44 protein-coding genes and 1 pseudogene (2 of these 45 cut by a window edge) are annotated in these 57,671 nt (G+C 67.1%); 17 read left to right on the top strand and 28 right to left on the bottom strand.

Annotated features, from left to right (window positions below; translation table 11 throughout):
- From gspE to xerD, 4 genes are all read right to left on the bottom strand, one after another.
- A protein-coding gene (gene gspE / locus AC1DER_RS07280) for a type II secretion system ATPase GspE (protein ID WP_477246231.1) crosses the window boundary here: on the bottom strand, positions 1-1,648 show its 5' portion. 71 nt of this gene lie to the left of the window's left edge; 1,648 of the gene's 1,719 nt are visible here — the first part of the coding sequence; its start codon is at positions 1,646-1,648; its stop codon lies off the left edge, out of view.
- A 145-nt stretch (positions 1,649-1,793) separates the two neighbouring features.
- A complete protein-coding gene (purL, locus tag AC1DER_RS07285) occupies positions 1,794-5,705 on the bottom strand; it encodes a phosphoribosylformylglycinamidine synthase (protein WP_477246233.1) in 3,912 nt (1,303 codons plus the stop codon).
- A gap of 255 nt (positions 5,706-5,960) precedes the next feature.
- The gene (locus tag AC1DER_RS07290; protein ID WP_441816798.1) at positions 5,961-6,797 is read right to left on the bottom strand and encodes a DsbC family protein; all 837 of its coding nucleotides are present in this window, start codon (positions 6,795-6,797) and stop codon (positions 5,961-5,963) included.
- 156 nt (positions 6,798-6,953) lie between these two features.
- Positions 6,954-7,919: a site-specific tyrosine recombinase XerD gene (gene xerD / locus AC1DER_RS07295; protein ID WP_477246236.1), complete on the bottom strand. Its 966-nt coding sequence runs from the start codon at positions 7,917-7,919 to the stop codon at positions 6,954-6,956.
- 45 nt (positions 7,920-7,964) lie between these two features.
- On the opposite strand from xerD, the gene AC1DER_RS07300 reads away from it, so the two are divergent.
- Positions 7,965-8,462, top strand: coding sequence for an RDD family protein (locus tag AC1DER_RS07300; protein ID WP_477246238.1), 498 nt, complete (start codon positions 7,965-7,967; stop codon positions 8,460-8,462).
- A gap of 6 nt (positions 8,463-8,468) precedes the next feature.
- Here the strand turns inward: AC1DER_RS07300 and lptG are convergent, their stop codons facing one another.
- Positions 8,469-9,638: an LPS export ABC transporter permease LptG gene (gene lptG, locus AC1DER_RS07305; RefSeq protein WP_477246259.1), complete on the bottom strand. Its 1,170-nt coding sequence runs from the start codon at positions 9,636-9,638 to the stop codon at positions 8,469-8,471.
- A complete protein-coding gene (gene lptF / locus AC1DER_RS07310; RefSeq protein WP_477246240.1) occupies positions 9,566-10,672 on the bottom strand; it encodes an LPS export ABC transporter permease LptF in 1,107 nt (368 codons plus the stop codon). The genes lptG and lptF overlap by 73 nt, the downstream gene beginning before the upstream one ends.
- A gap of 202 nt (positions 10,673-10,874) precedes the next feature.
- Here lptF and AC1DER_RS07315 point away from each other — a divergent pair, with 202 nt between their 5' ends.
- The 3 genes from AC1DER_RS07315 (at position 10,875) to AC1DER_RS07325 (ending at position 15,723) form a co-directional block, all read left to right on the top strand.
- Entirely contained in the window at positions 10,875-12,350 is a 1,476-nt protein-coding gene (locus AC1DER_RS07315) for a leucyl aminopeptidase (RefSeq protein WP_477246242.1), read from the top strand.
- 4 nt (positions 12,351-12,354) lie between these two features.
- Positions 12,355-12,777: a DNA polymerase III subunit chi gene (locus tag AC1DER_RS07320; RefSeq protein WP_441816803.1), complete on the top strand. Its 423-nt coding sequence runs from the start codon at positions 12,355-12,357 to the stop codon at positions 12,775-12,777.
- A 153-nt stretch (positions 12,778-12,930) separates the two neighbouring features.
- Positions 12,931-15,723, top strand: a complete 2,793-nt coding sequence (locus AC1DER_RS07325; protein ID WP_477246244.1) for a valine--tRNA ligase — start codon at positions 12,931-12,933, stop codon at positions 15,721-15,723.
- Positions 15,724-15,745: 22 nt separating this feature from the next.
- Here the strand turns inward: AC1DER_RS07325 and AC1DER_RS07330 are convergent, their stop codons facing one another.
- Genes AC1DER_RS07330 through pssA form a run of 4 tightly spaced genes read right to left on the bottom strand, consistent with a single transcriptional unit; the run spans position 15,746 to position 17,994 of the window.
- On the bottom strand, positions 15,746-16,243 hold the full coding sequence (locus AC1DER_RS07330; RefSeq protein WP_477246246.1) for a hypothetical protein: 498 nt from the start codon (positions 16,241-16,243) through the stop codon (positions 15,746-15,748).
- 58 nt (positions 16,244-16,301) lie between these two features.
- The gene (gene rimI / locus AC1DER_RS07335; protein WP_477246261.1) at positions 16,302-16,739 is read right to left on the bottom strand and encodes a ribosomal protein S18-alanine N-acetyltransferase; all 438 of its coding nucleotides are present in this window, start codon (positions 16,737-16,739) and stop codon (positions 16,302-16,304) included.
- A 53-nt stretch (positions 16,740-16,792) separates the two neighbouring features.
- Complete coding sequence (locus tag AC1DER_RS07340; RefSeq protein WP_477357805.1) at positions 16,793-17,221, bottom strand: alanine acetyltransferase; 429 nt, start codon at positions 17,219-17,221, stop codon at positions 16,793-16,795.
- Positions 17,218-17,994, bottom strand: a complete 777-nt coding sequence (gene pssA / locus AC1DER_RS07345) for a CDP-diacylglycerol--serine O-phosphatidyltransferase (protein WP_441816807.1) — start codon at positions 17,992-17,994, stop codon at positions 17,218-17,220. The genes AC1DER_RS07340 and pssA overlap by 4 nt, the downstream gene beginning before the upstream one ends.
- Before the next feature lie 82 nt (positions 17,995-18,076).
- On the opposite strand from pssA, the gene AC1DER_RS07350 reads away from it, so the two are divergent.
- From AC1DER_RS07350 to AC1DER_RS07360, 3 genes and pseudogenes are all read left to right on the top strand, one after another.
- The gene (locus AC1DER_RS07350) at positions 18,077-18,487 is read left to right on the top strand and encodes a DUF4124 domain-containing protein (RefSeq protein ID WP_477247086.1); all 411 of its coding nucleotides are present in this window, start codon (positions 18,077-18,079) and stop codon (positions 18,485-18,487) included.
- A 95-nt stretch (positions 18,488-18,582) separates the two neighbouring features.
- Complete coding sequence (locus AC1DER_RS07355) at positions 18,583-20,295, top strand: proline--tRNA ligase (RefSeq protein ID WP_477247084.1); 1,713 nt, start codon at positions 18,583-18,585, stop codon at positions 20,293-20,295.
- A gap of 250 nt (positions 20,296-20,545) precedes the next feature.
- Positions 20,546-20,908 (top strand): annotated as a pseudogene (locus tag AC1DER_RS07360) (H-NS histone family protein); the annotation flags it as partial.
- 110 nt (positions 20,909-21,018) lie between these two features.
- On the opposite strand, the gene AC1DER_RS07365 reads toward AC1DER_RS07360, so the two are convergent.
- Positions 21,019-22,269: a threonine/serine exporter family protein gene (locus AC1DER_RS07365; RefSeq protein ID WP_477247082.1), complete on the bottom strand. Its 1,251-nt coding sequence runs from the start codon at positions 22,267-22,269 to the stop codon at positions 21,019-21,021.
- A 128-nt stretch (positions 22,270-22,397) separates the two neighbouring features.
- On the opposite strand from AC1DER_RS07365, the gene AC1DER_RS07370 reads away from it, so the two are divergent.
- The 4 genes from AC1DER_RS07370 to AC1DER_RS07385 are packed head-to-tail and all read left to right on the top strand — an operon-like array spanning position 22,398 to position 25,963.
- Complete coding sequence (locus tag AC1DER_RS07370) at positions 22,398-23,516, top strand: ABC transporter permease (RefSeq protein WP_441816812.1); 1,119 nt, start codon at positions 22,398-22,400, stop codon at positions 23,514-23,516.
- Between the two features lie 2 nt (positions 23,517-23,518).
- Positions 23,519-24,379, top strand: coding sequence for an ABC transporter ATP-binding protein (locus AC1DER_RS07375; protein ID WP_477247080.1), 861 nt, complete (start codon positions 23,519-23,521; stop codon positions 24,377-24,379).
- Position 24,380: 1 nt separating this feature from the next.
- Entirely contained in the window at positions 24,381-25,307 is a 927-nt protein-coding gene (locus tag AC1DER_RS07380) for an MlaD family protein (RefSeq protein ID WP_477247078.1), read from the top strand.
- Entirely contained in the window at positions 25,304-25,963 is a 660-nt protein-coding gene (locus tag AC1DER_RS07385) for an ABC-type transport auxiliary lipoprotein family protein (protein WP_477247076.1), read from the top strand. Before AC1DER_RS07380 ends, AC1DER_RS07385 begins: the two co-directional genes overlap by 4 nt.
- A gap of 25 nt (positions 25,964-25,988) precedes the next feature.
- Here AC1DER_RS07385 and AC1DER_RS07390 read toward each other — a convergent pair whose 3' ends face one another.
- The 4 genes from AC1DER_RS07390 to AC1DER_RS07405 all read right to left on the bottom strand — a co-directional run bounded on the left by AC1DER_RS07390 (position 25,989) and on the right by AC1DER_RS07405 (position 35,222).
- Positions 25,989-26,594: an alpha-ketoglutarate-dependent dioxygenase AlkB family protein gene (locus tag AC1DER_RS07390; protein WP_477247074.1), complete on the bottom strand. Its 606-nt coding sequence runs from the start codon at positions 26,592-26,594 to the stop codon at positions 25,989-25,991.
- 16 nt (positions 26,595-26,610) lie between these two features.
- The gene (locus AC1DER_RS07395) at positions 26,611-29,391 is read right to left on the bottom strand and encodes an S-layer homology domain-containing protein (RefSeq protein WP_477247072.1); all 2,781 of its coding nucleotides are present in this window, start codon (positions 29,389-29,391) and stop codon (positions 26,611-26,613) included.
- A gap of 100 nt (positions 29,392-29,491) precedes the next feature.
- On the bottom strand, positions 29,492-32,272 hold the full coding sequence (locus AC1DER_RS07400; protein ID WP_477247070.1) for a hypothetical protein: 2,781 nt from the start codon (positions 32,270-32,272) through the stop codon (positions 29,492-29,494).
- A gap of 49 nt (positions 32,273-32,321) precedes the next feature.
- Positions 32,322-35,222 carry an S-layer homology domain-containing protein gene (locus tag AC1DER_RS07405; RefSeq protein ID WP_477247068.1) on the bottom strand — a complete coding sequence of 967 codons (2,901 nt, stop codon included), beginning with the start codon at positions 35,220-35,222 and terminating at the stop codon, positions 32,322-32,324.
- Between the two features lie 192 nt (positions 35,223-35,414).
- On the opposite strand from AC1DER_RS07405, the gene AC1DER_RS07410 reads away from it, so the two are divergent.
- The gene (locus AC1DER_RS07410) at positions 35,415-37,022 is read left to right on the top strand and encodes an electron transfer flavoprotein-ubiquinone oxidoreductase (protein ID WP_477247066.1); all 1,608 of its coding nucleotides are present in this window, start codon (positions 35,415-35,417) and stop codon (positions 37,020-37,022) included.
- Positions 37,023-37,078: 56 nt separating this feature from the next.
- Here AC1DER_RS07410 and AC1DER_RS07415 read toward each other — a convergent pair whose 3' ends face one another.
- Both AC1DER_RS07415 and AC1DER_RS07420 read right to left on the bottom strand, forming a co-directional pair.
- Positions 37,079-37,705 carry a CoA transferase subunit B gene (locus AC1DER_RS07415; RefSeq protein WP_477247064.1) on the bottom strand — a complete coding sequence of 209 codons (627 nt, stop codon included), beginning with the start codon at positions 37,703-37,705 and terminating at the stop codon, positions 37,079-37,081.
- Positions 37,706-37,731: 26 nt separating this feature from the next.
- On the bottom strand, positions 37,732-38,460 hold the full coding sequence (locus AC1DER_RS07420) for a CoA transferase subunit A (protein ID WP_477247062.1): 729 nt from the start codon (positions 38,458-38,460) through the stop codon (positions 37,732-37,734).
- A gap of 174 nt (positions 38,461-38,634) precedes the next feature.
- On the opposite strand from AC1DER_RS07420, the gene AC1DER_RS07425 reads away from it, so the two are divergent.
- Positions 38,635-39,555 (top strand): ATP-grasp domain-containing protein, encoded by a 921-nt coding sequence (locus AC1DER_RS07425; protein WP_477247060.1) that lies wholly within the window; start codon positions 38,635-38,637, stop codon positions 39,553-39,555.
- Between the two features lie 15 nt (positions 39,556-39,570).
- Here the strand turns inward: AC1DER_RS07425 and AC1DER_RS07430 are convergent, their stop codons facing one another.
- The gene (locus AC1DER_RS07430; RefSeq protein ID WP_477247058.1) at positions 39,571-40,983 is read right to left on the bottom strand and encodes a mannose-1-phosphate guanylyltransferase/mannose-6-phosphate isomerase; all 1,413 of its coding nucleotides are present in this window, start codon (positions 40,981-40,983) and stop codon (positions 39,571-39,573) included.
- Positions 40,984-41,200: 217 nt separating this feature from the next.
- Between AC1DER_RS07430 and AC1DER_RS07435 the strand changes: the two genes are divergently transcribed.
- Together AC1DER_RS07435 and AC1DER_RS07440 are read left to right on the top strand one after the other, a co-directional pair.
- Positions 41,201-41,947, top strand: coding sequence for an electron transfer flavoprotein subunit beta/FixA family protein (locus tag AC1DER_RS07435; protein ID WP_477247056.1), 747 nt, complete (start codon positions 41,201-41,203; stop codon positions 41,945-41,947).
- Positions 41,947-42,891 (top strand): electron transfer flavoprotein subunit alpha/FixB family protein, encoded by a 945-nt coding sequence (locus tag AC1DER_RS07440; RefSeq protein ID WP_477247054.1) that lies wholly within the window; start codon positions 41,947-41,949, stop codon positions 42,889-42,891. The genes AC1DER_RS07435 and AC1DER_RS07440 overlap by 1 nt, the downstream gene beginning before the upstream one ends.
- A 66-nt stretch (positions 42,892-42,957) precedes the next feature.
- On the opposite strand, the gene fcl is transcribed toward AC1DER_RS07440, so the two are convergent.
- Positions 42,958-43,899, bottom strand: coding sequence for a GDP-L-fucose synthase (gene fcl / locus AC1DER_RS07445; protein ID WP_477247052.1), 942 nt, complete (start codon positions 43,897-43,899; stop codon positions 42,958-42,960).
- Between the two features lie 4 nt (positions 43,900-43,903).
- On the bottom strand, positions 43,904-45,013 hold the full coding sequence (gene gmd / locus AC1DER_RS07450; RefSeq protein ID WP_477247050.1) for a GDP-mannose 4,6-dehydratase: 1,110 nt from the start codon (positions 45,011-45,013) through the stop codon (positions 43,904-43,906).
- A gap of 255 nt (positions 45,014-45,268) precedes the next feature.
- On the opposite strand from gmd, the gene AC1DER_RS07455 reads away from it, so the two are divergent.
- Both AC1DER_RS07455 and AC1DER_RS07460 read left to right on the top strand, forming a co-directional pair.
- A complete protein-coding gene (locus AC1DER_RS07455) occupies positions 45,269-46,255 on the top strand; it encodes a class I SAM-dependent methyltransferase (RefSeq protein ID WP_477247048.1) in 987 nt (328 codons plus the stop codon).
- Between the two features lie 27 nt (positions 46,256-46,282).
- The gene (locus tag AC1DER_RS07460) at positions 46,283-47,026 is read left to right on the top strand and encodes a methyltransferase domain-containing protein (protein ID WP_477247046.1); all 744 of its coding nucleotides are present in this window, start codon (positions 46,283-46,285) and stop codon (positions 47,024-47,026) included.
- Between the two features lie 6 nt (positions 47,027-47,032).
- On the opposite strand, the gene AC1DER_RS07465 is transcribed toward AC1DER_RS07460, so the two are convergent.
- The 8 genes from AC1DER_RS07465 to AC1DER_RS07500 all read right to left on the bottom strand — a co-directional run.
- The gene (locus tag AC1DER_RS07465; RefSeq protein WP_477247044.1) at positions 47,033-48,805 is read right to left on the bottom strand and encodes a hypothetical protein; all 1,773 of its coding nucleotides are present in this window, start codon (positions 48,803-48,805) and stop codon (positions 47,033-47,035) included.
- Between the two features lie 86 nt (positions 48,806-48,891).
- Positions 48,892-50,166, bottom strand: coding sequence for a glycosyltransferase family 2 protein (locus AC1DER_RS07470; protein WP_477247042.1), 1,275 nt, complete (start codon positions 50,164-50,166; stop codon positions 48,892-48,894).
- Positions 50,163-51,161, bottom strand: coding sequence for a lysylphosphatidylglycerol synthase transmembrane domain-containing protein (locus AC1DER_RS07475; RefSeq protein WP_477247040.1), 999 nt, complete (start codon positions 51,159-51,161; stop codon positions 50,163-50,165). Before AC1DER_RS07475 ends, AC1DER_RS07470 begins: the two co-directional genes overlap by 4 nt.
- A 52-nt stretch (positions 51,162-51,213) precedes the next feature.
- On the bottom strand, positions 51,214-52,341 hold the full coding sequence (gene wecB / locus AC1DER_RS07480; RefSeq protein WP_477247038.1) for a non-hydrolyzing UDP-N-acetylglucosamine 2-epimerase: 1,128 nt from the start codon (positions 52,339-52,341) through the stop codon (positions 51,214-51,216).
- Positions 52,338-53,420, bottom strand: coding sequence for a glycosyltransferase family 4 protein (locus AC1DER_RS07485; RefSeq protein ID WP_477247036.1), 1,083 nt, complete (start codon positions 53,418-53,420; stop codon positions 52,338-52,340). The genes wecB and AC1DER_RS07485 overlap by 4 nt, the downstream gene beginning before the upstream one ends.
- On the bottom strand, positions 53,410-56,370 hold the full coding sequence (locus AC1DER_RS07490) for a polysaccharide pyruvyl transferase family protein (protein ID WP_477247034.1): 2,961 nt from the start codon (positions 56,368-56,370) through the stop codon (positions 53,410-53,412). Before AC1DER_RS07490 ends, AC1DER_RS07485 begins: the two co-directional genes overlap by 11 nt.
- Complete coding sequence (locus tag AC1DER_RS07495) at positions 56,319-57,641, bottom strand: ABC transporter ATP-binding protein (protein WP_477357809.1); 1,323 nt, start codon at positions 57,639-57,641, stop codon at positions 56,319-56,321. The genes AC1DER_RS07490 and AC1DER_RS07495 overlap by 52 nt, the downstream gene beginning before the upstream one ends.
- A protein-coding gene (locus AC1DER_RS07500) for an ABC transporter permease (protein WP_477247030.1) crosses the window boundary here: on the bottom strand, positions 57,631-57,671 show its end. 787 nt of this gene lie beyond the right edge of the window; only the last 41 of its 828 coding nucleotides appear in the window; its start codon lies off the right edge, out of view; the stop codon is at positions 57,631-57,633. Before AC1DER_RS07500 ends, AC1DER_RS07495 begins: the two co-directional genes overlap by 11 nt.

A 57,671-nucleotide genomic window follows, 5' to 3' on the forward strand; every position in this document is an offset into this window, starting at 1 on the left:
CTTCGTACATCGTGCGCATGCCGGACTGGCGGGCGATCTGTTCGATCTCGCCCACGCCGGCATGGCGCATCACGGCGCGGCGCAACTCGTCGTTCATCACCAGGAATTCGACGATGGTGGTGCGGCCGAGGTAACCGTTCGGCGCGATCGCCGACGGGCGCGGGTGGTACAGGTAGATGTCGCCGGTGGGCTGGTGGCGGCGCAGGTGGAATTTCTCGATTTCCTCCGGCGACGCCAGGTACTTCTCGGCGTGAGTCAGCTCCAGCTTGCGCACCAGGCGCTGGCCGAGGATGCCGTTGATCGTGGACGTCAGCAGGTAGTCCTCCACGCCCATGTCGAGCAGGCGGGTGATGCCGCCGGCGGCGTTGTTGGTGTGCAGCGTCGACAGCACCAGGTGACCGGTCAGAGCGGACTGGATCGCGATGCGGCACGTCTCCAGGTCGCGCATTTCGCCGATCATGATGATGTCGGGGTCCTGGCGGACGATGCTGCGCAGGGCATGGGCGAAATCCAGGCCGATCTGCGGCTTGGCCTGGATCTGGTTGATGCCCTCGATCTGGTACTCGACCGGGTCCTCCACCGTGATGATCTTGACGTCGGTGGTGTTGAGCTTGCTCAGCGCGGTGTACAGCGTGGTGGTCTTGCCCGAGCCGGTCGGGCCGGTCACCAGCAAGATGCCGTGCGGCTGGTCGAGCACCTTCTGGAACTGCGGCAGGAAGGCGTCGGTGAAGCCCAGGCGCTTGAAGTCGAACACCACGGTTTCGCGATCGAGCAGTCGCATCACCACGCTCTCGCCGTGCGCGGTCGGCACCGTGCTCACGCGCAGGTCGAGTTCCTTGCCCTGCACGCGCAGCATGATGCGGCCGTCCTGCGGCAGGCGGCGCTCGGCGATGTTGAGCTTGGCCATGATCTTGACGCGGCTGATCACCGCCGCGGTGAGGTTGGCCGGCGGGCTTTCGCCTTCGGTCAGCACGCCGTCGACGCGGTAGCGCACCTTCAGCCGGCTCTCGAACGGTTCGATGTGGATATCCGATGCGCGCAGTTCGACCGCTCGCTGGATGACCAGGTTGACCAGGCGGATGACCGGCGCTTCCGAGGCCAGGTCGCGCAGGTGCTCGACGTCGTCCAGGTCGCCTGCGCTGCCCTCGCCTTCGGCGGTCTCCACGATCGCGCCCATGGCGCTGCGGCCCTGGCCGTACCAGCGTTCGACCAGGTCGCCAATCTCCGAGCGCAGCGCGACGGCCGGGCGGATATCGCGCCCGGTGGCCAGTCGCAGTGCATCGATGCTGTACAGGTCCTGCGGGTCGGCCATCAACACGTCGACCGCGGTGTCGCTTTCGCCGACGGGACAGACCGCGAACTGCTTCATGAAGCGGGCCGACATCGCCACGCCCTCCGGAGGCAGCTCCGGTGCGTCCTTGATGCTGACCAGCGGCAGGCCGAGTACTTCGGCGCAGGTTTCGGCGTGGTCGCGCTCGGACACCAGGCCCAGTCGCGCCAGCAGGCCGAGCAGGCCGCCGCCGGTTTCTTCCTGCAGGCGACGTGCGCGCGCCAGGTCGGCGTCCTTCAGCCGCCCCTTGGCGAGCAGGGCCGCGACGATGCGGTCATCGAGGCTGGCTTGGCCGGTGTCGTTGGCGACTGCGTTCACGCCGTCCTCCGTGGCTTTCAGGCCATGGACTTTACGTCACATCCCGGCGCGGGCGAAGCCATGGCCTTGCCCGCAACGCGACTTGATCAGGCCGATTCCCCGCGCCTACCCCTCCCCGCCAGCGGGAGAGGGGCTCAGAGCGGCATCAGCCGACCCACACCCGGGCGTTGCGGAACATCCGCAGCCACGGCGAGTCCTCGCCCCACTCCGCCGGCGCCCAGCTGAGGTTGGCGCTGCGCAGGGTGCGCTCCGGATGCGGCATCAGGATGGTGGCGCGGCCGTCGTCGCTGGTCAGGCCGGTGATGCCGTCAGGCGAACCGTTCGGGTTGAGCGGGTAGCGCGTGGCGACCGCGCCGTTGCCGTCGACATAGCGCAACGAAACGTGCGCGGCGCTCTGGTCCAGGGCGCTGTCGAAGTCTGCGCGGCCTTCGCCGTGCGCGACCGCGACCGGGATGCGCGAGCCGGCCATGCCGCGGAAGAACAGCGATGGCGACTCGACCACTTCCAGCAGCCCCAGGCGCGCCTCGAACTGCTCGCTGGCATTGCGCAGGAACTTCGGCCAGTGGGTGGCGCCGGGGATGATCGGCTTGAGCTGCGACAGCATCTGGCAACCGTTGCACACGCCCAGCGAGAAGCTGTCCTCGCGCGCGAAGAACGCAGCGAAGGCGTCACGCAGCGCGCTGCGCTCGAGCACCGAGGTCGCCCAGCCGCGGCCGGCACCGAGCACGTCGCCGTAGCTGAAACCACCGCAGGCGGCGATGCCCTTGAAGTCGGCCAGCGAAACGCGACCGCCGATGAGGTCGCTCATGTGCACATCGAACGCCTCGAAGCCGGCGCGGTCGAATGCCGCCGCCATTTCGATCTGGCCGTTGACGCCCTGCTCGCGCAGGATCGCCACCTTCGGCCGTGCGCCGGTGTTGATGAACGGTGCAGCCACATCCTGCGACGGGTCGAACGACAGCCGCGTCTTCAGGCCCGGTGCGTTGAAGTCGCGCGCCAGGGCGCGCTCCTCGTCGGCACACTCGGGGTTGTCGCGCAGCTTCTGCAGGGCGTGGCTGGTCGACCACCAGGCGTCGAACAGCTCGTCCCAGCGCCATTCGGCCAGGGTCTGGCCTTCGTCGCGGACGCGGATCGCCGGCGCCGTGGTCGGGCGCGCGATGCGCTGCGCGCAGTCGATCAGTCCGTGGCGCGAGACCATGTCGGCGAAGATCGCGCGGTCCTCGTCGGCGACCTGCACGATCGCGCCGAGTTCCTCGTTGAACAGCGTGCGGAACGGGTCATGGCCCCAACCGTCGAGGGCGATGTCCAGGCCCAGCCGCGAGCAGAACGCCATCTCGCACAGCGCCGCCAGCGCACCGCCGTCGGAACGGTCGTGGTAGGCGCGCAACAGGCCGGCTTCGCGCGCATCGCGGATCAGCTCGAAGAAGTCGCGCAGGCGCTGCGGGTTGTCCAGGTCGGGCACGCCGAGTGCACCGGCGAAGGCCGGCAGCTGCGAGTCCTGCTTGCCGATGGCATCGGGGTGGCACTGCGCCAGCACCGAACCGCCCAGGCGCTGCTTGCCGGCGCCCAGGCCGATCAGCCACAGCTCCGACTCCTCGTTGCGGTCCAGCAGCGGGGTCAGCTGCTGGCGCACATCGACCACCGGCGCGAACGCGCTGACGATCAGCGACACCGGCGAGACCGACTTGGACTGCACGCCGTCGCTGTTCCACTGCGCCTGCATCGACAGCGAGTCCTTGCCGACCGGGATGCTCAGCTCCAGGTCCGGGCACAGCTCCATGCCGACGGCCTTGACCGCGTCGAACAGGCGCGCGTCCTCGCCGGCATGGCCGGCGGCGGCCATCCAGTTGGCCGACAGCTTGATGCGGTTGAGCGATTCGACCGGGGCCGCGCACAGGTTGGTGATCGCCTCGCCCACGGCCATGCGCGCAGCGGCGGCGGCGTCGATCAGGGCCAGCGGGGTGCGCTCGCCGATCGACATGGCCTCGCCGACGAAACCGTCGAAGCCCGACAGGGTGATGGCGCAGTCGGACATCGGCAGCTGCCACGGACCGATCATCTGGTCGCGCGCGGTCAGGCCGCCGACGGTGCGGTCGCCAATGGTGACGAGGAAGTTCTTGGAGGCGACCGACGGATGCGCGAGCACGCGCAGGGCCGCGTCGCGCAGTTCCAGGCCGTTCCAGTCCAGCGCCGGCCACGGCGCCGGCGGCGGACGGCGGGCGTCGCGGTGCATCTTCGGCGGCTTGCCGAACAGCACGTCCATCGGCAGGTCGATCGGCCAGTCATGTCCGGCTTCGCGCGCGTTCTCGCCGGTGGCGCCGTAGCCGACGACCAGGTGTTCCTCGGCGGTGGCATGCCCGACCACGGCGAACGGGCAGCGCTCGCGCTCGCAGATCTGCGCGAATTCCTCGACGCGGTCGGCGGGCAGGCCGAGCACATAGCGCTCCTGCGATTCGTTGCACCACAACTGCATCGGCGACAACGACGGATCGTCGCTGGGCACCTTGGCCAGGTCGATGATGCCGCCCAGGCCGGAGTCGTGCAGCAGCTCCGGGATCGCGTTCGACAAACCACCGGCGCCGACGTCGTGTGCGGTCGCGATCGGATTGTCGAGGCCGCGGGCGACGCAGCGGTCGAGCACTTCCTGGCAGCGACGCTCCATCTCCGGGTTGTCGCGCTGGACGCTGGCGAAATCGAGTTCTTCGTGGCTGTCGCCGGAGGCGACCGAACTGGCGGCGCCGCCGCCCAGGCCGATCAGCATCGCCGGGCCACCGAGCACGATCACCGCATCGCCCGGCTGCATGCCCAGCTTGGTGACCTGCACGCGGTCGATCGCGCCCAGGCCGCCGGCGAGCATGATCGGCTTGTCGTAGGCGCGCGCGTGCGTGCCTTCGTCGAGCTCGAAGCTGCGGAAGTAGCCGGTCAGGTTCGGGCGGCCGAACTCGTTGTTGAACGCGGCCGCGCCGATCGGGCCGTCGAGCATGATTTCCAGCGCCGAGGCCATGCGCGGGTTGAGCGAACGCTCGCGCTCCCACGGCTGCGGCAGGGTCGGGATGCGCAGGTGCGAGACGCTGAAACCGCACAGGCCGGCCTTGGGACGGCCACCGCGGCCGGTGGCGCCTTCGTCGCGGATCTCGCCGCCGTTGCCGGTCGACGCGCCGGGGAACGGGGCGATCGCGGTCGGGTGGTTGTGCGTCTCGACCTTGATCGCGAACGCCGAGTCGACCTGCGCTTCGGCGCGGTAACCCTTCGTGACCGGATCGGGACGGAAGCGACGGCTGGCGTAGCCTTCGACGACCGCCGCGTTGTCGCTGTACGCCGAGAGCGTGTGCTCGGGCGTGGTGGCGTGGGTGTGCTTGATCATCTTGAACAGCGATTGCTGCTGTTCCGCACCGTCGAGCGTCCACGACGCGTTGAAGATCTTGTGCCGGCAGTGCTCGGAGTTCGCCTGCGCGAACATCATCAGCTCGACGTCGGCCGGCTCGCGGCCGAGCACGTTGAAGCGCTCGCGCAGGTAGGCGATCTCGTCCTCGGCCAGGGCCAGGCCGAGGCGGATGTTGGCGTTTTCCAGGTCGGCCAGCGCAATGCGCTCGAGCTGGCCGCGCGCGGGCGTGGTGAACAGCGCCGCGGCGTCGTCGCGCGCGTCCAGCAGTGACTGCGTCATCGGATCGTGCAGGACCTTGGCCAATGCGCCCTGGCTGGCGGCATCGGTCGGCCATCCGGTCAGGTCGTAGCGGGTGCCGCGTTCGACGCGCTTGACCGGCAGGCCGGCGCCGCGCAGCAGCTCGGTCGCCTTGCTTGCCCAGGGCGACAGCGTGCCCAGGCGCGGCGTGACGAAACGGGAGACAGCACCGTCCGCGCGCGCAGCCTCGCCCGGCTCGGCCTGGAGGATGCGGCGCAGGGCTTCTGCGTCAGGCGCCGCACCGGTCTCGGGCTCGACCCAGTAGACGGGCCAGGCACCAAGGATTCGGACAGACGGATGGAGGGCTTGCAGGCGGGCTTGGAGCCGCTCGCGGCGGAACGGCGACAGGGCGGATGCGCCCTCGAGGACGATCATGTCCGGGGAACCGTGCAACGTCGGGCCCGACATTGTAGCGAAGAGGCCGCTGCCCCGCCTGTTTTCGAGTCTGGCGCGAACCGGCCCGGATCGATCGGCGACTGGAAGCGGCTCGCGCCACGTGCGGAATGAGCCGCGAAACCCACTGGCAGCAGGCGTTGCGCACGCTGCGCAGGGGACCGGGCCGGCGGCCGCGGCCCCCATAACCGGACCTTGGCGGACCGGACCGGAGCGGTCCGGACCGGTCCGTAACGGTCAGGCGCCGGGCTTGACCGCCGTCGCGTGGCTGGCCTGCTCGGCCGCCAGCTTGTCGAGGGCTTCGCGCAGTGCCGCCGGCGGGATGTAACCGCCCAGCTGGACACCTTCGCTGCTGAGGATCATCGGCGTGCCGGTCAGGCCGACGCGCTGGCCGACGTCGTACTGCATGTTCACCGTGCTCTTGCAGTTGCTATACGGCGGGATGCGGTCGTTCTTGGCATCGGTGAGCGCCTTGCGCCGGTCCGGCGCGCACCACACCGCCACCATCTTCTTGTAGTCGTCGCTGCCCAGGCCCATGCGCGGGAACGCCAGGTACTGGATGGCGATGCCCTGGCGGTTGTACTCGGCGATCTCGCTGTGCAGCTTGCGGCAGTAACCGCACTCCACGTCGGTGAAGACCGCCACGGTGTACTTGGGCTTGGCCGGGGCGAACACGATGCGCTCGCTGACCGGAATGGTGTCGAGCAGCTGCTTGCGCACCGCCGCCATCGAGTCTTCGCTCAGGTTCTTCCTGGAGTTGACGTCGAACAGGGCGCCGCCGGAACCCGGCAGGAACAGGTACTTGCCGTCATCGCTGACATAGACCACCTGCCCGGCCACGATCGCTTCGCGAAAGCCCGGCAGCGGCGCCGCGCCGACGCGGTCGACCTCGACCCGCGGGTTGAGCAGCCGCACCGCTTCGACGGCCCGCGCATCGGCGGTGCCGGCCTTGGGCTTGGCGGCGACGGCCATTGCCGGCTTGGCGCTGCCTGGCGCCTGCGCCGCGCCACCGGGCGCTTGGGCACAGGCGGAAAGGCTCAGGGCGCCGAGCGCGGCAAGGAGGATTCGCTTCATGTGGGATTCCTGACAGGGGCGCCGGTCGACGGCCCGCGTGGTGGGGGATGCCCCGGATTGTGGCATGAGACCCCGGCGCGGCCAGTGCCCTTGGTCCCGCTACCGTTCACCTTCGCGGCCCGCGGGCCTTGCCGGATGAGCTCCCACGCCGGCGAGCTACCCGCGCGGGTGATGGCGCGAATGCAACTGCTTGAGCTGCTCGCGCGCGACCAGCGTGTAGATCTGGGTCGTCGACAGCGAGCTGTGGCCGAGCAGCATCTGCAGCGCGCGCAGGTCGGCGCCGTGGTTGAGCAGGTGCGTGGCGAAACTGTGGCGAAGGCCGTGCGGACTGATCCGGGCCGGGTCGATGCCGGCGAATCCGGCATAGCGCTTGACCAGCACCCAGAACTGCTGCCGCGTCGGCGCGACCCCGCCGGCAGTCAGGAACAGCGGCGCCAACGCGCGCTTGGCGGCCAGTTGCGGCCGGGCGCTGGCGAGGTAGCGCTCGAGCCAGTGCTGCGCCTCCTCGCCCAGCGGCACCAGGCGCTCCTTGCTGCCCTTGCCCATCACCCGCAGCACGCCCTGGCGCAGGTTGACCGCGGTTGCCGGCAGGTTGACCAGTTCGCTGACACGCAGGCCCGCGGCGTACATCAACTCGAGCATCGCGCGATCGCGCAGGCCATTGGGGTCTTCGATGTCGGGCGCGGCCAGCAGGGCTTCGATCTGGCTCTCGGCCAGCGCCTTGGGCAGCGAGCGCGGCAGCTTCGGGGGCTCCAGCAGCGCGGTCGGATCGTCGGCCCGTTCACCGCGCCGCACCTGCCAGGCGTAGAACGCGCGCAGCGCCGACAGCAACCGGGCATTGCTGCGCGGCGAATAGCCGAGCTGGGCGCGCCAGGCGAGGTAATCGAACAGGGTGGCACGGTCGGCACCGGCGAGACCGCCAACTCGGCCGTCGCGCCAGCGCGCGAGCAGCTCCAGGTCGCGGCGGTAACTGTCGAGCGACGGCTGGGCCAGGCCGTTCTCGGCCCAGATCGCATCGATGAACGCCGCGATGACATTGCCGTCGCCATCGCGCAGTTGCGGCAATGCCATCGCCACGCCGCGGCGATGCGCGGGTGTCGATGCGGGCGTTCGTGCACTCATGCACGCAGCTTAGCGGCCGGCCAGCGCAGCGGCTATCCTGATGCGATGGCATCGCCCTCCTCCGAACCCCATTCCGCTGCGCCCGCGGCACCCTCCGCGCCCGCCGCCCTGATCGGCTGGCGCCTGCTGGCGCTGTTCTACGACCTGTGGCCAGTGGTGGCGCTGTGGATGCTGGCGTCGGCGATCTTCACCTTCGCCTACACGGCCAGTGGCCACGACAGCCACGAGAACATCGCGCCCTTCAGTGCGCTGCAGTGGTTGCTGTGGCTGGTGTGCTGGCTGATCGGCGCCGCCTACTCGGTGCTGAGCTGGCGGCGCGGTGGACAGACGCTGGGCATGCGCCCGTGGCGGTTGCAGGTCATCGCCGACGGTGGCGGAGCCCCGGGTTGGCGCGCGCTGCTGACGCGTTACGCGGTCGGCACGGTCTCGCTGCTGCTCGCCGGCCTGGGCTTCTGGTGGGCGTGGTTCGATCGCGATCGCCTGACCTGGCACGACCGCGCAAGCCGCACGCGCATGGTGCGGCTGCCCAAGCGACCGAAGTAAGGCGCGTCAGCCGCTGCGTTTCTTGAACAGGAACGCCGACACGCCGAGCATGATCAGGGTCGGCGCCAGGTAGGCGATGCGGTAGTCGAACCTGTACACCGTCGCCAGCTTCACGAACTGGGTCTGCAGCAACCAGAAGCCCAGTGCGAACACGATCCCGATGAACAAGCGCTTGCCCATGCCGCCGCTGCGCAGCGTGCCGAATGCGAAGGGCACAGCCGCCAGGCACAGCGCAAGCACGTTGATCGGATAGAACCAGCGGCCCCAGTAGTGTTCCTCGAACTCCGAGGCATCCAGGCCATTGCGGCGGCGATACTCGATCGCGGTGCGCAGATCCATCGCCGACAGATAACGCGGCCGCTCGGTGCCGGCCGACAGCGCGGCCGCGTCGAGCTGCGACTGCCAGCGCTCCAGTGCGACATGCTCGCGCCGCACCGAACGGGCATCGAAATGGGTGCGGGTCACGTCGCGCAGCAGCCAGCCGCCGGGGCGATGCTCGGCCGTCTTGACGAATGCCAGCGAGTTCAGGCGACCGTCGTCCGCGAACTGGTAAAGGGTGACGTCGCGCAGCTCAAGCCACTGATCACCATTGCGCTCGCGCTCTTCGCCGCCTTGGGCATTGAGGATGGTTTCGCCCTCGCGCGCCCACAGGCCGCTGTACTGCGCGACCACCGCGTTGCCGGACTTCGCCGCCGATTTGAGCGAATCGGCGCGCTGCTGGGTCCACGGCGACACGCTTTCGCCACTGAACACCATCAATGCGGTCAGGATCGCCAGCGCACCGGCAACGGCCAGGCCGAGGCGGCGGCGCGACAGGCCGACCGCACGCAATGCGGTCAGCTCCGACGTCGCAGCAAGCTGCCCCAGCGCCATCAGCGAGCCGATCACCGCCGAATAGGGGAACAGGTAATACATGCGTCGAGGTACGCTCAGGCCGATATAGGCAAACGCCTCGACGATGCCGTACTTGCCTTTGCCGATGTCGCCGAACTCGCTCACCAGCGCCAGCATCACGTCGAGGCCGCCGAGAACGGCCCAGGCCAGCAGCACCGTGCCGAGCACAGTCTTGCCCACATAAATGTCATGGATCCGCGGCATCAGCCTCATGACCTCAGCCTCGAGGTGGCGAACGCCTGCCTCGGTCGCCCGAGTCGCCCATCGGTGAAGTACATCCAGGTGGCAATGGCCATGATCGGCAAAACAAGCCACCACAAGCCGAGCCAGCTGGCAACCTTGCCGCTCTCCAACCAGCCTACCCCCGCCGTCATCAGGTTCTGCCCGATCAGGAAGGCCAGGAATCCAATGAGGATCCGCCCGTAGCGCGCCTGGCGCGGCATGCTGCGCGCCAGCGGTACCGCCATCAGCGCGAATGCCAGCGCCAGCAGCGGCGGCGCAATCCGGTAGTGCAGCTGCGCCCGGGCCTCGCGACGGCTGTCGCCGAGCAGGGCCAGGGTCGACTGCATCTCCGGCGCATCGGGGTCGAACTTCAGTTCGTTGGCCGGCAGCAGGATCTCGTTGCTGGCATAGCGCAGCAGGCGGAAATCCTTGGCGCCGGCGCGAGCGCCCTCGATCTGGAAGCCGCCCGACAGCGTCAGGTAGCGGTTCCCGGCGGCATCGATCGTCAGCTCGCCGGTGTTCGACGTGGTCACGTCGATCCGGCCCTCGCCGGCGTCGCGGTAGACGAACACGCGCTGCAGCTGGTGGCCGTCCTTGGACATGTTGGCCACATAGATCACCCCGCGGCCATTGGGGATGCCAACGAAGGCCCCCGGCTCGAGCCCGGCCATCAGCAGGTTGCGGTTGGCGTCGTTGATCATCTGCTTGGACAGGCGGTCCGCCCACGGCCCCAGCCACAGCGAGCAGGCCGCCACCACCAGCACCAGCGGCCCGACCACCAGCATCAAGGGCTTGAGCATCCGCCGCGGGCCGACGCCAATGGAGGCGATGACCGGCATCTCCGAGTCCCGGTAGAGGCGGCCGACGCCCATCATCAGGCCCAGCATCAGGGCCAGGGGCAGGATCAGCGGCAGCCACTTGATCAGCACCAGGCCCAGCTGGGCCAGCATCAGGCCGGCCGGGACCCGGCCGCGGGCGATGTCCTGGAGGACGTCGGTGAAAGCCCCGCCCACCGTGACGATCAGCAATACCACCAGGGTGGCGAAGATCGCCTGGGAGAATTCGCTCAGCAGGTAACGGTCAAGCTTGGGCATCGATTTTGGCTTCGGGGCGGCTTGATCTGGGAAGTTGATCTAAAATCGGGGGAATTCGTCCGAGGGCGTGAGGTGGCTGCGCGAAGCGCGGCCGGGGACATTGCATCCCCCTCACAGCCGCTCGATTGTACGGAGTTTGGTTGTACGTCTGCCCACGTTTCTGGCCAGGCTCCATTTTTGTCTGCTTTTGGGAATCTGTTGGATGGCCCTCGAATTCGACCTGAACCGCGACGCGCCTGCCGCCGCTCACACTGACTGCGTTGTCGTCGGCGCCTTTGCCGACAACAGCCTCACGCCCGCGGCCAAGGCCGTGGACGAGGCCAGCGGCGGCCGCCTGGCTGCCCTGCTCGAGCGCGGCGACGCCAGTGGCAAGACCGGCAAGACCGCCCTGCTTTACGACCTGCCGGGTGTCAGCGCGCCGCGCGTGCTGGTGATCGGCCTGGGCGACGCCGGCAAGTTCGGCGTGCCGCAATACCTCAAGGCCGCCGGCGACGCCGCCCGCGCCCTGCGCAACGGCCCGGTCGCCAATGCCTTGTTCACCCTGTCGGAAGTGCCGGTCGCCGGCCGCGACAGCGCCTGGGCGATCCGCCAGGCCGCGATCGCCGCCGACCACGCCTGCTACCGCTACACGGCCACGCTCGGCACCAGCAAGAAGAAGGAAGAGCCCGGGCTGCGCAAGCTTTCGATCCTGGGCGACGACGCGGTCGCCCTGGCACAGGGCCAGGCCATCGCCGCCGGCGTGCAGTTCTCGCGCGAGCTGGGCAACCTGCCGCCGAACGTCTGCAACCCGGCCTACCTGGCGCAGCAGGCGCAGGAGTTCGCCGGCCGCTTCGAGACCACTTCGTGCGACGTGCTCGACGTGGCGCAGATGACCGAACTGGGCATGGGCTCGCTGCTCGCGGTCGGCCGCGGCTCGGCCAACCCGCCCAAGCTCATCGTCCTCAAGTACAGCAACGGCGGCGACGCCAAGCCCTATGTGCTGGTCGGCAAGGGCATCACCTTCGACACCGGCGGCATCAACCTCAAGACCCAGGGCGGCATCGAGGAGATGAAGTACGACATGTGCGGTGGCGCCACCGTCATGGGCACGTTCGTCGCGGCCGTCGGCATGCAGTTGCCGGTCAACCTGGTGGTGATCGTGCCGGCGGTGGAGAACATGCCCGACGCCGATGCCTACCGTCCGTCCGACGTGCTCACCAGCATGTCCGGCAAGACCATCGAAGTGGGCAATACCGACGCCGAAGGCCGCCTGATCCTGTGCGACGCGCTGACCTACGCGCAGCGTTTCGAGCCGCAGGCGCTGGTCGACGTGGCCACGCTCACCGGCGCCTGCATGGTCGCCCTGGGCAAGTTCGCCTCGGGCCTGATGAGCAAGCACGACGACCTCGCCGCCGAACTGCTCGATGCCGGCGAGAACGTGTTCGACCGCGCCTGGCGCCTGCCACTGTGGGACGAGTACCAGACCCTGCTGGAGTCGAGCTTCGCCGACGTTTACAACATCGGCGGCCGCTGGGCCGGCGCGATCACCGCAGGCTGCTTCCTCGGCCGCTTCACCGAAGGCCAGCGCTGGGCGCACCTGGACATCGCCGGCAGCGCGTCGGATGAAGGCAAGCGCGGCATGGCCACCGGTCGCCCGGTCGGCCTGCTGAGCCAGTGGCTGCTGGACCGGGCGGCCTGAGCGCGTGGCGCGCGCGGACTTTTACCTGATCCAGAAAGAGCGGTTCCGCGAGGAACCGCTGCTGCTGGTGTGCGAACTCGCGCGCAAGGCGCATGACGCCAACCTGTGGACGCTGGTGCTGGTGCGCGACGACGAGCAGGCAGAGCGCCTGGACGAGTTGTTGTGGGAGTTCGACGAGAACGCCTACATCCCGCACCAGGTCGCCGGCGACGACGAGGACGAACTGGCGCCGGTGTTGATCGCCACGCCCGATTCGGACACGCCGTTGCGGCCGGTGGTGATCAACCTGCGCGACGAGCCGGTGGCGGGCAGCTTCGAGCGTGTGCTCGAAGTGGTTCCGGCCGACGACTCGGCGCGCGGCCCCCTGCGCGAACGCTGGAAGCAGTACCAGGCGCGCGGACTGGATCTGAAAAAGCACGACATGTAGTTCCCCGTCATCGCAGCAACCCGTCATCCCCGCGCAGGCGGGGACCCAGCGACTTCGATGCTCCACGCAACGAACGCGCACGACGGTAAACCCAACGACGCTGGGTTCCCGCCTTCGCGGGAATGACGGCAAGAGAAGAAGCAATAAAAGCACATGACCGACACCCTCGCCTCCAGCTACGACCCCAAGCAGTTCGAAACCCGCCTGTACGAAGCGTGGGAGCGCAGCGGTGTATTCAAGCCCAGCGGCAAGGGCGAGCCCTATACCATCCTGCTGCCGCCGCCGAACGTCACCGGCACGCTGCACATGGGCCACGCCTTCCAGCACACGCTGCAGGACGCGCTGATCCGCTACCACCGCATGCGTGGCTACGACACGCTGTGGCAGATGGGCACCGACCACGCCGGCATCGCCACCGAGATGGTGGTGGCGCGCAACCTCGGCCGTGACGGCCTGACCCGCGACGATCTCGGCCGTGACGGCTTCATCGAGAAAGTGTGGGAGTGGAAGCAGCAATCGGGCGACACCATCGAGCGGCAGATGCGCCGCCTGGGCACGTCCGGCGACTGGTCGCGCAGCGTCTTCACGATGGACCCGATGGCCGCGCAGGCGGTGATCGAGGCGTTCGTGCGCCTGTTCGATGATGGCCTGATCTACCGTGGCCAGCGCCTGGTCAACTGGGATCCGGTGCTGAAGACGGCGATCTCCGACCTTGAAGTCGTCAACGAAGAGGAAGACGGCTTCCTGTGGTCGATCAGCTACCCGCTGAGCGACGGCAGCGGCGAACTGGTGGTTGCGACCACGCGCCCGGAAACGATGCTCGGCGACGTCGCGGTGATGGTGCATCCGCTCGACGAGCGCTACACCCACCTGATCGGCAAGACGGTCAGGTTGCCGCTGAGCGATCGCGAGATCCCGATCATCGCCGACGACTACGTCGACCGCGAGTTCGGCACCGGCGTGGTCAAGGTCACGCCCGCGCATGACTTCAACGACTATGCCGTCGGCCAGCGTCATGGCCTGGCGCTGATCAACATCTTCACCCGCGTCGCTGCGATCAACGATAACGCACCCGAGGAGTACCGCGGCCTCGACCGCTACGAAGCACGCAAGGTCGTGCTCGCCGACCTGGAGGCCGCCGGCCGCCTGGTCGAGACCAAGCCGCACAAACTGCAGGTGCCGCGCGGCGATCGCACCGGCCAGGTGATCGAGCCGTACCTGACCGACCAGTGGTTCGTGAAGATGGACGGCCTGGCCGCGCGCGGTCTCGAACTCGTCGGGGGTATTGATGGAAAGCCCGGAGACGTCAAGCTCGTCCCCGGCAACTGGATCAACACCTATCGCCACTGGATGGAGAACATCCAGGACTGGTGCATCAGCCGCCAGTTGTGGTGGGGCCACCGCATCCCGGCGTGGTACGACGACGAAGGCAACATCTTCGTCGGCCGCAACGAGGACGAGGTTCGCGAACGCCACTCTCTCGACCACACCGTCACCCTGTCGCAGGACAGCGACGTGCTGGAAACATGGTTCTCCTCGCAACTGTGGCCGTTCAGCACGATGGGCTGGCCGGACGAGCAGGCGATGGCCGAACGCGGCTTCGACCGCTACGTGCCGTCGAGCGTGCTGGTCACCGGCTTCGACATCATCTTCTTCTGGGTCGCGCGCATGATCATGGCGACCGACCATTTCACCGGTCGCGTGCCGTTCAAGGACGTCTACATCACCGGCCTGATCCGCGATTCCCATGGCCAGAAGATGTCCAAGTCGAAGGGCAACGTCCTCGATCCGCTCGACCTGATCGACGGCATCTCGCTGGAAGACCTGCTGGCCAAGCGCACCGACGGCCTGATGCAGCCGAAGATGGCGGAGAAGATCGAGAAGGCCACGCGCAAGGAATTCCCGGACGGCATCCCGGCGTTCGGCGCCGACGCGCTGCGCTTCACCATCGCCGCGCTCGCCACCCATGGCCGCGACATCAAGTTCGACCTCGGTCGCGCCGAGGGCTACAAGAACTTCTGCAACAAGCTGTGGAACGCCACGCGCTTCGTGCTGATGAACACCGAGGGCGCCAGCTTCACCGGCGTGCCGCAGCCGAAGACCGACCCGGAGCGCTGGATCCTCTCGCGCCTGGCCAAGGTGTCCGCCGAGGCCGAGACCCACTTCGCCAGCTACCGCTTCGACCTGCTCGCGCAGGCGCTGTACGAGTTTGCCTGGAACGAGTTCTGTGACTGGTTCGTCGAGCTGTCCAAGCCGGCGCTGCAGGGGGATGACGCCGCCGCGGCCGACAGCACCCGTCACACCCTGCTGTTCGTGCTCGAGCGACTGCTCTGTCTGCTGCACCCGCTGGTGCCGTTCGTGAGCGAGGAGCTGTGGCAGCAGATCGGCCCGAAGCTCGGCCTGGCCGACACCACCATCATGGTTCGCCCGTACCCGCAGGCCGCCGATTTCGGCGGGCAGGACAACGCCGGCGCCGAAGCCGACGTCGAGTGGCTGATGGCCATGGTCAGCGCGCTGCGCAAGATCCGCAGCGAACTCAACGTGGCGCCGTCGAAGACGATTCCGTTGCTGATTGCCGGTTGCACCGACGCTGATCGCAACCGCGTCGCGCGCTTCGACTCGCAGCTGCGTTTCCTGAACAAGCTGGACGCGATCACCATCCTCGACGATGCCAACGCCGCGCCCGCCGCCGCGACTGCGCTGGTTGGCGAGCTCAAGCTGCTGGTACCGCTGGAAGGCCTGGTGGACCTCGATGCCGAGCGCACGCGCCTGGACAAGGAGATCAAGCGCGTCGACGGCGAAATCGGCAAGTGCCACAACAAGCTGGCCAGCGAAACCTTCGTTGCCAACGCACCGCCGGCCGTGGTCGAACAGGAGCGCAAGCGACTGGCCGACTGGAACCTGCAGCGCGAGGCACTGGCGTCGCAGCGGGCCAAGCTGGGCTGATTGCGGTCTCGGGGGCGGTAACTCAGCCGCCCTCGAATGCTTCGCGCGATGTCGCGTTGACCGCTTTCTCGCTGCGCGAGCGCTCTCGCAGATCAGCGACCGATACCGGCATGAGCGGGCATTTCGCCATGGCTTCCGGCGTGAGCCGGATCGCGCCGCCGCTGAGCTTCACGTACACAGGCTCGCGACTGCGCTTGCCCTTGAGGGTGAAGTAGACACCCTGGTGCTGACGCAGGACCACCGCGTTGGCGCCCCTGGCCTGGGCAGCTTCGGCGAGCCTGGCCATGGCGCGACCGTAATCGACCGTGGGCACGTTGGGATCCATGGTGGTTTCACTGACGCGCTGGCCCAGTGTGATCTCGACCGAACCGAGCTTGTCGTAGTCGCATCCGGGCGATTCCCAGACCACCGGTACGACCGGTGCGACTTCCCCCGCATTCGCGGATACAGAAGGCAGCACGGACGGCAACACCGCCATCAGCGTGATGACCAACAACGACGAGCGCGACTGCAGACGCATGCTTGCTCCTTGTCCCCGACTCCTACCCCCTTCCGCAGTGCCGACGCAGCTGCGGTCCCTACATCTGCGGCGGCAACAGCTCGATCGCCATGACCAGCGCATCCTCGCGACCATCGCGCGCCGGATAGTAGCGCGGGCGCCGGCCGATCTCGTTGAAGCCTTCGGAGTGGTACAGCGCGATGGCGCCGGCGTTGGACGGCCGCACTTCCAGGAACACGCGCTCGGCGCCGCGGCCCCGGGCGACATGCATCATCGCCCGCAGCAGATGGCGGCCATGGCCGCGCCCTTGTGCGGCTGGATCGATGCAGATGTTGAGCACGTGCGCCTCGCCAGCCGCGATGCTCATCAGGAAATAACCGACGATCTGGCCGCCCTGCTGCAGTAGCCAGGCCGGGTAATCGGCGCGCAGGCAGTCGCGGAAGATGCCGATCGTCCACGGAAATTCGTAGGCGCGTATCTCGACCGCGTGCACGGCGTCGAGATCGTCCTCACGCATGGGCCGCAATGCGCCGGCGGGCGACGCCTGGCCGGTATCGACGGCCAGCGCGCTCACGCCACACCACCCCGTCGCCGCAGGGCGCGCAGGTTCGGCCAAAGCGCGCGCTTGGCCGCGGCGTTGCCGCGCAGGGCCGCCGGATCGGGAACCAGCGCGGCGACGTCGGCATCGCCACTTTGCCGCCCAGCCGCACGCAATACGGCAGCCAGCAGCCGGTCGCCGCCCGCTGCCGGGCGCGGAGCCGGTCGCGCCTGCGGCGCGGCCTCGCCTCTCGCCGGTCGGGCCTGAGGCGCGGCGGCCTCACCGCGGAGCAGTGCCGCCGCTTCGCGCCGGGCCCTGTCGGGACCGTTCCCGGGGCGGCTGGCCACCTCGGGTGCGGCCTCTACTGCGGCCTCGATCGACTGCGCGCCGCCAAGTGCCCACACCTGGTGACCCATGGCCTGCAGCCACTCGCGCTGCTGCGACGTCCATAGCGCGCTCATGTGCCGGCCTCGACCGCGGCCGGGCGCCGCATCCGGCGGAAAGCGACGTAGCCCGGGCCGGACAGCGCATACAGGGCGCCGATCACCAGCAGCACCCGCGGCGGATCGATGGCAATGGCCACCAGCACGGCCAGCACCACGATGATCGCCAGGAACGGCACCCGGTCATGCTTGGGGCCGCCGCCCTTGAAGCTGAAATAACGCATCCGGCTGACCATCAGCAAGCCGGCGACCACGGTCACCGCGAGCGCGGCGTAACGCAATTGCTCGCCGCTGAAACCCATGTCGTCGCAGGTCCAGACGAAGCTGGCGACCAGCCCCGCCGCCGCCGGGCTGGCCAGGCCGATGAACCAGCGCTTGTCGACCTGGCCGACCTGGGAATTGAAGCGCGCCAGCCGCAGCGCCGCGCACGCGGCATACAGAAACGCCGCAACCCAGCCGATCTTGCCGGGAATGGGCCCGTCGAGCCGGGTCGCCGCCAGCGCCCAGTGGTACATCACCAGCGCCGGGGCCAGGCCGAAGCTGACCAGATCGGCCAGCGAGTCGTACTGCACCCCGAACTCGCTCTGGGTGTTGGTCAGGCGCGCCACCCGGCCGTCGAGGCCGTCGAGGATGCCAGCGACGAACACCGCGATGCAGGCGTCGTCGAAACGGCCCTGGGTCGCGGCGATGATCGCGTAGAAGCCTGCGAACAGGCCGCCGGTGGTAAAAAGGTTCGGCAGCAGGTAGATGCCGCGACCGCGCGGTCGCGGGGTTTGTTGCAATTCGTCCATATTTGGAAGTGTAGCGCTTGCCTGCGCCCCGGCGCGGTGATGCAATCGGACCTTCTCCCGCTCCCAACCGCCTGGAGCCACCATGCCCCGCCAGCCCTTCCGTCTGCTGCCCGGCCTTCTTGCCGGCCTGTGCCTGGTCGTCGCCCTGCCCGCTTCGGCGGCCAAGGTCTACCAGTGGAAAGACGCCCAGGGCGTCACCCACTACACCGATGCCCCGCCGGCGGGCCAGGAATACAAGAACCGCGGCCAGCACGAAGACACCAGCAAGCCGGCCGCACCCACGGCCGCCAAGCCGGTGGTGAACGCCAACTGCAGCAACGCGCGCAGCAACCTGGCGGTGCTCGAGGGGACCAACCCGGTCGGCATCGACGAGGACAAGGACGGCAAGCCCGACCGCAACCTCAGCGACAGCGAACGCGCCAATCGCACCGACCTGGCGCACGCGCAGATCAAGACCTATTGCGAGGGCGGCGCGGTGGCCAGCGGCGGCTGACCGGCTTTCGACGGGGCCGCATTCCGACCGTCTCGCCGACCAGGCTGGCCGGCGCATGGCAAAATGGCCGCTTCCCTACGTCTGAAGCCGAGCCAATGCGCCTGTCGCAGTTCCACCTCCACACCAGCAAGGAAACGCCCGCCGAGGCCGAGATCGTCAGCCACAAGCTGATGCTGAAGGCCGGCATGATCCGCAAGCTTGCCGCCGGCCTGTACACCTGGTCGCCGCTGGGGCTGCGCGTGCTGCGCAAGGTCGAGCGTGCCGTGCGCGAGGAAATGAACGCCGCCGGCGCGATCGAAGTGCTGATGCCGTCGGTGCAGCCCAGGGAGCTGTGGGAAGAAACCGGTCGCTGGGAGAAGTTCGGCGGCCAGCTGCTGAAGATCCAGGACCGCAAGGAAGCCTGGTACTGCTACGGCCCCACGCATGAGGAAGTCATCACCGACTTCGCGCGCCAGGAGCTGTCGAGCTACAAGCAGCTGCCGGTCAACTTCTACCAGATCCAGACCAAGTTCCGCGACGAGATCCGCCCGCGCTTCGGCGTGATGCGCGCGCGCGAGTTCCTGATGAAGGACGCCTACTCCTTCCACCTCAGCGACGAGGACCTGGGGGTCGAGTACAAGAACATGTACGACACCTACGGCCGCATCTTCACCCGCCTGGGCCTGAAGTTCCGCGCGGTCTCGGCCGATTCGGGCGCCATCGGCGGCGCCGTCTCGCACGAGTTCCACGTGCTCGCCGATTCGGGCGAGGACGCGCTCGCCTTCCACAGTGGCTCGGATTACGCCGCCAACGTCGAGCTGGCCGAAGCCGCATCGCCGGGGCCGCGCGCCGTCGCTGGCGAAGCCATGCGCAAGGTGGACACGCCGACGCAGAAGACCTGCGAGGACGTCGCCGCGCTGATGGGCATCCCTCTGCAGCGCACGGTCAAGTCGGTGGCGATCATCGGCTCCGATGGCGAGGGCAATGCCCGGTTCGTACTGGCGCTGGTCCGCGGCGACCACGTCGTCAACGAGATCAAGCTGTCGAAGCTGCCGGGCCTGGCCGAGTACCGTCTGGCCACCGAAGCGGAGATCGTCCATCACCTGGGCAGCGAACCGGGATTCCTCGGTCCGGTCGCTCCGCGCCAGGCCATCCGCGTGATCGCCGACCGCAGCGTCGCGGCGATGGCGGACTTCGTGGTGGGCGCCAACGAGGCCGGCTATCACCTGGCCGGCGTCAACTGGGGCCGCGACCTGCCCGAACCGGAGACAGTTGCCGACATCCGCAACGTGGTCGAGGGCGACATCGCCCCGGACGGCCAGGGCACGATCGGCCTGGCGCGCGGCATCGAGGTCGGCCATGTCTTCCAGCTCGGCCGCAAGTACGCCGAAGCGATGAAGCTGACCGTGCTCGACGCCAACGGCAAGGCGGCCACGCCGGCCATGGGCTGCTACGGCATCGGCGTGTCGCGGATCGTGGCTGCCGCGGTCGAACAGAACAATGACGACAACGGCATCATCTGGCCCGAGGCGATGGCGCCGTGGCAGGCGGTGGTGTGCATGATCAACCCCAAGGGCGATGCCGCCGTCACCGAAGCGGCGCAGAACCTGTACGCCGAGCTCAACGCGGCCGGGATCGAAACCGCGCTCGACGACCGTGGCCTGCGCCCGGGCGCGATGTTTGCCGACATGGAACTGATCGGCATCCCGCACCGGATCGTCGTATCCGAGCGCGGCCTGGCGGCCGGTACGTTCGAGTACCGCCACCGTCGTGCCAGCGAGGCCGAGAATCTCGACCGGGCCGGCGTCTTCGCCAAGTTCGGCAAGTAATCTGGCACCTCCGGCGCGGGCACAACGGCCGCGCCGGATAATCCTGGATATTCGCCTGATTTACTCGGCGGGCGGCGCGGGATTATGATCCTGCGCTGCCTGCACGGATTCGGCTGTCTCGCCGATATTCCGGGCCCGCCCGATCACCGGCAGTTAGCCGGCGGCATTCAACCGACATTTCCGCGGAAGTCAGCCCAGCCATCCCCCGGATAACTCCCGCCCGCAATTTCCTGCCCATTACGGAGGTTTCATGTCGATCGATATCACCTCGCTGTCGGCGAAAGAACTCGACGTCCTGATCAACCAGGCCAAGAAGCGCAAGACCACGCTGAACAAGCGCAAGCCGATCGCCACCGTGCGCAGCAAGCTGACCCAGCTGGCCAAGGCCGAGGGTTACAGCATCGCCGAACTGTTTGGCGGCGGCGCGCCTGCCCGCAGCGCCCGGCCCGCGGCCAAGGCCGCTCCGAAGAAGCCCCGCAAGCCGATGGGCAAGGTCGCCCCCAAGTACCGCAATCCGGCCAGCCCCACCGAAACCTGGACCGGCCGTGGCAAGCAGCCACGCTGGCTGGCGGCCCTTACCGCGACCGGGCGCCGCCTGGACGAGTTTCTGATCCGGTAATTGCGCCGATAACCGGACGCCATTTGGGTCTTGACCGGCCCATAACCGGGCCGGTTATGGCCGGAGGCCTCGCCAGGAGTACCGCGGCGGGTATTGCCGGCCTGTTACAGATTCCGCCGCGCCGGCAGCAACAGGTTGCCGAACAGCAGCCCGGCGACCAGCGCCAGCAGGATATTGAGCACCGCCAGCAGTGCCGCCTGGCCGGCGTCGATATCCTGCTGCTGGATCAGGGTGAGAAACCCGCGCAGGCTGGCGCTGCCGGGCACCAGCATGATGATGCCGGGGACGCGGATGATCGCGCCGGGGCGATTCCACCAGCGCGCGTAGGCATTGCCGGCGGCGGTCAGCAGCAGCGCGGCGAGGAAGATACCGGCCGGGCTGCCGAAGGCCTGGCCGCCGAATCGCGAAATCAGATAGCCGCTCGCGGCGGCCGCCATCACTTTCGGGTAATCACGGCGATTGGCACGGAACAGCACCGCGAACGCGAAAGCCGCCAGCGCCAGCGCCGCCCACTCCACCCATTCGGGCTGCGGCCGCGAGGCGCGCACCTGCGCATCCAGGCCCACCATCTGCGCCAGGTACAGCGCGATGACCGTGCCGATGGCCAGCTTGAGCACGGTGGTCAATGCACCGGCGAAGCGGGCGGTGCCCGATACCAGGTGCTGGCTGGTGAGTTCGTTGACGGCATTGGTCAGCGCCATGCCGGGCAGCAGCACGATCAGCGAGGCGATGATCACGGTGTTCTGGTTCAACGGCGCCACGTAGGCGGCGATCAGCAGCGTCACGCCGGCGGCGAACATGGCCGCCACCGCTTCGAGCGGTTCCTTGAAACGCGGCTGCGCTTCCGACACCTGCACGAACAGGCCGATCAACAGACCGTTGGTGCCGGCCACGGCGATGTCCAGCCAGGGCAGTCGCAACACCCCGGCGATGGCGGTCGCGGCCAGACCATAGGCCAGCACCTGCATCGCGCGCGAGCGCCACGTCGGCGGCTTGTCCAGGGCGCTCATCTGCGCGTGCGCCTCGGCCAGGCCCAGGCGACCGGCGACGACGTCCTCGGCGATGCGGTCGGTCTCGGCCAGGCGGTACAGGTCGTTCTCGCCGGGAGGCAAGCGGATCACGCGGGTGGTGTCGCTGTCGCCCGGCGGACGCTGCGGGTCGCTGAAGGTCAGGATCATCCCGGTCGGGTTCGACCACGGTTCGCACTCCAGCCGCAGCTGCTGCGCGACCGCGCTGATCGCCCCCTCCAGCCGCTGCGCGGTGGTGCCGTAGGCATGCAGGCGTTCGGCCAGCTCGATCACGAAATTGATCCGGGCAGCGTAGCTGGCAGCGCTCAGGGGGGAAGGATTCGACATGGCGCGAAGGATGGCATGCGCAACGCGAATGCGGGAGCGCAGCGGCGGCCCATCGCGCATTCGCCCCGGGGCGGGCCGCCTTCGCCTACCGCCGCCCTCGACTCAGGTATCCTCGCGCCCGAGGCTCCATGACCGATACGACCGCGCACCCGCCGCAGATCGCCGCCGATGGCCAAGCGCCGTCGCGACTGCGCTTGAGCGGTCGCTGGACGCTCGACTACGCCACCCAGATCGGCGAGGCGCTTTCGCAGGCGCCCGATGCGATCGATGCGGTCGACGCCACCGGTGTCGAACGGCTGGATTCGGTGGGCGTGCTGCAACTGCTGCGATTCGCCCGCCGCCACGGCATCGAGTTCGATGTCTTCAGTTTCCACGACGACCATCGCGCGCTGGTGTCGGCGATCGAAGACGTCGCCGACGACCGCCCGCGCCGCAAGCGCGAGTACGGCGTGAGCGCGGCGCTGGCCCGCCTGGGCTTTGCGGTCACCGACAACTACCGCGAGGCGCGGGCGCTGATCGGCTTCTTCGGCGAGGCGCAGCTGAAACTGCTGCGCATGTTCAAGGAACCCTCGCGCTTCCGCCCGACCGCGACCGTCCACCACATGGAGCAGGTCGGCCTCGACGCGGTGCCGCTGATCGCCCTGCTGTGCTTCCTGGTCGGCGCCGTGGTGGCGTTCCTGGGCGCGAACATCCTGGCCGACTTCGGCGCGCAGATCTTCGTCGTCGAACTGGTCAGCATTTCGTTCCTGCGCGAGTTTGCGGTGCTGCTGACGGCCATCGTCCTGGCCGGCCGCACCGCCAGCGCCTTCACCGCACAGATCGGCGCCATGGTCAGCCGCGAGGAAGTCGACGCCATCCGCACGCTCGGCATGGACCCGGTCGACCTGCTGGTGATCCCGCGCATGCTGGCGCTGCTGGTCATGCTGCCGCTGCTGACCTTCGTCGGCATGGTCTTCGGCCTGATCGGCGGCCTCACCGTCGGCGCCTACAGCCTGGGCATCCCGCCGCAGCAATACCTGGCGCGCATGCACGAAACGATGGAGCTGCGGCATTTCCTGGTGGGCCTGTCGAAGGCGCCGGTGTTCGCGCTGCTGATCAGCCTGATCGGATGCCTGGAGGGCCTGCAGGTCGAAGGCACCGCGCAGTCGGTCGGCGAGCGCACCACCTCCAGCGTCGTGCAATCGATCTCGATGGTGATCGTGCTCGACGCGTTCTTCGCCATCTGGTTCATGCAGATGGGCATCTGAGCATGGTCGACGCCCTCCACCACGCCCCCGACAGCAACGAGCCGATCGTGCGCGTTCGCGGCCTGACCAACCGCTTCGGCGATCAGGTCGTGCACGAGAACCTCGATCTGGACGTGCGTCCTGGCGAGATCCTGGGCGTCGTTGGCGGCTCAGGTGCCGGCAAGTCGGTGCTGATGCGCTCGATCCTGGCCCTGCGCAAGCCCGATGCCGGGGAGATCGAAGTGCTCGGCCTGGATGCGCGCAGCGAAGACGCGGACGTGCGTCGGGCGATAGAGCGCAATACCGGCGTGCTGTTCCAGGACGGCGCGCTGTTCTCGTCGCTGACCGTGGGCGAGAACGTGCAGGTGCCGCTGAAGGAATACCACAGCGACCTGCCCGATTCGCTGCGCTACGAACTGGCGCTGCTGAAAGTGAAGCTGGCCGGGCTGCCGGCCGATGCACTCAACAAGCTGCCGTCGCAACTGTCGGGCGGCATGCGCAAGCGCGCCGGGCTGGCGCGCGCACTGGCGCTGGACCCGCCGCTGCTGTTCCTCGATGAACCCACCGCCGGCCTCGATCCGATCGGCGCGGCCGCGTTCGACCGCCTGATCCGGACCCTGCAGCAGGCGCTGGGCCTGACCGTGTTCCTGATCACACACGACCTCGACACCCTTTACGCTATCTGTGACCGGATCGCGGTGATCGCCGACCGCAGGATCATCGCCTGCGCACCGCTGGCGGAAGTCGAACAGATGGACCACCCGTGGGTGCAGGAGTATTTCCACGGGCCACGCGCGCGAGCCGCGCAACAGAACAGGCACCGTGTGCAGGAGATCGGCAATCCGATGAACGTCACGCACCACAACCCCGACCTGCGGTCCTGACATGGAAACCAAGGCCAATTACGTCCTCATCGGCGCCTTCACCATCGTGATGACGCTGCTGCTGCTGTTGTTCGCCCTGTGGGCGGCCAAGTACACCTCGGAGAAGGACTGGCGCAACTACGCCGTGCTCTTCAACGAACCGGTGACCGGCCTGACCGAAGGCAGCCCGGTGCAGTACAACGGCATCTCGGTCGGCACCGTCGAAACCCTGCGCCTGGCGCCGGACGATCCGCGCCGGGTGATCGCGCTGCTGCGCCTGCAGGCCAGCGCACCGATCAAGACCGACACCCGCGCCAAGCTGTCGATCCAGGGCATCACCGGCAGCCCCTTCATCCAGCTCACCGGCGGCAATCCCGGCAGCCCGGCGCTGGCCGATGTCGACCGCCGCGAAACGCCGGTGATCCAGACCGAGGCCTCGGCCCTGCAGAACATCGCCGACACCGCCAACCGCCTGGTCGCGCGCATGGACCAGGTGCTCAGCGACGAGAACGTCAAGCGCGTCTCCAACACCCTGGCCAACATCGAGGCGATGACGAGCACGATCGCCGACCAGCGCGAAGACCTGAGCACGCTGATCACCAGCGCGCGCAAGTCCAGCGAGCAGTTGTCCAGGACCCTGGTCACCACGAACCATGCCGTCGAAAGCGTCGACCGCGAACTGGTCGCCAAACTGCCTGGCCTGATCGCCAAGCTCGACAGCACGCTGACCCGCCTGGATTCGGCTGCGAACAACGCCAACGGCGTGCTCGCCGACAACCGCAACGCCATCAACAGCTTCGCCAACGACGGCCTGGCCCAACTCGGCCCGACCCTGTCCGAACTGCGCTCGCTGGTGCGCGACCTGCGCCGCATCTCCGACCGCCTCGACGGCAACCCGACCCGCTATCTGCTTGGCCGCGACGCGCCCAAGGAGTTCGAACCCAAATGACGACGCGAGCGAACACAGCGCCGGCCCACGCATGGCGGCTCGGACTCGGGCTGGCCGTGGCCCTGCTGCTTTCGGGCTGCTCGATCCTGAGCGACAAGCCCCAGGGCACCGCGACCATCTACGCGCCCGAGCCGCATGTGCAGCCCGACCCGGCATGGCCGACGGTGAACTGGCAGCTGGCGCTGACGCCGCCGACCGGCGCGCGGGTGATCGACAGCCTGCGCATCGCGGTGCGGCCGACCCCGGGCGAGATCGAGGTCTACAGCGGCGCGCAATGGGCGCGCCCGCCGTCGGAGATGCTGCAGGACACACTGCTGCGGGCCTTCGAGGACTCCGGCCGCATCGCCGCCGTCGCCCGCCAGGGCAGCGGCATCGCCGCCGATTTCAGGCTGCTGCTGGAGATCCGCCGCTTCGAGTCGGACTACGCCGGCCAGGCCGTGCCCTCGGCGACCATCGAGGTCTCGGCCAAGCTGTTGCACACGCGCGACCAGAAGATCGTCGCCTCGCGCACGTTCCTGCAGGCGCAACCGGCAACGAGCGCTTCGGTGCCCGACGTCGCCCGCGCGTTCGAGCAGTCGCTGGTGATCGTCGGCCATGACATCGCCGGCTGGACGCTGACCAGCGGCCAGGGCTACCAGCCCGCACCGCGCTCCTGACCACGTCGTTGACGGGCGGGAGCCGTCACGGGCGCGTGGCGAGGATTTCCCGGAACGTGAGATTGATGCGCGCGCCCACCGGCTTGGCCGTGCGCGGCAGTGCATGACGGTAGCTGCGCTGCGTCGCTCCCGACATCACCAGCAAGCTGCCGTGGGGCAACTCCAGCGCGAGCCGCTGCGTCGGCTCCGCACGTGACTTCAGCGCGAACCGCCTCGGCGCGCCGAGACTGACCGAGGCGATCACCGGCGACGGCCCGAGTTCGGGCTCGGCATCACTGTGCCAGCCCATGGCGTCGTGGCCGTCGCGGTAGAGGTTGGCCAGCACGCTGTTGAAACTCACCCCCAGTTCCTCGCACAAGCGCGCGCGGACCGGCAGCAGCGCCGGCGGCCAGGGTCGCGGCTCGAAGCGTGTTCCCGAGTAGCGGTAGCCAGTGCCGGGATCGCCGATCCAGCAGCTCAGGCGCGGCGAATCCACGTCGCGACCGAACAACCGGATGCGGTGTACCTCCCAGGTCACCTGCTCGCGCACGCAGGCCAACAGCGCGTCCGCCTGCTGCGTTGCGAGCCAGCGCGGCGCCAGCTCCACGCTGGCGCCGGGCAAATCGATGAGGACAGTGTCTGTGCCGGTCACACGCGCACTCTACGCCCTACAACTGGAACGCCCTGACCAGGAATGCCGCCATCTGTTCGCGCGTCACCGGATCGGATGGGCAGTAGTTCGCGGGCTCCAGCGAACAGCCGTTCGCAATCCCCTCGCGCGCCAGCTGCTCGATCCACCCCGCCGCCCATGAGTCCACCGGCACGTCGGCGAACCTGCCCGTCGCCGGAGGCGGCTGGTACGACGCGCCGTACTTCGCCCGAAGCAGGAACACCGCGATCTGCTCGCGCGGCACCACATCGCCTGGGCAATAGCGCAGCGGATCGGTGGCACAGCCGTTGGTCACCCCTTCTGCCCGCAGCTGTTCGATCCAGCGCACGGCCCAATGCCCGTCCGGCACGTCAGCGAACGTGCCGCTCGCCCCCGGCGGTTGATAGCTGCCGCCGTGAATCGCGCGAAGCAGGAACGCCGCCATCTGCTCGCGCAACACCGGGTCACCCGGGCAGTAACGCGTGGGCGCGGTTGCGCAGCCATTGGTGATCCCCGCCGCCTCCAGGCGGCTGACGTAGTCGTAACTCCACTGGTCGCGCGACACGTCGTTGAAGCGATCGGCGAACGCCGTCGTCGTCCAGATGCCCCGTCCCGTCGTGAAGACATGGATCCGGCGAGCGCCGCCGCTGGACCTGCGCACCAGCAGTTTCACCACCGGCACGCCGTCGAACGGCGTGGCGACCTTGAACCAGACCGGTTCGCTGCCGTCCACGGCGCGGTGGTTCCAGGTCACGTACAAACCCGTCGTGGTGCCGGCATACAGGACATCGCCTACTTCCGGGTCCGGCACCAGCGTCAGCACGTCGCTGTCGGGCAGGCCGTCGCCGGCGCCAATACGATCAGCCGCACGCCAGGTAAGACCGGCGTCGTCGCTGGCAAACACCGACGGCGCGCGGCTGCCGGTTGCGTATACCCGCTGCGGCTGTGTCGGATCGAAGACGATCGTGCGGGTTGCCCACGAGCCGACCGGGGTCAGGCGTGTGGCTGGCCAGATCGAAGAGCCGTCGACACTGAGCGCGTCGGTACGGCGGAACAGCGAACCGTAGCCATCACCAAAGATTGCAAGGTTCGAGTCGGCCGGCGAAACCGCGCCCGCGGTGAGCCACGAGCCGTGCGCCGTGTGGTCTACCGACGCCCACGTCGTCATCGCGTCGTCGCTGCGCATCACACCGTAGTAGCCGGCGCTCCAGATGCGCTCTGCGTTGCGCGGATCGGGGGTGAGGAAGGCAATGCCCGAGGTGTAAGGATGCACGCCCGTCGACGCCAGGCCAGACTCCCAGCGGCCGCTGAAGGCGTTCCAGCCCCAGCGGCCCACCAGCCCCTGGACGCAGGGCGCGGTGTAGAAGCGGTCCACGCCCAGCGTTGGATCCAGGGCCACCGTCGTTGGCGTCTCCCGGGTCAGCATCGACCAGCCGGAAGGATTATCCACCGTGCCCAGGTACACGCCGCCGGTATCGCCCACGCCGATCATGGCCACTGCTTCGCCATTGCCAGCCACATCGACCGCATTGATGCGCTGTGCCTGGTAGCCGTTGATTCGCTGCGACCACTGCACGGCAGGCGGCGCCGCAAACTCGCATCCCGATGGTGGCGGCGCCTGCAGCGCGGCGCGTGCATTGGTCGTGGCGTGCACGCCGGCGGCCGTGGCGACGTACATCACCGGGTTGGTCGCCGCGTCGTACCCGGCAGGGAACGTGATCGAGCGCAGCGCGGGCGGCAGGCCATGGTTGCCCGGCTGCTCCGCGGAAAGACTGGCGCGACCGAAGTGGGCGCCGCCGTCGTCGGACCGATAGAGATGGATCGCACCGATCCAGACTACTTCCGGGTTCTGCGGGTCGACCTCGAAGGCATAGTCTTTGGGCGGGAAGGGCCCCGTTCGCCCGGCACAGTCTTCGTCGAAATCGTCGAGCAGCGAGCTTGCGAACGGCCGCGTGCTGTCCGATGGCGCCAGCACCTGCGACCACGTGTTGCCTGCGTCGGACGAGCGGTCCAGCCAGACCGAGCCATTGGCTGCGTTCCGGCTCGCGTAGACGATGTCGGGGTTGGAACGCGAGACGGCCAGATGTGCCTGGTGGAACTGCCCGCCTCCGTAGACCGCGGCGAAGGCATCGCCGTTGGTGCTGCGATGGAACGTGCCGTCGCAGGTTGCATACACCCTGCTGCCCTGCGCGATGACATCGCTGCAACCCGAACTCGAACCGGTCGGTTCCAGGACCTTCTGCCAGCTGGCACCGGAATCGACGCTGCGCCAGATTCCCTCGACACCCGCCGCATAGGCGGTGCTGCCCGAAACCCGGATGCGGCCAATTTCGGGCAGCCCGACGCGCTGCGCAGGCTGGCCGACGACGACGCGATACAACGACCGCGCAGCGGGGTCCAGTACCAGGAAGGTCAGCGGGTTGGCCGCGTTCGCCGCCATCAAGCCCAGCTGCGTCGTGCCCCGCAGATCGCTCTGGACACGCGGGGCCACCGTGACCACGGCCGACCAGCTCGCCGCCGCGTCGGTGGAACGGAAGATGGTGCCATCCAGGCTCAACGCATACAGGTCGTTGTCCGGCCCAGGCACGAGCGACGTTGCATCGGCGCCAATGCTGGTGGGGCCCGCGAACTGCCAATCACCGAACTTCACCCGCGAGTTGGCGCCAAGGGTCCCGTCGCTTGACAGCACGCTGTTTCCGGCAGCTGAAGCCGCGACGTTCTCAGCGCCAGCGCTCCGCGCGACGACCGCGATGCTTTCACGCGAGACGTTACGGAGATGGATGCTGGCGGCGAGCGCCATGACACAGGCCGCGCTGGCGGCCAGGACTACTGCGTGCTTGGTTTTCATCAATCCCCGGATGAGCTGTGCTTGGGTTGAACTGTCGTGACGCCACGCGTGTCTACAAGTTGAACGTCCGGACCAGGAATGCGGCCATCTGTTCGCGCGTCACCGGATCGGCCGGGCAGTACATCGCCGGCTCAACCGAGCAACCGTTGGCAATGCCCTCGCGCGCCAGCTGCTCGATCCAGCCCGCCGCCCACGAATCGGCCGGCACGTCAGCGAACATTCCCGTCGCCGCCGGCGGCTGGTAGCCGGCGCCGTGCTTGGCACGCAGCAGGAACACCGCGATCTGCTCGCGCGGCACCACGTCACCGGGGCAGTACAGCGCGGGATCGGCGGAGCAGCCGTTGGTGATGCCCTCGTAACGCAACCGCTCGATCCAGCTGGCCGCCCAGTAGCCGGTCGGCACGTCGGCGAAGTAGCCAACGGCCGGCGGCGGCTGGTAACTACCACCGTGAACCGCGCGCAGCAGGAACGCTGCCATCTGCTCGCGCAGCACTGGCTGCTGCGGGCAGTAGCTGAGCGGGAAGGTACTGCAACCGTTGGTGATGCCGGCAGCGGCCAGGCGCTTGACGTAGTCGTAGGACCAGTCGTTGAAGCCGACGTCGCCGAAACGCGTAGCCTCGATCGTCGCGCTCCACAGCCCGGCGCCGTACGTGAAAGCGAACAGACGGCGGCTGCCGTCCGGCATCACGCGCACGGCCAGCTTCTGGATCGGCGCACCGGTGAACGGGGCTGGCACCTTGAACCAGGCGCGGCTGCCATCGCCGGCGGCATCGATGTTCCAGGAGACGAAGATGCCCGCGTCGCCACCCACGTAGACGACGTCGCTGGCCTCGGGATCGGCCACCACGGCGCGGATGACGCCATCGGGCAGACCGTCACCGGCGCCGGGTACATCTGCCGCATGCCAGCTCAGGCCTGCATCGGCACTGGCGTATACCTTCGATGTGGATCCCGCAACGACGAAGTACGCGCGCTGCGCCGAAGCGAAGGTGACATCGTTGACGGTCCAGTATTCGTTGCGGAGCTTCTGCACCGCCCAGGGCGCATCGCCCGCCTGCAATGCGTTGCTGCCACGAACCACCTCGCCACAGCCCGTGGGCGCGATGATGATGTTCGAATCCACTGGTGAAACGGCGCCCAGCGTGGTCCCGCACGCCGAGACCGCGCCGGCAATCGTCGACGTCGCAAAGCCGTCGGTGCTGCGATGCACGGCTGAGCCGACCAGTGCGAATGCCCGCCCCTGGCCGGCGGGATCCATGGCAACGAAACCGACGTTGGTGAAAGGCACGTTCATCAGCGGCGTTGGAGACCATTTGCCCTGGGTCAAGTCCAGGTCCCAGCGGCAGAGCTGGCCACCCTGGCAGCTACGCGTGTAGAAGCGATCGATGCCCCCGGCAGGATCGATGTAGATGCCGGGAGCGCCCAGGTAGATCGGCATCGGCAACCAGTGCTGGAGATCATCCATGTCGGTGTAGAGCAGACCTTCCAGGTCGGTGGTCGCCAGCACGCTGCCATCGCCGCTCACCGCTACTTCATAGAACTTCTGTCCGTTGGCGCCCTGGGCCTCGTGGCGCCACGCAGTCTGCGGCGGTTGTCCGGGCGCGGTGCAAGCGGACGCTCCCCCAGCCTGGACCGGAGCGTGGCGATTGGTCGTGCCATACACCCCGTCTGGCGTCGCCATGTGCAGGCTGTTCCCGCGGAAGGCCAGCGACGATATTTCCACCGGCAGCACGCCCGGATCCGCGCCGGCGAGGCCGCGCACGCTGGCGCGCCCGAAATGCTCCGCGCCGTCGTCCGAACGGAACAACTGCCTGCCACCGATCCAGACAACGCTGGGGTTGAGCGGGTCGACGGCGAACGCCGCTCCGTAGGAAGACCCGCCACCGCCACTACCCGCGCAGACATCCTCGAACTCGCTGAACAAAGCCAGGTTCATCGGATCGGTTTCGGTGGCGAAGTCGACGGTGGTGGTCCACGACGAACCGCCATCGACGGAACGCATGATCGTCTCGCTCGATGCGGCGTAGATGACATCGGGGCTGGACGGTGAGGGCGTCACCTGCGCCCAACGCAACTCAGGGCGATTGCTCATCAGCTGGAATGCACCGCCAGCGACGCTGCGGTAAAGGCCATCGACGCATTTGGCGTAGACCGTCGAGCCGGCACTGACCAGGGCGCACGCATAGCTGGTCTGCATTGACAACGTCCACGTGTCGCCGCCATCGTCACTGCGGTACATGCCCACGTCAGTCGACACGTGCACCGACTGTCCGGCAATCGCTATTTGCCGAACCGAACCGTCGGGAGGATACCGAGTGGCCACCACAGTCAGCACCTCGGTCTCACCGTTGCGGACGCGATAGAACTTCGGCCAACTCGAGCCATCCTGGGCAAAGAAGGTCACCGGCCGGTCGCCTTGGGCCGGCATGACTTCGAAGTCGCCCATCCTCATGGGCTGATGGACCTGCTGGGCGACGCTCGCCACCTGGGTCCAGGTCGCCGCGTCATCCGACGACACATAGATGCTCCCCACTTCACCCATGGCGTACAGCAGGTTGCCCGATGCGACCACCGCCACCGTGCGCGCACTCAGATCGTCGCTGTATTCAGGCTTCCATGCGGACAGGCGCACGCGGGCGTCCGCCGGCCAGTCGGCGGACCCGGAATAGACCGGCGTTCCCTCCGCTGCGGTCGCCATGGGCGAACTGCTGGCGTTGGCCATGCCCGATTCCGCGGTCACGGCCCGTCCAACCCGCTCCAGCAGGCTGCGCGGCAGTACGAACGCGCAGGCTGTTGCCGCCACCGCTACCACGATGAAGGCGGACTTGCTCATTCTTCCCAAGCGCATGTCGACTTCCTTGTTCGTTGTGGGTGTTGAGGAGCTACAACTGGAACGTCCGCACCAGGAATGCCGCCATCTGCTCGCGCGTCACCGGATCGGACGGGCAGTAGCGCGCCGGCGACAGCGCGCACCCGTTGGCGATGCCTTCGCGTGCCAGCTGCTCGATCCAGCCCGCCGCCCACGAATCGACCGGCACGTCTGCGAACATTCCCGTCGCCGCCGGCGGCTGGTAGCTGGCGCCGTGCTTGGCACGCAACAGGAACACTGCGATCTGCTCGCGCGGCACCACGTCACCCGGGCAGTACAGCGCCGGACTTGCCGAGCAGCCGTTGGTCACCCCTTCCACGCGTAGCTGCTCGATCCAGCCCGCCGCCCAGTAGCCGGCCGGCACGTCGGCGAAGTAACCGCTCGCCGACGGCGGCTGGTAGCTGCCGCCGTGTATCGCGCGCAGCACGAACGCCGCCATCTGCTCGCGCAGCACCGGCTGCTGCGGGCAGTAGCTGATCGGCGCGGTTGCACAGCCGTTGGTGATGCCGGCGGCGTACAGGCGACGGACGTAGTCATACGACCAGGTGTAGGTCGGCACGTCGGAGAACGCCGTCGACGCCGCGACGCCGGAAACCCAGGCGCCGCGGCCGTAGGTGTAGGCCACCAGCCTGCGCGCACCGTTGGCTTCCTTGCGGAATTCCATGTGCGCCACCGGCGTCTGCGGGAACGGCGTGGCCGCCTCTTCCCAGTTCTGGCCGCGGTCCTCGCTCACGTACAGGCCTAGCGGCGTGCCGGCGTACAGATGCGCGGGGTTGTCCGGGTCGATCGCCAGCGCCGTGCTGCCGAAGTAATCCGGAATGCCGCCAGGCTGCCCGTTCCGATCCAGCGGCGTCCAGGTGAGACCGTTCGCGGAATACCAGACCTTGGCCGTGGCGTAGTCCTCGGCGGTGGCATAGAGCCCCTGGTCCGCCGGATCCGGGCCCTGGTAGAACGCCGTGAACGACACCATCGGCGCATAGGGACACGGCGTAGCGGTGCCCCGTTCGCAACCGTTGACGTCGCGCTTGACCCACGTCTGCGTGTTCGGCTCGACCTGCGACAGTAGAAATCCGTCCTCGGTCGACGCGATGATCGTGCCGTCGCGCTTGATGCCGTAGCTCTCCACGGCGATGTTCGGACTGATCAGCGCCCAGTTGCGGCCGCGATTACGCGATTCATACACACCATTGCGAGAGCCGGAGACGATGCGGTCGGGATTGGCCGGGTCCTGCGTGCGACGCGGGTACATCCACGTGTGGAAGATTTCGTCTTCGTAGGGCAACACGTAACCGGGCGGGTTGCCGCCGTCGATGAAGTTGGTCTGCCGCAGTCGCCAATTGCCGGCCACGGCGTCCCAGGTCCAGTCCACCAGCCCGACGCTCCAGCCGACCTGGAAATGGTCGAGGCCGGTGACCGGGTCGATCGAGGTTTGCCCCACCAGCCAATCGCGCACCTTCAAAGGTCGCACCCAGCCGTCCGCGCCGCTGCCGTCCGACAGTCCGACGTCCAGGTCGGGACCCGAAACGACCATCTCGCCATTGGCGGCCATCGAACCGTGCACCAGGCGTGTGGCGGAGAAGCCATTGTTGCGCGCCTGCCAGGCGATGCCCGGTGCGACGCTGCCGCCGCAGACAGGTGTCGAGGTCGCGCCGAATGCGTTCGACGTGCTTTCCAGGCCGAAGTGACCGCCCAGGAACATGGTCTGGATTGCGCCGCCTTGCTCGATGCCACCGGCAAAGGCGATCGAGCGCGACCCCATGTAGCCCGGCAAGCCTTGGAACGCCCCCAGCAACGGTTCGTTAAACTGTGACTCCCGCGTACGCGCGATGCCGAATGTGGCGCCGTAGTCATCGGAGCGATAGACCTCGAAGCCGGCGATCCACAAACGACTGGGATGGATCGAATCGACCTTCACCGCGACCGAGTCTTTCGTTGTCGCTCCGTACCCGGGGTTGTCGCACTCGCTTTCGAAATCGCCCGGGATCGCGGCATTGACGGGATTGCTCCCCTGCGTCCGGTCGTATCGGCTTTGCCACGTCCTGCCCCCATCGCCACTCTTGGAGATCGACGTGAGGTAACTGACGCCCGGGTAGGAACTGTTCACCGGCCCAAACGCGGCCAGGTACATCACGCTGTCGTTGTTCTCCGCCACCGCCAGATGCACGGTGTGCTCGTCACCGGTGCGATCGGTGAGCTGCGTCCAGCCGGCGCCGCTGAGGGTGGTGCGGATCACGTTCCATTTCGGCGTCCTGCACACGGCATAGACTCTCGACGTGAGCATCCCGACATACACGTCCGTGCAGTCGCTCGCGTCGCCCGACATGTTGAAGACCAGCGACCAGGTGCTGCCGTCGTCAGTGCTGCGCAGCAGGCCATACCAACTGCCCGCCCAGAGCACGCCGGGCTCGCCGTACACCGTGCGGATCGAATGCAGGCGGGACAGCCAACCGAGCTGGCTTGGGATCGTCGGGCGCAACTCGGCCCATGTCAGGCCGCCGTCGGCCGATTTGAAGAGCGGGATCTGGTACTGCCGGAGCGAGTCCTGCGTCCTTTCGGCATACGCATACAGCGTGTTCGGGTCGCCGTTGACCTGCTCCAGTTTGGCATCGCGCAACGGCAGATGGCTCAGGAAGACCCAACTGGCACCGGTATCATCCGAGCGGAAAACGTCACCGGCGCGAGACACCGAATACAGGACGGTGTTGCTGCCGGGGCGGAAGCCCACATAGCTGGCGGGGCCGCCGACGTTGTTCGGCCCCAGGAACTGCCAGTTGCCCAGCCCGCCCACCGGTATGGCCGTGGCGCTGGCGGAAATCCCTGCCGTTCGCGCCGTCGCGGCGTAACCGGCGGCCGCGGCGCCGTCCGCGGAAGCGGCGACGCGCAGGCTCCAGGACGTGGTCAGGCCGAAGGCCATGACCGCAACCGCACACAGACACACTGCCGCAGCAGGCAGCAAGCGAGATAGACGCATTCCGTTCCTCCCCCAAGGAATTGCCAGGCCTCCCCAGGCCGGGCATGGATGATTAACGATACACTTTGCCCGTCTGCCCGTCCCGTGCCTAGTCATCTGGACGCAGGTCACCCTTTTTGTCCCCCGGAGACCCAGATGTCCGAACCCGAACGCGACGTGATGGAGTACGACGTCGTCACCGTCGGCGCCGGTCCATCCGGCCTGGCCTTCGCGATCCGGCTCAAGCAGCTCAATCCCGAAATCTCGGTCTGCGTGATCGAGAAGGCCTCGACCATCGGCGCCCAGATCGTCTCCGGCGCGGTAATCGAGACCGGCCCGCTCGACGCCCTGCTGCCGAACTGGCGCGACAACCCGCCGCCGATCTGCGTGCCGGCGGTCAAGGACGAGTTCTGGCTGCTGAGCAAGACCGGCCATACCCCGCTGCCGATCCCCCCGGGCATGCACAACCGCGGCAACGTCATCGTCAGCCTCGGCGCGCTGTGCGCCTGGCTGGCGCCGCAGGCCGAGGCCCTGGGCGTCGAGATCTACCCGGGCTTCGCCGCCGCCGAGACGCTGCACGATGCCGACGGCACCGTGGCAGGCGTGCGCATCGGCGACATGGGCGTGGCCAAGGACGGGGCGCACAAGGCCGGCTTCACCGCCGGCATCGATATCCGTGCAAAGGTCACCGTGCTCGCCGAAGGTGCGCGCGGCCACCTCACCAAGCGCCTGGTCAAGCAGTTCAAACTCGACGCCGACTGCGACCCGCAGAGTTATTCGATCGGCCTGAAGGAACTGTGGCAGGTGCCCGAAGACCGTGTCGAACCGGGCAAGATCGTCCACAGCTTCGGTTGGCCGGCCGACAGCCAGACCTACGGTGGCAGCTTCCTGTATCACCTGGACAAGGGCCGCATCGCCCTGGGCTATGTCAGCGGGCTCGACTACAAGGACCCGGAATACAAGCCGTGGGAAGCCTTCCAGCAATGGAAGAACCACCCCTCGGTCAAGCCGCTGCTGGAAGGCGGCAGCATCCTCTCGGCCGGCGCGCGCGCGATCGTCTGCGGCGGCTGGCAGTCGCTGCCGAAGGTCGAGATGCCGGGCGCGTTGCTGATCGGCGACACCGCCGGCCTGCTCAACGTTCCCAAGATCAAGGGCACCCACCAGGCGATCCGCTCGGGCATGCTCGCCGCCGAGCACCTGGTGGCCTCGCAACTTGCACCGCAGGGCTTCGACGCCAAGCTGCGCGCATCCGAGGCGATGGCCGAGCTGAAGAAGGTGCGCAACATCAAGCCGGGGTTCAAGCGCGGCCTGTGGTTCGGCATCCTCAATTCCGCCTGGGAGACGATCACCGCCGGCATGTCGCCGTGGACGCTGAAGGTCAAGGCCGACTGGTCGACGCTCGACAAGGTCGCCGAGCACGAGTCGCCAAAGCGCGACTACGTCACCCGCGACCTCGCCCCGCGCGACCGCCTGCAGAGCGTCTACTACGCAGCGACCGAGCACGACGAGGACCAGCCGGTGCACCTGAAGGTGCGCGACACCTCGATCTGCGTCACACGCTGCGTCGAGGAGTACGACAACCCGTGCACGCGATTCTGCCCGGCCAATGTCTACGAGATCGTGCAGGACGACGCGGGGAAACGCCTGCAGATCAACGCCGCCAACTGCGTGCACTGCAAGACCTGCGACATCAAGGACCCGTACGAGATCATCGACTGGGTGACGCCTGAAGGCGGCTCCGGGCCCAATTACCAGAACCTGTGATGCACACGAAAAAGGCCGCCTGATGGGCGGCCTTTTTCGTTGCGGCGTTCAGTGGGTCAGGACAGCGCGACGCCGGTCTTCTCGCGCAACTCGGACTCGCTGACGTCGGGTGCAAGCTCCACCAGCTTCAATCCCTGCGCCGTCACATCCATCACCGCCAACTCGGTGATGATGCGGTTGACCACGCCGACGCCGGTCAGCGGCAGCGTGCACTGCGGCAGGATCTTGTGCTCGCCGCTCTTGGCGGTGTGTTCCATCAGCACCACCACGCGCTTGACGCCGGCGACCAGGTCCATCGCCCCGCCCATGCCCTTGACCATCTTGCCGGGCACCATCCAGTTGGCGAGGTCGCCCTGGTCGGTGACCTGCATCGCGCCGAGGATGGCCAGGTCGATGTGGCCGCCGCGGATCATCGCGAACGAGTCGTGGCTGCCGAAGTAGCTCGCACCCGGACGCGCGGTCACGGTCTGCTTGCCGGCGTTGATCAGGTCGGCGTCGACTTCGGCTTCGGTCGGGAACGGGCCGATGCCGAGCAGGCCGTTTTCGCTCTGCAGCCAGACGTCCATTCCGTCGGGAATGAAGTTGGCCACCAGCGTCGGCAAGCCGATGCCGAGGTTGACGTATGCGCCGTCGGTGAGTTCCTGCGCGGCGCGTTGCGCCATCTGGTCGCGGGTCCAGGGCATGGGGTTATGTCCTCAGTATTCGTGGGTCAGCCGGCGCGCACGGTGCGCTGCTCGATGCGCTTCTCGGGCGTCGGGTTGTGGACGATGCGATCCACGTAGATGCCCGGCAGGTGCACCTGGTCAGGATCGATCTCGCCCACTTCCACCAGTTGCTCGACTTCGACGATGCAGACCTTGCCCGCCATCGCACACGCCGGATTGAAGTTGCGCGCGGTCTTGCGGAACACCAGGTTGCCCGACTTGTCGGCCTTCCACGCCTTGACCAGCGAGACGTCGGCCTTGAGCGCGGTTTCCATCACGTAGTGCTGGCCGTCGAATTCGCGCGTCTCCTTGCCGTCGGCCACGATCGTGCCGTAGCCGGTGCGGGTGAAGAACGCGGGAATGCCGGCGCCGCCGGCTCGCAGCCGCTCGGCCAGCGTGCCCTGCGGGTTGAACTCCAGCTCGAGCTCGCCGGACAGGAACTGGCGCTCGAACTCCTTGTTCTCGCCGACGTACGACGAAATCATCTTCCTGATCTGCCGCGTCGTCAGCAGCAGGCCTAGGCCGAAGCCATCAACGCCGGCGTTGTTGGAAATCGCGGTCAGGCCCTTGACCCCGCTGTCGCGCAGGGCCTCGATCAGCGCTTCGGGAATGCCGCACAGGCCGAAACCGCCAACGGCGAGGGTCTGGTCATCGGCGACGACGCCTGCCAGTGCGGTCCGGGCGTCTGGAAAAACCTTGCTCTTGTTGCTGGCGCCGGCTTGCGTCGCGGCCATGGGGGGCTCCGGTTCGGGTCTGCGAATTTCTGCAGTTTACCGCGCCGCATCCATGCGGCCACCGTACCTTCGGGCATGGTGGATGGACCATTTGGGGGGGAAGCCATCACCGAGCGCGCGCCAACCCCACCCCCAACCATCCCGCAAGCGCGCCCTGCCTTTAGACTTCGATCCATGCCACGACTCGCCCTCGTCACCGCCATCGCTGCAGCCGCCCTGGACGACGACCTCGTGCCGCTACTGGACGCCTGCGCGCGCGCCGGCATCGCCACCCAGGTCCGCGCCTGGGACGACCCGTCCGTCGCCTGGTCGCGATTCGATGCGGTGCTGCTGCGTTCGCCCTGGGACTACACCGAGCGCTTGCGCGAGTTCCTCGACTGGTGCGGGCGCGTGTCCACGCACAGCCAGCTGCTCAATCCGTTGCCGGTGATCGCCTGGAACACCGACAAGCACTATCTGGCCGCCCTGGCCGAACGCGGCGTGCCCGTGGTCGCGACGCGTTTCGTCGAGCCGGACATGGACCCGTTGCCAACGCTGCAGGCATTTCTGTCCGCCCATCCCGATGCGGCGGAGTTCGTCGTCAAACCAGCGGTGGGGGCCGGGTCCCGCGACGCGCAGCGCTACTCGCGCGAGCAGGAGTTCGCTGCGGCCAACCATGTCGCGCGCCTGCTTGAGGCCGACCGCAGCGCGATGCTGCAGCCGTACCTGGCCTCGGTCGACCGTGACGGCGAAACCGCGCTGTTGTATTTCGAGGGCCGCTTCAGCCACGCCATCCGCAAGGGACCGCTGCTGCAGCGCGATGAAGGCCCAACCGAACATCTGTTTGCCGCCGAGGAGATCACGGCGCGAATTCCAGGCAAGGATGAGCTGGCGCTGGCGGAGAACGTCCTTGCCGCCGCGGCGGCGAGTTTGCAGCTGCAATCCCCGCTGACCTATGCGCGCGTCGACCTGATCCGCGACGACGACGGCAGCCCGCGCCTGCTCGAGCTGGAGCTGTGCGAACCGTCGCTGTTCTTCGCGCATGCCGCAGGCAGCGCGGACCGCTTCGCCGCGCTGCTGGCCGACACGCTGCGCAGCAGCGCGCCGGCCATCTGAGCGCCCGGGGCTGCCTCAGGATCGTCCGTAAACGTCCTCGAGACGGACGATGTCGTCCTCGCCGAGGTAGCTGCCCGACTGCACCTCGATCAGCTCGACCGGCTCGCTGCCGTTGTTGCGCAGGCGATGCACGCTGCCGAGCGGGATGTAGGTGCTCTGGTTTTCATGCAGGTCGAACACCTTGTCATCGCACGTGACTTCGGCGACGCCGGACACGACGATCCAGTGCTCGGCCCGCTTGTGGTGCTTCTGCAGGCTCAGCGCCGCGCCGGGCTTGACCACGATGCGCTTGACTTGGAAGCGCTCGCCCACGTCGATCGAGTCGTAGCTGCCCCACGGGCGGTAAACCTTTCGATGGAACAGGTGCTCCTGGCGACCGGCCGCCTTGAGGCGATCGACGATCGTCTTGACGTCCTGGACCCGGTCCTTGCGCGCAACCAGGGTGGCGTCGGGCGTGTCGATGATGACCAGGTCCTCGACGCCGATGGTCGCGATCAGGCGACGATCCGAGGCACGCACCAGGCTTCCCGTGGTGTCGATCGAAATGACGTCGCCGTCATGTCGGTTGCCCTGATCGTCGCGCTGGGCCACCGCCCACAGCGAGGACCACGAACCGATATCGCTCCAGCCACAGCTCACCGGCACGACTGCGGAGCGGTCCGTTTTCTCCATGACCGCATAGTCGATCGAATCGCTGGGACTGGAAGAAAACGCTGCGCTGTCGACCCGGATGAAATCCAGGTCGGTCACCGCGGCGGCATAGGCGCTCGACGCCGCCTCGAAGATCGCCGGCGCATGCCGTGCGAGTTCTTCCAGATAGCTGCTCGCCTTGAACAGGAACATTCCGGAGTTCCAGGCGTAGGTGCCTTCGGACACGTAGCGTTCGGCGGTCGGCAGGTCGGGCTTTTCGACGAAACGCTCGACCCGGTAGCCGTCCGCGGTCAGCGACTGCCCGCGCAGGATGTATCCGTAACCAGTCTCCGCGTAATCCGGCGTGATTCCGAAGGTGACCAGCCAGCCATCTGCCGCCAGCGCATCGGCGGCCGAAACAGCCACGCGGAATGCCGCTTCGTCATCGATCAGGTGATCTGCCGGCATGACCAGCATCGTCGCGTCGCTGTCACTGGCCAGTACGTGCAGAGCCGCCAGGGCGATCGCCGGCGCCGTGCTCCTGGCGACCGGTTCGAGCAGGATGCCGCCGCTGCCGATGCCGATGGCATGCAGTTGTTCGCCGACCATGAACCGGTGGTCCTCGCTGCAGACCGTGACTGGCGGCCGCGCCAACGGCAGCTTGCTGGCGCGCAGGACGGTCTCCTGGTACAGCGAGCGATCGCCGATCAGGGACAGGAACTGCTTGGGCTGATTCTGCCGCGACAGGGGCCACAGTCGGGATCCACTCCCGCCGCTGAGAACTACAGGGTGAAGCATCCTGGCTCCGGAGTTCGATATTGGCCGCCAAGGATACCGGACACCCGCCTGGCGGATCGCGCCGGACGCCTCCCAGGGCCTGCGGCTGCGCCAAGCGGGGGCAAGCCTTCCCCCCCAATGTCCATGCGCCATGCGCCTGCGTAGGGGGCCAGCTCTCGGCTAGAATTGGAGGTTCTCGGCCCTTTGGCCGCGCAAACCCCACAGGAACCCCCGCACGATGAAGATTCTCGTCGGTTACAAGCGCGTGGTGGACTTCAATGTCCGCATCCAGGTCAAGCCGGACGGCTCCGGCGTGGTCACAGACGGCGTCAAGCTGTCGCCGAACCCCTTCGATGAAATCGCCCTGGAAGAGGCCCTGCGCCTGCGCGACAAGGGTATCGCCACCGAGGTCGTGGTCGCCACGATCGCCCCGGCCGATGCCCAGGCGCACCTGCGCAACGGCCTGGCCATGGGCGCCAACCGCGCCATCCACGTCGTCAGCGATGCCCCGATCCAGCCGCTGACCGCGGCCCGCGCCCTGCTCAAACTGATCGAGAAGGAGCAGCCGGACCTGGTCATCCTGGGCAAGCAGGCGATCGACGACGACGCCAACCAGACCGGCCAGATGCTGGCCACGCTGTGGGGCCGGCCGCAGGCGACGTTCGCCTCGAAGCTGGACGTTTCCGACGGCAGGGCCACGGTCACCCGTGAGGTCGACGCCGGCCTGGAAACGCTGGAAGTCGATCTGCCGGCCGTGATCACGACCGACCTGCGCCTCAACGAGCCGCGCTTCATCAAGCTGCCCGACATCATGAAGGCCAAGAGCAAGCCGATGGAAACCATCGCCTTCGCCGACCTCGGCGTCGACACCGGCGATACGCTCAAGACCACCCACTTCGCCGCGCCGGTCAAGCGCAGCAAGGGCGTGATGGTGAAGGACGCGGCCGAACTGGTCGCCGCACTCAAGCAAAAGGGGCTGCTGTGATGAGCAAGGTACTGATCGTCGCCGAACACCTGGACGGCAAGCTCAACGCATCGACCGCCAAGTGCGTGTCCGCCGCGCAGGCGCTCAAGCCTGAATCCATCGACGTCGTCGTGCTGGCCGCCGACCCGGCCGCCGTCGCCGCGCAGGCCGCGCAGATTGCCGGCGTGGGCAAGGTCCTGGCCGTCGCCAATGCCGCCAACGCCAATGCCATCGCCCAGGTGCTGGCTCCGCAGGTGGCCAAGGCCGCCGCCGGCTATAGCCATGTGTTCGGCCCCAGCACCACCTTCGGCAAGGACCTGATGCCGTGCGTCGCCGCGCTGCTCGGCGTGGCCCAGGTGTCGGACGTGATGGCGGTGGAAGGCAGCCATACCTTCAAGCGACCCATCTATGCCGGCAACGCGATCATTACGGTCGAAGCGCCGAGCGACCACACGGTGGTCGCCACCGTTCGTACCGCTTCCTGGCCGGAAGCGGCCAAGGGCGGCAGCGCCCCGGTCGAATCGCTGGCCGTCGAGGCAGTGCTGCCGGGCCACACCCGATTCGTCGGACTGGCCGCCGGCAAGTCCGATCGCCCCGACCTGCAGAGCGCCAAGCGCGTGGTGTCGGGAGGTCGCGGCGTCGGCTCGGCCGAGAACTTCAAGATCGTCTACGACCTGGCCGACAAGCTCGGCGCCGCGGTGGGCGCCTCGCGCGCCGCCGTCGATGCCGGCTATGTGCCCAACGAACTGCAGGTCGGCCAGACCGGCAAGATCATTGCGCCGGAGCTCTACATCGCCGTCGGCATCTCCGGCGCGATCCAGCACCTGACGGGCATCAAGGACGCCGGCACGATCGTGGCGATCAACAAGGACGGCGATGCGCCGATCTTCGAGATTGCCGATATCGGGCTGGTCGGTGACCTGTTCCAGCTGCTGCCGGAACTGCAGGCAACGCTCGCCCAGTAAGCAAAGAAAAACGCGGCGCCCATTGGGCGCCGCGTCGCGGTGTTTAAGGCGCCAGCGGATCGCTGGTCAGACGCGGACTTCTCCGACGTGGCTCTGGAACCACTCGTACGTATCGCGGATGCCATCGCGCAGCGCGATTTTCGCGCTCCAGCCCAACCCGTTGAGCCGGCTGACGTCGAGCAGCTTGCGCGGAGTGCCGTCGGGCTTGCTGAGGTCGTTGACGATCTCGCCTTCGAAACCGACCACGTCACGGACCATGTGCGCCAGCTCCAGGATGGTGAGGTCGTCACCGACGCCGACGTTCACCGGCTCGTCGCCGCTGTACTCCTGCATCAGGTACACCGTGGCGTCGGCCATGTCGTCGACGTGAAGGAATTCGCGTCGCGGCGTGCCGGTGCCCCAGATGACGATTTCCGACTCACCGCGCTGCTTGGCCTCGTGGAACTTGCGGATCATCGCCGGCAGTACATGGGAGTTCTGCAGGTCGAAGTTGTCGCCCGGACCGTACAGGTTGGTGGGCATGATCGAGATCGCATCGAAACCATACTGGCGGCGGTACGCCTGGCATTGCTTGATGCCGGCGATCTTGGCGATCGCGTACCACTCGTTGGTGGGTTCCAGCGGGCCGGTCAGCAGTTCCGACTCGGCGATCGGCTGGTGCGCCAGCTTCGGATAGATGCACGACGAACCGAGGAAGGCCAGCTTCTTGACGCCCTGCTGCCATGCCGAGTGGATGACATTGGCCTGGATCATCAGGTTGTCGCGGATGAACTCGGCCGGGTAGGAATTGTTGGCGTGTATGCCACCGACCTTGGCGGCAGCCAGAAACACGTACTCCGGGCGCTCGCGCTCGAAGAAGGCTTCGACCTGCGCCTGGTTGGTCAGGTCCACTTCCCGGTGCGTGCGAACCAGGAGGTTGCCATACCCGAGCTGCTCAAGCCGGCGCACGATCGCGCCACCGACCAGGCCACGGTGCCCGGCGACATAAATGCGGGAAGCAGGATCCATCATCTCACTCGTGGTAGCTGTAGGCGCGGTAACCGGCCTCGGTGACGAGGGCGTCGCGGCGTGCGTGCTTGAGGTCCTCGGCAACCATTTCGCGGACGAGCTCGGCGAACGTCGTGCGCGGAACCCAGCCGAGCTTTTCCTTGGCCATGGTCGGATCGCCCAGCAGGGTCTCCACTTCGGCGGGACGGAAATAGCGCGGATCGACTGCCACGATCTGCTGGCCGACTTCGACGGCCGACTCGCCGCTGACCGAGGCCACCACGGCCACTTCGTCGACGCCGGTACCGCGCCATTCGACGCCGATACCGAGCTCCGCGGCGGCCTTCTCGACGAATTCCTTCACCGAGTGCTGCACGCCGGTGGCGATGACGAAGTCTTCGGCGACATCCTGCTGCAGCATCAGCCACTGCATCTCGACGTAGTCGCGGGCATGACCCCAGTCGCGCAGCGCGTTGACGTTGCCCAGGAACATGCTCTTCTGCAGGCCCAGGTGGATGCGGGCGAGCGCGCGGGTGATCTTGCGCGTCACGAACGTTTCACCGCGCAGCGGCGACTCGTGATTGAACAGGATGCCGTTGCACGCATAGATCCCGTAGGACTCGCGGTAATTCACGGCGATCCAGTACGCGTACAGCTTGGCGACCGCATACGGGGAGCGCGGATAGAACGGCGTCGTCTCCCGCTGCGGAATCTCCTGGACCTTGCCGTACAGCTCGGAGGTCGAGGCCTGATAGAAACGGGTCTTCTTCTCGAGGCCGAGGATGCGAATGGCCTCGAGCAGGCGCAGCGTGCCAAGCGCATCGCTGTTGGCGGTGTATTCCGGACTTTCGAACGAGACCGCGACGTGACTCTGCGCACCGAGGTTGTAGATCTCGTCGGGCTGGACCTGCTGCACGATCCGGATAAGGTTCGTGGAGTCGGTCAGGTCGCCGTAGTGAAGAATGAAACGCAGATTCTCTTCGTGCGGATCCTGGTACAGATGGTCGACGCGATCGGTATTGAACAGAGATGCGCGACGCTTGATTCCGTGCACCTCGTAGCCGCGCTCCAGCAGAAACTCGGCGAGGTAAGCTCCATCTTGTCCGGTAACGCCGGTAATGAGTGCGCGCTTCATCATGTTCTTGGTCTTGGCCTTCTTCGAATGGTCCCGCTGATCGACCGGCTACAGGCGTTCGCCTTGGCGGCGCGGGCCGGCGGCGGGCGCCGCCCTGGCAGGTGGCGGTGCAACGGCCGCTCAGGATACCATCCCGAGAGAACGCGCCACGCCGGTCCCGGCGTGGCGCCTGGGCGGCGCTCGGCGCCATCCTCGTTGTGTACTCTTGGGTGAGATGGTCACGGCGGCCACAGGATGGGGACTGGTTTGACGATGATGACGCTTCAGGATCTGGCAGCCGGACTGGCCAAACGTTACGAGATCAGCCCGGAATTCTGCGCGCGCTACCTGGGCGATAACCGGCTTGGGGCCGAGAACGGCGCCGACAGCCTCGATTCGTTCCTGTCCGGCCTGAGCGAGACCCAACGCCTCTACATCGATTACGCGCTGTCGACGAACCGCCGCGGCGAGCAGGTCCGGTTGCGCTTTGATTCCATCACCGGCGGCCGCAACAAGCGGGTGCTGGACATCGGCTGCGGCCAGGGCGGCACGATCCGCGCATTTTCCGCTGCCGGCCGCGACGCAGTGGGCATCGAAATCGATCCTGCGCTGGCCGAATATGCCCGGCTGAACATGGGAGCCCAGAGCGACCGGATCAAGTGCCTGGACATCCTCGACTGCGACCTGGGCGCGCTGGGGACGTTCGACCTGATCCTGTGCAGCGATGTGATCGAGCACGTCGGCAATCCCGATTCGATGATCGCCATTGCCGCCAGACTGCTGCGACCTGGCGGCACGTTCGTCCTCCAGGTCCCCAACAGGGAGAGCATCCACCAGGTCATTGCGGACGGCCATTTCCGCATTGCCGGCATGACGTTGCTGAGCCGGCAGGAAGGTCGGGAGCTCAAGCGCCAGCTGCAAGGCTGGGATGATCCCTATCACCACATGGGTGAGCATCTTTCCGCGCCGCACTACGCGACGCAGATGGAGCTCAACGACCTTCTGGTCACCTTCGAGCACGGCGACGACGACCCCGCCAACGCGCTTACGCTGTTCGGTGAGGCGTGTGGCAAGGTCGACTGGATGCTGGTCAACAGCGGCCTGTCGTGGTTCACGCGGCGCGAACTGATCCGCGCGTTCACGCAGTACGGCGAGTCGTTCATGGCCGCCTACAGCGAATCGGCCCTGTCGGGCGACAAACGCGCATTCGCGCATCGCTACCTGGAACCGACCTGGACCATCAAGGGCGTCAAGCCAGGCTGAGTTCCTCCGCAACTTTCCAGGGCAGCCATGAGCGATATATCGAGGCACGACCAGGAAATATCCAGCAACCTTCTTGCATGGCAGGCCAAGCCGCTGCTTCGCCTGGTCTACCGCGACATCCACGAAACCATCGCCAGGGAACTGGCTCCACTGCCGGGCCTGGTGGTCGAGGTTGGATCGGGAATCGGCAACATCAAGGAGGTCATTCCCGGCTGCCTGCGGACGGACCTGTTTGCGAACCCGTGGCTCGACCAGACCGAGAATGCGTACGCCCTCTCCTTCGCCGATGAGTCCGTCGCCAACCTGATCCTGTTCGACGTATTCCATCACCTGCGCTACCCGGGCACCGCGTTGCGCGAGCTCAACCGGGTTCTGCGTCCCGGGGGCAGGATCCTCATCTACGAACCGTCGATGGGCGCACTGGGCAAGGTGGTTTTCGGCGCCTTTCACCACGAGCCAATCGCGCTGCGTGACGAAATTACCTGGCTGGCCCCGGAGGGCTGGACCCCTGCCGACGCCGACTACTACGCGGCCCAGGGCAATGCGTCGCGGATTTTCCGGGAAACGCAGGTCAGCATGGAAGGACTGCGTGTCGAACGCATCCAGCACTACTCGCAGCTTTCCTATGTCGCGACCGGTGGCTATTCCAAACCGCAGCTCTATCCGATCGGCGCCTATCCGGCCATGCGCCGGCTCGATGCCCTGCTCGACCACGTGCCGGCACTGTTTGCCACTCGCATGCTGGTCGTACTGAGCAAACCCGTCGCCTGATCCGGGCTATTGCCCGGACTTGAACCGCACCGACGTTTCCGCTGCATTTCCCCACGCCGGGCCCTTGTCGGGACGAAGGCCTTCGATGCGAATGCGCAGATCGCGGGTCTGGCCGGCCGGCAGCGGAATGACCTGGGACCACCAGCCATTGCCTGCTTCGGCGGCGATGTCGTGGCGGAGCAGTGTCACTCCATCCAGGGTGACGACCTGCAACATGCGGTCAGGGAATCCGCCCGCTGCGTACTTGTCCTCGACCTCGAGCACCACTGACGACTCGCCAGCGCCGGGCGACACTTTGCAGCGCAGCTCGCTGAATTCGCCGGGTTCGGGATCGTCGTGCGCGACAACAAAGGAGTAGACCGTGCGGTCATCGGCACGCACGCGACCGCCTGCAAGTTTGCACACGACGATCGCCTTTGACTGGTTCGCGGGGAACACCCAGCTGGCGTTCTTTGCCCAGGCCGCCTCCTGCTTCTCGACCCAGCCGCCGAGCCTGGGAAGATTTGCGACCGCGAACGCCAGCGGAACCAGGGCAGCCACGGCGGCGATGGCCGTTGAACGTCGCAGCGCCGGCACTTGCTGGAGGCGGACCAGTGCAAGGCCGATGGCGATTGCCTCGAGCACGTACACGACCAGGAAGAACCGCGCCTGCACGGCGAAGACGAAATGAATTCCTGCCTTGAGGCCCACCGCGAGCAACAGTGCGATCAGGGCCTTGTCGCGGGTGCGCAAACCCACGAACGCCGCCGCGAGGAAGAGTGCATGAAGCAGGATGGTCGAAGCGATGATCGGGGAAACGAAAGCGGCGAACAGCTTCGATGCTCCCGCCTCTTGCTCCTCGCTGCGCTTGGCGCCGGACGGGTCGCCGGCAGCCAGTGCCCAGTACTGCAGCGATGCGTCACGCCCGGTGGCGGTATCCAGCTCTGCCCCAAGGCGTCGCACCAGGTGGAAGCCAGGGCGTGCCTTGATCTCGTCCATCGCCATGCGACTTGCCTGGTGGCGAAGGCGCTCCGGATCGCCCACCAGCTCGGGCGCGTGGCTGGCGACGTAGTCGTCATACGGGATCCAGCCAAATCCTGCACCCGGCACGTAGGACCCCAGCATCGAGACACCGGCATGTCGCGAAGTCAACGAAAAATCGCCGCTGGCGACCTGGCGCTGACCTGCTGCGGCGAGTGTGAGGATCACGCCGACGGCGGCGAAGATCACCACGGCCCTGCCCTTTCGCTCAGCGCGCAGAGGCCATGCCGCAAGCAATGCCAGTGGCAAGGTCGCCACCAGCATCTCCTGGCGCACATACAGCGCCAGGCACCACAACACTGCGCTCCAGGCCGGATATCCGCGCCCTTGGCCGTAGTAGTTGCGCACCGCCAGGCAGGCAAGCGCCACGACCGGCAATTGCACCCAGTTGTCCTGGGCGATGACTCCGGAGAACACGACGCGCGCCGGCATCAGCGCGATAGCAAGCGAGATGGTCAGCCGTGCCCACAGCGGAACCACGCCTCGCAGCAGCAGCATCGGCAGCACGGATACGAGCGTCAGCACGATCACCGTCGCCACGCGAGCCACCGCGGCATCGTCGCCGCTGCTCAGCGCGAGCGGCACCGACAGCAGGGTCGGCGTGCCGGCGCTGAACAGATTCCAGTACCAGCCGTGGGCAAACGGCCCCTGGTCGGCAATCAGCGCTGCGAACTCGACGATGCCGCCGAAATCGGAGACCGGTACCGCCGGATAGGCCAGTGGCAGCCAGGCGTTGAGCAGGAGGGAAACGACCAGCACTGCCAGGACCGAGGCGGTTTCGACCCGCCTCTGCCCGACGTGCGGAAGAGCCCCGGATACCTGCCCGCCCCCGGCCAGGGTCACCATCAGATGAACTTCAGCTTGCGGCTGGCGAACACCAGCATCACCAGCAACATGGCGCCGTGGCGCCAGCGCGAGATGTTGGTCTCGCCATACGTGCGTTCGCGATAGGTGATGGGCACCTCGATCACTTTCAGGCCCATCCGCGATGCGCCGAAGATCAGGTCGAAGTCGCCGAAGGGATCGAACTCGCCGAAGTACGACCGGTTCGCGGCCAGGCGATCGTAGTTCTCCTTCGTGAGCACCTTGGTCCCGCACAGCGTGTCCTTGAACCGCTGGCCGAGCACGAAGGAGAACGCACTGGCGAAGAAGCGATTGCCCAGCATGTTGAGGAAGCGCATCGCCTCCTTCTCCATCGGGTAGACCAGGCGCGAGCCGTTGATGAACTCGGCCTTGCCGCTGGCGATGGCGTCATAGAACTTGGGGAGATCTTCCGGCGGCACGGTCAGGTCGGCATCCAGGATCATCAGGATGTCCTTGCTAGCCATCGCGAAGCCCTTGCGGACAGCGTCGCCCTTGCCCTTGCCGTCCTGCTTGGCAACCAGGATCTGCCGGTCGGAATGCTCTTCCTTCGCCCGCAGCAAGCGCTCCCAGGTGTCGTCTGAAGATCCGCCTTCGACGAAGATCAACTCGTCATCCGGCCCCATCGCCTTGACGCGGGAAATGATGTTGTCGATGTTGCCGGCCTCGTTGCGCGCGGCGACAACGACCGACACCGATGGACGGCCGGTCTGCGCCACGGGGACCGGCCGCGCCACGTAGACGTTCACCAGCGACAGCGCACGGACGACCGGGAGCGGTGCGAGGTAGCGGTTGATCAGCGTCGAAAGCAGCGGCACGTAGAACGGCATGATCACGCGCGAGTCCCTTCGGACCAGCTCGAAATCGGTCAGCTTGAGGAAGTTCTCGATGTCGGCATTGGCCAGCCAGTTCGACTCCAGCGTCTTGCGCCGCAGTCCCAGCGCCGTGGCAGCCTGGATCACCGGGCGCCACAGCGCGCTGTAGGTGACAATCAGCAGCCGCGTGCGGTCCTGGACAACCGAGCGCACGCGCCCGAGATAGGCCTGCACGTCTTCTTCAAAATGCAGGTTGCCGTTGAAGATCAGATAGTCGGCCGAGTCCACGTCCGATGCCTGCAGACCCGCGCTGGCCATTTTCTCGACACTGCTCAACGCCTCGCCGAGTTCCGGCGACACGGCATCGATCTCGATGGCCCGGTCCGATGGGCGCGCATACAGGCGGATATAGTTCGACAGCAGCCGATAGAAATACTTCCTCACGCACTTGCTCCTGGTATCTGATCCGCGATGTTCCGTTTCCGCCTGATATACCAGGCAAACGCCCCCGGGATGGTAACAAGGGCATTGGCAAATCCAAACAAGAGGGAGATCGCCAGGGCCGGCCCTTTGCCGACGCCGAGCACCGCCAGGCCTGCGACCATGGCCCCCTCGCGCACACCCCAGCCATTGACCGAAACCGGCAGCAGGGACACGAACATGGCGATGGCGACGATGGCCAGCAACTGCAGGTAGGCCACTTCCACGCCGATCGCACGCGCGATCCAGTACACGCCCAGGATCATCAGGCAGTAGATCGCGCAACTGATGAGGAACGCTTCCACCGAGCGCATCGAGACGACGCTCGCCCGAACCGCCAGGGCGAGATCGATCAGCTTGCGACGCTTGCCGGTGCCGGCATAGGTGCGCAGCCAGGGAATCCAGCCGAGCAGGACGATGACCAGGATTCCACCGATCGTCGCGGCGATGAGGGCCAGCCCGAACAGGCGCAGCGCGTGCGGCAGGCGATCCCAGATGATCGGCAGGCCGACGGCCAGGACGAAAATCACGCTGACCACGCCAATCACGCGATCCAGCGCCAGCGACTGCAGCGCATGGGCCAGCCGGGCGCGCCGGTGCATGAAGTACGCCAGGCGTGCGGCGTCCACTCCCAGCCCCGCCGGGAGGAACTGCCCGACGAACAGTGCCGAGTACGTCGCCTTCACGTAGAAGGACATGGGCAACTCGATGCCGGAGGCACGCGCGCAGCAGGACCAGCGCCACGCTGCGAGCAGCACGGTGACGGCGATGCATGCCAGCGCGACCATCAGGTCGGCGACATCGGCCCGGGCCAGCGCCTGAAGTACCGACGACCAGTCGACCCAGTACGCCAGCAACGCGATCATCACGCCCGACACCGCCACCTTCAGCGTTTCGCGCACCCAGCGGCTGCGCGCCGGCCGATCATTTGCCGAACCACCGGTTTCGGAAGTGGTCATGCCCTGGCCTCGGAGGATGGGACGGTCACTGCAACATGTTCACCGGCTGGTATCACGCCGGCACTGCGGCCTGTACGGACAGGCCTTCCTTCAGGATGTTCACGATGCGCAGCGATGCATTTCCGTCGCCGTAGGGCGACACGCCCCTGGCCATCGCCGCGTAGGCGCGGTGATCGTCGAGCAGGGCACTGGCTTGGGCAACGATGGCGGCCCGGTCCGCGCCCACCAGGCGGACCACGCCTTCGTCGACCGCCTCGGGCCTTTCGGTTTCACGCCGCAGCACCAGCACCGGCTTGGCGAGCGCGGGGGCTTCTTCCTGCACGCCGCCGGAGTCGCTCAGAATCAGGTGCGCGCGCTTCATCGCCGCGACGAAAGGCAGGTAGTCGAGCGGCGAAGTCAGCGTGATCGACGGATGCCCGGACAGTATTTCGTTGACGGTCGAAACCACGTTCGGGTTGGGATGCACCGGGAACAGGACATGGATATCCGGATGCTTCTCCACCAGGTCGCGGACCGCCAGGCAGATTTCGCGCAGCGGTTGTCCAAAATTCTCGCGGCGATGCGAAGTGACGAGCACCAGCCTGCGGTCGTCCGGCAGGTCAACGCCCACATCGAGGTCGCGTGAGGCCACGGTCATCAGCGCATCGATGACGGTGTTGCCGGTGACGTGCACGGCCTGGTCCGGATAGCCCTCGCGAATCAGGTTCTGGCGTGCGCTCTGGGTCGGCGCGAAATGCCAGCGCGAGAGGCGCCCGGCAACGACGCGGTTCATTTCCTCGGGGAACGGGTTGCTGATGTCTCCCGTCCGCAGGCCGGCCTCGATGTGGCCCACCGGGATGCGCCGATAGAAGGCCGCCAGCGCGACCGCCATTACGGTCGTCGTGTCGCCCTGCACCAGCACGGCGTCGAACTCGCGCTCGCTGAACACCTCGTCCATGCCCTGCAGGATGCGCGCGGTCAATTCGGTCAACGACTGGTTCGGACGCATCAGGTTCAGATCGATGTCCGTCTCGATTCCGAATGCGGTCATGACCTGGTCGAGCATCTGCCGGTGCTGCGCGGTCGCCAGGACCGTAACCTCGACCCATTCCTGCTCACGCAGCGCCAGGATCACCGGCGCCATCTTGATCGCTTCCGGCCGCGTGCCAACCACCACCAGAATCTTCTTCTTCTCAGTCACGAACCGACTTCCTCATTGATTTCCTTGCGGGCGCCTGTCGCTGGTTCGACGCCGCGGGCCATGCTTTGCCAGTCCGACACGAATGCCTCGCTGTTGAACGACTGGGCACGCAGTTCCATGCGCTGCGACGCCTGGGCGTAGTCCGCCAGCATCGCCTCGATCTTGTCGGCGCCGGCAGCGACGTCGCCAGGCTGGTACAGGTGCCTTTCGTCGCCGGCCACCAGTTCGGCGTGCTCCGGCAACTGCGAAAGCAGCACCGGCACGCCCGCGGCGATGCTCTCGGCGGCGGCCAGGCCGAACGACTCGCCAAACGAAGGCGAGATCATCACGCCCTGCCGCTCGCGCCAGGCGGCGAGGAAGGAGCCCGTTCGCGTGAAAGGCAGCGGTGGCATCTGGAATACACGCCCGCGCATGCCTGCCAGCTCGATCCGTCGCGCCATGCCGTAATCGTGCACTTCCGGGCCGACCACGACGCCGACGTAGCGGCCCGGCTGGCGTCGCTCCAGCTCGCTCATCAGGTCGAGGAATCCCTGCGGGTTCTTGAGCTCGTCCAGGCGGCCGAAGTACAACAGCGGCTGCTGCTTCCAGGCAGGAAGATTGGGCACCTGGTCGACGCGCGCCGGCGATACGCAGTTGCGCAGCAGACGAATGCGCGAGGCGATCTCCGGACGCTCCTTGCGCAGCGTCTCGGCGAATGTGTGCGAAGGCACGAGCACCTCCGCGACGCCTTCGGGCAACCGTGCGAGGTATTCGCGGTTCTGCGCGTACGGCGTATGGCATTCGACCACCCATCGGGTCGAGTCGTCGAGGCGATCGGGCAGCAGGGCGGGCGAGTCGATGACGAACGTCGTCTCGTAGCGACCGGGATTGAACACCGGGACCACCCGGATCCTGTCGTCCAGTCCCAGGTCGCCGATGGTCTGCTGGAAAGCGGCCAGGCCACCACCGTCGGCCCCGTAGAAGATTTCGATATCGACATCGATCCCTTCTGCCGCGAACGCCTGCGCGCGATTGAGAAACACGCGCTCGACGCCGCCGTAGGTCGCCCACTGGTAAACGAAGCAGACCCTATGCGACATACAGCCCCCTGAGGCCGGTCGTGTCGACGACCTTCATCATCGAATCGAACCTGGCCTCCCAGGTCGTACCGTCCAGGCAACGCTCCAGCGCGTCGTAGTCGACCGGCGCACGCGACTTGTCGCGGCAGGCCTGGACGAACGCGTCCACGCCATCCACGACGGCGACACCCGGCAGCAGGGCCAGATGGGGGATACCGGTGCAGACGGTCGGAAGCCCCAGGTAGATGTATTCGTAAACCTTGATCGGATCGATGGCCACGGCCAGCGGGCCGGGCCTGAACGGTGCGAGTCCGACATGCCAGTTCCTGGCGTACTTCGACAGTTCCGAGGGCGGAACCTTGCCGAGCAGGGCCAGGTTCGGCAGGTCGGTCGCGGCCCGCTGGACCCAGTCCGGAGTGCCGTATCCGATGATTTCGAAACGGCAATCAGGCATTTTCCGGGCGGCAGCGAGCACGACCTGCCAGTCGAACCACGCATCGGTCAGGTGCCCGAAATAGCCGATGCAGGGCTGCTCTGCCTGGCGGTCGACTTCAGCGCTGCAGAACTTGTTGTCCAGCCCCAGGGTCGCGGCGGTGTAGCCGTTTCCGATTACATGCATGTCCGAGCGCAAGCGCTCGAACTTGGTGACCAGCGGGGGAGATACCGCCGTCACGGCGTCTGCGGCGAGGACTGCTTCGTGCTCGTGCTCGGCCGAGAACCACGGCGCCTGGCCGACGGCGTTGAAGGCCTCCCATTCGTCGAGGATGTCGTACACCACCGCCAGGCCCTTGCGGCGCAACGGCGCGTGCAGCTCAACCAGTTGCGGCGCGGGCAGGGTCAGGAAGTAGACGGAGTCCCGGTCCCTGCGCTGCTCCAGCGCGTCGACGTGGTCGATGAGCGAGTACAGATCGACCTGCCAGATTCCGGGGAACACCATCGTGTCCGACTTGCCCAGTTGCTCCTCACGCGACCACTGCCAGGCGGCAAACACCACCAGATAACCACGGGCGGCCAGGTATTTGGCCAGGTTGATCGGACGCTGGTTGGCCAGCTCGTCGAATTCGAACGCACTGGGAACTATGGCAATCTTCGGCGCGGATACGGCCAGGCCGATCCACTCGGCGGAAGTTGCGCGGGCGGCGGCCACGGCCCTTCGCGCGCGACGTGCGCCGACCTTCTGGCGAATGCTTTCGAAGCGGTCCCGAATCGGCGCTGGCAGTGCCCAGAAGGCAGAGCGCAGGGCGCTGTAGACCAGTTGCTTGCGCTCGGGCATCGGCAGCACGACCAGCGCGCGGACAAACCGGATCGGGTGCGTGATACGCCACGACAGACTTCCGGTGATCTGCCCGAGCTCGTGGGAACTCGTCGCCAGGGCGGCCTCGGCCGCGGCTCTTTCGCGCTCGGCGACCCGCTTTTCACCCCGCAGGATCGCGACCTTGCCGGTCAGGTTCTCGACGACCTGGCTTCGCCGCGACAGCTCATGGCAGAGCATGATCCGCGCACGATCGGACTCGTCCACCGCCTGCGTCAGTGCATCCACCTGTTCCTGCAGCTGATGCAGCGAAAGGCACTCGGCACGGGCCAGGGCCAACGCCCGCTCCGCCTCGGCCATGGCGCTTTCCAGGTGCGCAAGATCAAGCCTGGCCTGCTCAGCGGAACCTTCCCGCTGCCCCGCCTGATCACGCAGCCACGCAATGGTGTTGTCGCGCTCGGCGATCAGACCCTGGAGCCAGCCGGCAGACCAGGTTCCCATCCAGTCAAAGTCGCGGCTGTTCCAGTCGGGTGCCGGCTTGGCGCGCGCGAATTCGATCGCGGAATGCAGCACCTCCCGGTGCGACAGCGCCGCACTGGCGGCGGCCGCGACGCAGGACGGGTCAGCGATCAGGGCCTGGCTGGACAGCAGTTCCGCCATCGAACGGTCCCAGACTTCCTGCGGCGAACCCGGCTTGATCCGCCCATTGGCAGGCATCGCCGCCTGTTCCGAAGCCCGCTCCATCTTGGCGTCGTATTCGACGCACAGCGTTGGCCGCCCCAGCTTGAACCCGAGGATCTGGGCGTGCAGCCGCATGGACACGATCCGTTCGCAGCCGGCGACCGCCGCTACGGCAGAGTCGAGCCCACGCGTGTCGGCAAATTCGTGATCGTAGCCACCCAGGCGGGCGGCAAGGCCACGCAGCAGGGGCAGGTCCGAAGCCAGTCCCGGGGCCTCGCCCGTCTGGAACGGGATCCACACCAGGCGGAATACCGCGGGATCGACCGTGGCGCGCACAGCCCTGGTGAAACGGTCTTCCCAGCCCGGGCCGAGTTCCCAGGGCCGCATCACCAGTCCGAGGCGACGCTTGCCCTTTGACGTGGTGCCCTCGTCGACCAGGGGCATCGCCCAAACCGGATCAGGCGCAACCACCACGTCACGGTCAACACCGATCGCGCGCAGCAGGTCACTGGAGACGTGATCGCGCACGCTGGCAAATGCCGCGTCGGAATAGACATCCCGGACAATGGCGCGCGCCTGCGCGCCCGCCAGCGGCCCGACACCCTGCGCCCACATGAGGGCCGGCACGCCCATCTGCCGCGCCATGAGTGCAGGCCGCGCGTAGGAGGCGATGTCGCCCGGCCCATAGGAGTAGAGGGTCGCCGTGGTAAAGGAGTAGTGCGTCTGGAAAAGCCCGCCGCCGCCAAGCACGAACAGGTCGGATTCGCTCATCTCCCTGGCAACCGCCGGGAAATCATTGGCGTCGACCGCCTCGATGCGATGCATGTCGCGCGTGTGTTGAGGATCCACGCTCAGCACCGATACCCGGGCGCCGCCCTCTTCACACCACTGCGCCAGCGTGCGCAACAGCAACTCGTCGCCGACGTTGCCGGCGCCGTACCAACCGTGGGCGAGGACGCGCACGGATTTGTTCGATTGATCCTGTGTCATTGCCCGACCACCACCGGCGCCGAAAAAATCGGCGAAGGCGCCAGCCATCCTGCGCCGGTATGAGGCTCTGCCAACACGTCGAAGTGCCCCGCATAACTCACGCGATGCGTGCGCCGGTACTCGCCGTTGTCGATGAGGCCGACGCCGATTGCGATGACGTAACGATTCCCGGAGAACGGCGTGCCCAGATCCCATTCAAGCACGTAAGTGCCGCGATCGAGCGGTGGCACCACGATGCCCATCAGCTGGGTCGTCGCGCTCCAGAGCGAAATGCCATCGACGCTGGAGAGCTGGATACCGAAACATGGCTCCTGGATCGCCTCGTTGACGCGCACCTTGATCCGCACCCTGAGGCGGTCGGCGTGCGGCACCGTCGTGCAGGGATCCCCGGAATGATCGACCAGCGAAATCGACTCGGCGATGATCGGCGAGGTTCGCAACAGGTCGACCTCTTCGGCGGCAACCACTGCGGCCGTGCGACCCTGCTCGTCCACCGGTGCCGGCTGCTCGTCTTCGATGGGTTCGACCTGCACCATCGTGACCTCGCCGCCCTCGTCCCTGACGAGATCGTCGGCATACGCCTTGACGACGTCGCGGCACTCGCCGTCCATCACCAGGTTGCCGTGCTTGAGGAAGATGGCGCGATCGCAGTATTCGAGGAGGGCGTTTGTCGAATGCGTCACCAGCAGGATCGACACGCCCTTCCGCTGCAATTGGCGGATGCGGTCGAGGCATTTCTGCTGGAATGCGACGTCGCCCACCGCCAGCGCTTCATCGACGATCAGGATGTCGGGATCGACATGGATCGCGGTGGCGAAGGCCAGGCGGACGACCATGCCGCTGGAGTATGTCTTGATGGGCTGGTCGAGGAAGTCGCCGACGTCGGCGAAACGCGCGATGTCCGGGAAGCGGCGGTCGATTTCCTGCGAACTCAAACCAAGAACCGCGGCATTGAGGTAGACATTCTCGCGCCCGGTGAATTCGGGGTTGAATCCCGATCCCAGCTCAAGCAGAGCGGCGATGCGGCCGCGGACGCCGACCGTCCCTTCCGAAGGTGCGAGCGTGCCGCAGATGATCTGCAGCAGCGTCGACTTGCCCGATCCGTTGCGTCCGATGATGCCGACGGTCTCGCCACGCCCGACGACGAAGGAGATGTCGGAAAGGGCGTTGAATTCGTTGTAGTAGCGCGACGGTTGCGCACCCACCATCTTCTGCAGGCGCGGAACGACGAACTGCTGGAGGCGCTTGCGGGGCGTGTCGAACAGCAGGTAGGCCTTGCTGACCCGGTCGACGCGGATGACATCGTTCTCAGAGGACATCTGCGAACCCCCTGCGGGTGCCCTGGAACC

This window comes from Lysobacter sp. 05T417 (assembly GCF_056396405.1).

Excerpts from the sequence above, each read along its gene's own strand:
- purL (WP_477246233.1), bottom strand. The coding sequence starts at position 5,705 with ATGATCGTCCTCGAGGGCGCATCCGCCCTGTCGCCGTTCCGCCGCGAG.
- AC1DER_RS07290 (WP_441816798.1), bottom strand. The coding sequence starts at position 6,797 with ATGAAGCGAATCCTCCTTGCCGCGCTCGGCGCCCTGAGCCTTTCCGCC.
- xerD (WP_477246236.1), bottom strand. The coding sequence starts at position 7,919 with ATGAGTGCACGAACGCCCGCATCGACACCCGCGCATCGCCGCGGCGTG.
- AC1DER_RS07300 (WP_477246238.1), top strand. The coding sequence starts at position 7,965 with ATGGCATCGCCCTCCTCCGAACCCCATTCCGCTGCGCCCGCGGCACCC.
- lptF (WP_477246240.1), bottom strand. The coding sequence starts at position 10,672 with ATGCCCAAGCTTGACCGTTACCTGCTGAGCGAATTCTCCCAGGCGATC.
- AC1DER_RS07315 (WP_477246242.1), top strand. The coding sequence starts at position 10,875 with ATGGCCCTCGAATTCGACCTGAACCGCGACGCGCCTGCCGCCGCTCAC.
- AC1DER_RS07325 (WP_477246244.1), top strand. The coding sequence starts at position 12,931 with ATGACCGACACCCTCGCCTCCAGCTACGACCCCAAGCAGTTCGAAACC.
- AC1DER_RS07330 (WP_477246246.1), bottom strand. The coding sequence starts at position 16,243 with ATGCGTCTGCAGTCGCGCTCGTCGTTGTTGGTCATCACGCTGATGGCG.
- rimI (WP_477246261.1), bottom strand. The coding sequence starts at position 16,739 with ATGCGTGAGGACGATCTCGACGCCGTGCACGCGGTCGAGATACGCGCC.
- AC1DER_RS07340 (WP_477357805.1), bottom strand. The coding sequence starts at position 17,221 with ATGAGCGCGCTATGGACGTCGCAGCAGCGCGAGTGGCTGCAGGCCATG.
- pssA (WP_441816807.1), bottom strand. The coding sequence starts at position 17,994 with ATGGACGAATTGCAACAAACCCCGCGACCGCGCGGTCGCGGCATCTAC.
- AC1DER_RS07350 (WP_477247086.1), top strand. The coding sequence starts at position 18,077 with ATGCCCCGCCAGCCCTTCCGTCTGCTGCCCGGCCTTCTTGCCGGCCTG.
- AC1DER_RS07355 (WP_477247084.1), top strand. The coding sequence starts at position 18,583 with ATGCGCCTGTCGCAGTTCCACCTCCACACCAGCAAGGAAACGCCCGCC.
- AC1DER_RS07365 (WP_477247082.1), bottom strand. The coding sequence starts at position 22,269 with ATGTCGAATCCTTCCCCCCTGAGCGCTGCCAGCTACGCTGCCCGGATC.
- AC1DER_RS07370 (WP_441816812.1), top strand. The coding sequence starts at position 22,398 with ATGACCGATACGACCGCGCACCCGCCGCAGATCGCCGCCGATGGCCAA.
- AC1DER_RS07375 (WP_477247080.1), top strand. The coding sequence starts at position 23,519 with ATGGTCGACGCCCTCCACCACGCCCCCGACAGCAACGAGCCGATCGTG.
- AC1DER_RS07380 (WP_477247078.1), top strand. The coding sequence starts at position 24,381 with ATGGAAACCAAGGCCAATTACGTCCTCATCGGCGCCTTCACCATCGTG.
- AC1DER_RS07385 (WP_477247076.1), top strand. The coding sequence starts at position 25,304 with ATGACGACGCGAGCGAACACAGCGCCGGCCCACGCATGGCGGCTCGGA.
- AC1DER_RS07395 (WP_477247072.1), bottom strand. The coding sequence starts at position 29,391 with ATGGCGCTCGCCGCCAGCATCCATCTCCGTAACGTCTCGCGTGAAAGC.
- AC1DER_RS07400 (WP_477247070.1), bottom strand. The coding sequence starts at position 32,272 with ATGAGCAAGTCCGCCTTCATCGTGGTAGCGGTGGCGGCAACAGCCTGC.
- AC1DER_RS07405 (WP_477247068.1), bottom strand. The coding sequence starts at position 35,222 with ATGGCCTTCGGCCTGACCACGTCCTGGAGCCTGCGCGTCGCCGCTTCC.
- AC1DER_RS07410 (WP_477247066.1), top strand. The coding sequence starts at position 35,415 with ATGTCCGAACCCGAACGCGACGTGATGGAGTACGACGTCGTCACCGTC.
- AC1DER_RS07415 (WP_477247064.1), bottom strand. The coding sequence starts at position 37,705 with ATGCCCTGGACCCGCGACCAGATGGCGCAACGCGCCGCGCAGGAACTC.
- AC1DER_RS07420 (WP_477247062.1), bottom strand. The coding sequence starts at position 38,460 with ATGGCCGCGACGCAAGCCGGCGCCAGCAACAAGAGCAAGGTTTTTCCA.
- AC1DER_RS07425 (WP_477247060.1), top strand. The coding sequence starts at position 38,635 with ATGCCACGACTCGCCCTCGTCACCGCCATCGCTGCAGCCGCCCTGGAC.
- AC1DER_RS07430 (WP_477247058.1), bottom strand. The coding sequence starts at position 40,983 with ATGCTTCACCCTGTAGTTCTCAGCGGCGGGAGTGGATCCCGACTGTGG.
- AC1DER_RS07435 (WP_477247056.1), top strand. The coding sequence starts at position 41,201 with ATGAAGATTCTCGTCGGTTACAAGCGCGTGGTGGACTTCAATGTCCGC.
- AC1DER_RS07440 (WP_477247054.1), top strand. The coding sequence starts at position 41,947 with ATGAGCAAGGTACTGATCGTCGCCGAACACCTGGACGGCAAGCTCAAC.
- fcl (WP_477247052.1), bottom strand. The coding sequence starts at position 43,899 with ATGGATCCTGCTTCCCGCATTTATGTCGCCGGGCACCGTGGCCTGGTC.
- gmd (WP_477247050.1), bottom strand. The coding sequence starts at position 45,013 with ATGAAGCGCGCACTCATTACCGGCGTTACCGGACAAGATGGAGCTTAC.
- AC1DER_RS07455 (WP_477247048.1), top strand. The coding sequence starts at position 45,269 with ATGACGCTTCAGGATCTGGCAGCCGGACTGGCCAAACGTTACGAGATC.
- AC1DER_RS07460 (WP_477247046.1), top strand. The coding sequence starts at position 46,283 with ATGAGCGATATATCGAGGCACGACCAGGAAATATCCAGCAACCTTCTT.
- AC1DER_RS07475 (WP_477247040.1), bottom strand. The coding sequence starts at position 51,161 with ATGACCACTTCCGAAACCGGTGGTTCGGCAAATGATCGGCCGGCGCGC.
- AC1DER_RS07485 (WP_477247036.1), bottom strand. The coding sequence starts at position 53,420 with ATGTCGCATAGGGTCTGCTTCGTTTACCAGTGGGCGACCTACGGCGGC.
- AC1DER_RS07490 (WP_477247034.1), bottom strand. The coding sequence starts at position 56,370 with ATGGCTGGCGCCTTCGCCGATTTTTTCGGCGCCGGTGGTGGTCGGGCA.
- AC1DER_RS07495 (WP_477357809.1), bottom strand. The coding sequence starts at position 57,641 with ATGTCCTCTGAGAACGATGTCATCCGCGTCGACCGGGTCAGCAAGGCC.